The sequence below is a fragment of the Cellulomonas sp. plas2 genome (assembly GCF_057221735.1).
Genome location: NZ_CM170155.1, coordinates 794,726 through 852,396 on the forward strand (window position 1 = coordinate 794,726; position 57,671 = coordinate 852,396).

46 protein-coding genes and 1 pseudogene (2 of these 47 running past the window's edge) are annotated in these 57,671 nt (G+C 76.7%); 38 read left to right on the forward strand and 9 right to left on the reverse strand.

Annotated features, from left to right (window positions below):
* From AC2TDM_RS03560 to AC2TDM_RS03600, 9 genes are all read left to right on the forward strand, one after another.
* Positions 1-235, forward strand: the final stretch of a protein-coding gene (locus AC2TDM_RS03560) for a LamB/YcsF family protein (RefSeq protein ID WP_484635846.1). Its footprint begins 557 nt before the window's first position; 235 of the gene's 792 nt are visible here — the last part of the coding sequence; the start codon falls outside the window, past its left edge; the stop codon is at positions 233-235.
* Positions 232-2,100, forward strand: coding sequence for a carboxyltransferase domain-containing protein (locus AC2TDM_RS03565; protein WP_484635847.1), 1,869 nt, complete (start codon positions 232-234; stop codon positions 2,098-2,100). The genes AC2TDM_RS03560 and AC2TDM_RS03565 overlap by 4 nt, the downstream gene beginning before the upstream one ends.
* A gap of 338 nt (positions 2,101-2,438) precedes the next feature.
* Complete coding sequence (locus AC2TDM_RS03570) at positions 2,439-4,235, forward strand: ribonucleoside triphosphate reductase (protein ID WP_484635848.1); 1,797 nt, start codon at positions 2,439-2,441, stop codon at positions 4,233-4,235.
* Positions 4,232-4,954, forward strand: coding sequence for an anaerobic ribonucleoside-triphosphate reductase activating protein (locus tag AC2TDM_RS03575; RefSeq protein ID WP_484635849.1), 723 nt, complete (start codon positions 4,232-4,234; stop codon positions 4,952-4,954). Before AC2TDM_RS03570 ends, AC2TDM_RS03575 begins: the two co-directional genes overlap by 4 nt.
* A gap of 144 nt (positions 4,955-5,098) precedes the next feature.
* Positions 5,099-7,405: a sodium-translocating pyrophosphatase gene (locus tag AC2TDM_RS03580; RefSeq protein WP_090031763.1), complete on the forward strand. Its 2,307-nt coding sequence runs from the start codon at positions 5,099-5,101 to the stop codon at positions 7,403-7,405.
* Positions 7,406-7,531: 126 nt separating this feature from the next.
* Complete coding sequence (locus AC2TDM_RS03585; protein ID WP_139224352.1) at positions 7,532-8,524, forward strand: endonuclease/exonuclease/phosphatase family protein; 993 nt, start codon at positions 7,532-7,534, stop codon at positions 8,522-8,524.
* Entirely contained in the window at positions 8,521-10,113 is a 1,593-nt protein-coding gene (locus AC2TDM_RS03590; protein ID WP_484635850.1) for a DUF7059 domain-containing protein, read from the forward strand. Before AC2TDM_RS03585 ends, AC2TDM_RS03590 begins: the two co-directional genes overlap by 4 nt.
* 147 nt (positions 10,114-10,260) lie before the next feature.
* Positions 10,261-15,129, forward strand: a complete 4,869-nt coding sequence (locus AC2TDM_RS03595; protein ID WP_484635851.1) for an FtsK/SpoIIIE domain-containing protein — start codon at positions 10,261-10,263, stop codon at positions 15,127-15,129.
* A gap of 95 nt (positions 15,130-15,224) precedes the next feature.
* Positions 15,225-16,799 (forward strand): methyl-accepting chemotaxis protein, encoded by a 1,575-nt coding sequence (locus AC2TDM_RS03600; RefSeq protein ID WP_484635852.1) that lies wholly within the window; start codon positions 15,225-15,227, stop codon positions 16,797-16,799.
* 31 nt (positions 16,800-16,830) lie between these two features.
* Here AC2TDM_RS03600 and AC2TDM_RS03605 read toward each other — a convergent pair whose 3' ends face one another.
* Positions 16,831-17,925 (reverse strand): YeiH family protein, encoded by a 1,095-nt coding sequence (locus AC2TDM_RS03605; protein WP_090032089.1) that lies wholly within the window; start codon positions 17,923-17,925, stop codon positions 16,831-16,833.
* 106 nt (positions 17,926-18,031) lie between these two features.
* Here AC2TDM_RS03605 and AC2TDM_RS03610 point away from each other — a divergent pair, with 106 nt between their 5' ends.
* From AC2TDM_RS03610 to AC2TDM_RS03645, 8 genes are all read left to right on the forward strand, one after another.
* Positions 18,032-19,063: a LysR family transcriptional regulator gene (locus AC2TDM_RS03610; protein WP_239079056.1), complete on the forward strand. Its 1,032-nt coding sequence runs from the start codon at positions 18,032-18,034 to the stop codon at positions 19,061-19,063.
* 69 nt (positions 19,064-19,132) lie between these two features.
* Positions 19,133-20,032 carry a pyrroline-5-carboxylate reductase gene (proC, locus tag AC2TDM_RS03615; RefSeq protein WP_484635853.1) on the forward strand — a complete coding sequence of 300 codons (900 nt, stop codon included), beginning with the start codon at positions 19,133-19,135 and terminating at the stop codon, positions 20,030-20,032.
* A 5-nt stretch (positions 20,033-20,037) separates the two neighbouring features.
* Complete coding sequence (locus AC2TDM_RS03620; protein WP_308439557.1) at positions 20,038-21,060, forward strand: LacI family DNA-binding transcriptional regulator; 1,023 nt, start codon at positions 20,038-20,040, stop codon at positions 21,058-21,060.
* Between the two features lie 156 nt (positions 21,061-21,216).
* Positions 21,217-22,443, forward strand: a complete 1,227-nt coding sequence (locus tag AC2TDM_RS03625; RefSeq protein WP_484635854.1) for an ANTAR domain-containing protein — start codon at positions 21,217-21,219, stop codon at positions 22,441-22,443.
* 525 nt (positions 22,444-22,968) lie between these two features.
* Entirely contained in the window at positions 22,969-24,588 is a 1,620-nt protein-coding gene (locus AC2TDM_RS03630) for a xylulokinase (protein ID WP_484635855.1), read from the forward strand.
* 41 nt (positions 24,589-24,629) lie between these two features.
* Positions 24,630-25,490, forward strand: coding sequence for an L-ribulose-5-phosphate 4-epimerase (locus AC2TDM_RS03635; RefSeq protein ID WP_090031774.1), 861 nt, complete (start codon positions 24,630-24,632; stop codon positions 25,488-25,490).
* On the forward strand, positions 25,487-26,995 hold the full coding sequence (gene araA / locus AC2TDM_RS03640) for an L-arabinose isomerase (protein WP_090031775.1): 1,509 nt from the start codon (positions 25,487-25,489) through the stop codon (positions 26,993-26,995). Before AC2TDM_RS03635 ends, araA begins: the two co-directional genes overlap by 4 nt.
* A gap of 314 nt (positions 26,996-27,309) precedes the next feature.
* Complete coding sequence (locus tag AC2TDM_RS03645; RefSeq protein WP_484635856.1) at positions 27,310-27,852, forward strand: hypothetical protein; 543 nt, start codon at positions 27,310-27,312, stop codon at positions 27,850-27,852.
* A 68-nt stretch (positions 27,853-27,920) separates the two neighbouring features.
* Here the strand turns inward: AC2TDM_RS03645 and AC2TDM_RS03650 are convergent, their stop codons facing one another.
* Positions 27,921-28,625: a potassium channel family protein gene (locus tag AC2TDM_RS03650; protein ID WP_484635857.1), complete on the reverse strand. Its 705-nt coding sequence runs from the start codon at positions 28,623-28,625 to the stop codon at positions 27,921-27,923.
* On the reverse strand, positions 28,618-29,994 hold the full coding sequence (locus tag AC2TDM_RS03655) for a TrkH family potassium uptake protein (RefSeq protein WP_484635858.1): 1,377 nt from the start codon (positions 29,992-29,994) through the stop codon (positions 28,618-28,620). The genes AC2TDM_RS03650 and AC2TDM_RS03655 overlap by 8 nt, the downstream gene beginning before the upstream one ends.
* A gap of 128 nt (positions 29,995-30,122) precedes the next feature.
* On the opposite strand from AC2TDM_RS03655, the gene AC2TDM_RS03660 reads away from it, so the two are divergent.
* From AC2TDM_RS03660 to AC2TDM_RS03700, 9 genes and pseudogenes are all read left to right on the forward strand, one after another.
* Complete coding sequence (locus tag AC2TDM_RS03660; protein WP_090031781.1) at positions 30,123-31,331, forward strand: acetoin utilization protein AcuC; 1,209 nt, start codon at positions 30,123-30,125, stop codon at positions 31,329-31,331.
* 275 nt (positions 31,332-31,606) lie between these two features.
* Positions 31,607-31,840: pseudogene (locus AC2TDM_RS03665) on the forward strand (helix-turn-helix domain-containing protein); the annotation flags it as partial.
* A gap of 143 nt (positions 31,841-31,983) precedes the next feature.
* On the forward strand, positions 31,984-32,082 hold the full coding sequence (locus tag AC2TDM_RS03670; protein WP_003792170.1) for a 30S ribosomal protein bS22: 99 nt from the start codon (positions 31,984-31,986) through the stop codon (positions 32,080-32,082).
* Positions 32,083-32,303: 221 nt separating this feature from the next.
* Positions 32,304-33,311, forward strand: coding sequence for a LacI family DNA-binding transcriptional regulator (locus AC2TDM_RS03675; RefSeq protein WP_484635859.1), 1,008 nt, complete (start codon positions 32,304-32,306; stop codon positions 33,309-33,311).
* A gap of 202 nt (positions 33,312-33,513) precedes the next feature.
* Positions 33,514-34,893 carry an ABC transporter substrate-binding protein gene (locus AC2TDM_RS03680; protein ID WP_239079057.1) on the forward strand — a complete coding sequence of 460 codons (1,380 nt, stop codon included), beginning with the start codon at positions 33,514-33,516 and terminating at the stop codon, positions 34,891-34,893.
* Between the two features lie 134 nt (positions 34,894-35,027).
* Entirely contained in the window at positions 35,028-35,972 is a 945-nt protein-coding gene (locus AC2TDM_RS03685; RefSeq protein WP_484635860.1) for a carbohydrate ABC transporter permease, read from the forward strand.
* A complete protein-coding gene (locus tag AC2TDM_RS03690) occupies positions 35,972-36,895 on the forward strand; it encodes a carbohydrate ABC transporter permease (RefSeq protein ID WP_484635861.1) in 924 nt (307 codons plus the stop codon). Before AC2TDM_RS03685 ends, AC2TDM_RS03690 begins: the two co-directional genes overlap by 1 nt.
* A 67-nt stretch (positions 36,896-36,962) precedes the next feature.
* Positions 36,963-38,471: an arabinosylfuranosidase ArfA gene (gene arfA / locus AC2TDM_RS03695; RefSeq protein WP_484635862.1), complete on the forward strand. Its 1,509-nt coding sequence runs from the start codon at positions 36,963-36,965 to the stop codon at positions 38,469-38,471.
* A gap of 85 nt (positions 38,472-38,556) precedes the next feature.
* Entirely contained in the window at positions 38,557-39,870 is a 1,314-nt protein-coding gene (locus AC2TDM_RS03700) for a glycoside hydrolase family 27 protein (RefSeq protein ID WP_484635863.1), read from the forward strand.
* A 34-nt stretch (positions 39,871-39,904) separates the two neighbouring features.
* Here AC2TDM_RS03700 and AC2TDM_RS03705 read toward each other — a convergent pair whose 3' ends face one another.
* Entirely contained in the window at positions 39,905-40,762 is an 858-nt protein-coding gene (locus AC2TDM_RS03705) for an HAD family hydrolase (RefSeq protein ID WP_090031791.1), read from the reverse strand.
* Positions 40,763-40,802: 40 nt separating this feature from the next.
* On the opposite strand from AC2TDM_RS03705, the gene AC2TDM_RS03710 reads away from it, so the two are divergent.
* Positions 40,803-41,120 carry a glutaredoxin family protein gene (locus tag AC2TDM_RS03710; protein WP_484635864.1) on the forward strand — a complete coding sequence of 106 codons (318 nt, stop codon included), beginning with the start codon at positions 40,803-40,805 and terminating at the stop codon, positions 41,118-41,120.
* A 123-nt stretch (positions 41,121-41,243) separates the two neighbouring features.
* On the opposite strand, the gene AC2TDM_RS03715 is transcribed toward AC2TDM_RS03710, so the two are convergent.
* Positions 41,244-41,810, reverse strand: coding sequence for a YceI family protein (locus tag AC2TDM_RS03715; RefSeq protein WP_090031793.1), 567 nt, complete (start codon positions 41,808-41,810; stop codon positions 41,244-41,246).
* A 228-nt stretch (positions 41,811-42,038) separates the two neighbouring features.
* Here AC2TDM_RS03715 and AC2TDM_RS03720 point away from each other — a divergent pair, with 228 nt between their 5' ends.
* From AC2TDM_RS03720 to ccsB, 6 genes are all read left to right on the forward strand, one after another.
* Complete coding sequence (locus AC2TDM_RS03720; RefSeq protein ID WP_090032098.1) at positions 42,039-42,545, forward strand: MarR family winged helix-turn-helix transcriptional regulator; 507 nt, start codon at positions 42,039-42,041, stop codon at positions 42,543-42,545.
* A gap of 124 nt (positions 42,546-42,669) precedes the next feature.
* Positions 42,670-43,326: a histidine phosphatase family protein gene (locus tag AC2TDM_RS03725; RefSeq protein ID WP_090031795.1), complete on the forward strand. Its 657-nt coding sequence runs from the start codon at positions 42,670-42,672 to the stop codon at positions 43,324-43,326.
* Between the two features lie 104 nt (positions 43,327-43,430).
* Positions 43,431-44,033, forward strand: a complete 603-nt coding sequence (locus tag AC2TDM_RS03730) for a TlpA family protein disulfide reductase (RefSeq protein ID WP_239078968.1) — start codon at positions 43,431-43,433, stop codon at positions 44,031-44,033.
* Complete coding sequence (locus AC2TDM_RS03735; protein ID WP_484635865.1) at positions 44,030-45,022, forward strand: cytochrome c biogenesis CcdA family protein; 993 nt, start codon at positions 44,030-44,032, stop codon at positions 45,020-45,022. The genes AC2TDM_RS03730 and AC2TDM_RS03735 overlap by 4 nt, the downstream gene beginning before the upstream one ends.
* Entirely contained in the window at positions 45,022-47,049 is a 2,028-nt protein-coding gene (gene resB, locus AC2TDM_RS03740; RefSeq protein WP_484635866.1) for a cytochrome c biogenesis protein ResB, read from the forward strand. Before AC2TDM_RS03735 ends, resB begins: the two co-directional genes overlap by 1 nt.
* Positions 47,046-48,116, forward strand: a complete 1,071-nt coding sequence (gene ccsB / locus AC2TDM_RS03745; protein ID WP_090031802.1) for a c-type cytochrome biogenesis protein CcsB — start codon at positions 47,046-47,048, stop codon at positions 48,114-48,116. Before resB ends, ccsB begins: the two co-directional genes overlap by 4 nt.
* Before the next feature lie 40 nt (positions 48,117-48,156).
* Here ccsB and AC2TDM_RS03750 read toward each other — a convergent pair whose 3' ends face one another.
* On the reverse strand, positions 48,157-48,573 hold the full coding sequence (locus AC2TDM_RS03750; RefSeq protein ID WP_090031804.1) for a PLDc N-terminal domain-containing protein: 417 nt from the start codon (positions 48,571-48,573) through the stop codon (positions 48,157-48,159).
* A 92-nt stretch (positions 48,574-48,665) separates the two neighbouring features.
* Between AC2TDM_RS03750 and AC2TDM_RS03755 the strand changes: the two genes are divergently transcribed.
* Positions 48,666-49,055: a DUF4229 domain-containing protein gene (locus AC2TDM_RS03755; protein ID WP_239078969.1), complete on the forward strand. Its 390-nt coding sequence runs from the start codon at positions 48,666-48,668 to the stop codon at positions 49,053-49,055.
* Here AC2TDM_RS03755 and AC2TDM_RS03760 read toward each other — a convergent pair.
* Positions 49,048-49,920 carry a 1,4-dihydroxy-2-naphthoate polyprenyltransferase gene (locus AC2TDM_RS03760; protein ID WP_090031807.1) on the reverse strand — a complete coding sequence of 291 codons (873 nt, stop codon included), beginning with the start codon at positions 49,918-49,920 and terminating at the stop codon, positions 49,048-49,050. The genes AC2TDM_RS03755 and AC2TDM_RS03760 overlap by 8 nt on opposite strands.
* 55 nt (positions 49,921-49,975) lie before the next feature.
* Entirely contained in the window at positions 49,976-51,325 is a 1,350-nt protein-coding gene (locus tag AC2TDM_RS03765) for an AMP-binding protein (protein ID WP_484635867.1), read from the reverse strand.
* Positions 51,326-51,573: 248 nt separating this feature from the next.
* Here AC2TDM_RS03765 and AC2TDM_RS03770 point away from each other — a divergent pair, with 248 nt between their 5' ends.
* Positions 51,574-52,713, forward strand: a complete 1,140-nt coding sequence (locus AC2TDM_RS03770) for a DUF3048 domain-containing protein (protein ID WP_484635868.1) — start codon at positions 51,574-51,576, stop codon at positions 52,711-52,713.
* A gap of 18 nt (positions 52,714-52,731) precedes the next feature.
* On the opposite strand, the gene AC2TDM_RS03775 is transcribed toward AC2TDM_RS03770, so the two are convergent.
* A complete protein-coding gene (locus AC2TDM_RS03775) occupies positions 52,732-53,697 on the reverse strand; it encodes a 1,4-dihydroxy-2-naphthoyl-CoA synthase (RefSeq protein WP_090032102.1) in 966 nt (321 codons plus the stop codon).
* Between the two features lie 138 nt (positions 53,698-53,835).
* Between AC2TDM_RS03775 and AC2TDM_RS03780 the strand changes: the two genes are divergently transcribed.
* The 3 genes from AC2TDM_RS03780 to AC2TDM_RS03790 all read left to right on the forward strand — a co-directional run.
* Complete coding sequence (locus AC2TDM_RS03780; protein ID WP_484635869.1) at positions 53,836-54,864, forward strand: o-succinylbenzoate synthase; 1,029 nt, start codon at positions 53,836-53,838, stop codon at positions 54,862-54,864.
* 63 nt (positions 54,865-54,927) lie between these two features.
* Complete coding sequence (menD, locus tag AC2TDM_RS03785; RefSeq protein WP_484635870.1) at positions 54,928-56,808, forward strand: 2-succinyl-5-enolpyruvyl-6-hydroxy-3-cyclohexene-1-carboxylic-acid synthase; 1,881 nt, start codon at positions 54,928-54,930, stop codon at positions 56,806-56,808.
* 136 nt (positions 56,809-56,944) lie between these two features.
* Positions 56,945-57,671, forward strand: the start of a protein-coding gene (locus AC2TDM_RS03790; protein ID WP_484635871.1) for a S1C family serine protease. It continues 926 nt past the right edge of the window; 727 of the gene's 1,653 nt are visible here — the first part of the coding sequence; its start codon is at positions 56,945-56,947; its stop codon lies off the right edge, out of view.

The window sequence follows — 57,671 nt, forward strand, 5'->3', positions numbered from 1 at the left end:
GGTGCCGCGAGGGGAGCCGGGTGCGCTCGTCGGCTCGCCGTGGCGGGCGGGTGAGCAGGCGGTCCGCCTGGCGACGACCGGCACCGTGCTGGCGGTCGACGGGACGTCCGTGGCCGTGTCGGCGCGCTCGGTGTGCGTGCACTCGGACACGCCGGGTGCGGTCGCGGTCGCCTCTGCCGTCCGCGCGGCGCTGACGGACGCGGGCGTGACGCTGCGACCCTTCCGGCCCCGGTGAGCGGACCTGCCGAGGGCTCGCCCGGAAACGCCGTGCCGGCGCTGGTCCTGCACCGGTACGGGCCCGACGCGGTGCTCGTCGACCTGCCCGACCTGGGGTCGGTGCGCGCGCTCGACGCGGCCCTGCGGCAGGCCGCACCTGCCTGGGTGCAGGACGTCGTCCCCGCGGCCCGCACGGTGCTCGTCCGGTGGGCTCCGCGCGGGCCGGGGACGGCGGACCGTGCGGCAGCGCTGGTGCGTGAGACATGGCGGCGGCGGGTGGCGTCCGGGGCTCCGCCGACGGGCGGCGACGCCCACCGCGAGGCGGGATGCGAGCAGGACCCGGCACCGCAGGACGAGCTGCGCCTCGAGGTCGTCTACGACGGCGCCGACCTCGACGAGGCGGCGTCGGCCACCGGGCTGACGCGCGACGAGGTGGTCGCGCGGCACGCCGCCGGGCGGTACACGGTCGCCTTCGGCGGGTTCGCGCCCGGGTTCGGCTACCTCGTCGGCCTCGACCCGGCCCTGGTGCTGCCCCGACGGCGGACGCCCCGGCCGCGGGTGCCCGCCGGGTCCGTGGCCGTCGCCGACGTCTTCACCGGGGTCTACCCCGAGGCGTCCCCCGGCGGCTGGTGGCTGCTCGGGCGGACCACGGCGGTCCTCTTCGACGTCGAGCGCGACCCGCCGGCGCTGCTCGTCCCGGGCCGTGCGGTGCGCTTCGTGCCGGTGCGCGAGGCGGTGGCGGCAGGCCGACGAGGGCGGCGGATGTCCGCCGGGGCCGCGGCCGGGAACGGCGGCGGCTCCACCGCCGTCCCCACCGCCGTCCCCACCGCCGTCCCCACCGCCGTCCCCACCGCCGTCTCCACCGCCGTCCCCACCGCCGTCCCCACCGCCGTCCCCACCGCCGTCCCCACCGCCGTCCCCACTGCCGTCCCCTCGGCCTTCCCCCCGCGCCCGTGCTGGGAGGTCCTCGCGACCGGCCCGCTCGTGCTCGTGGAGGACCTCGGGCGCCGCGGGCACGCGGTCGTCGGGGTGCCGCGGTCCGGAGCCGCCGACCCCGCGACGTTGCGCCGCGTCAACCGCGCGGTCGGCAACGCGGCCGGTGCCGCGGCGCTCGAGGTGCTGCTCGGCGGGCTCGTGCTGCGGGCGCGCGGGCCGCACGTCGTCGCGCTCGGGGGTGCCGACTGCGGTGCCGACCTCGACGGGGTGCCCGTGCCCCTGGACGTGCCGGTGCGCGTGACCGACGGGTCGGTGCTGCGGCTGGGGACGCCGTCGGCCGGGCTGCGGTCCTGGTTGGCCGTCCGGGGCGGGGTCGACGTCCCGCCCGTGCTCGGCTCCCGCTCGCACGACGTCCTGTCCGGCCTCGGGCCGCCGCCGGTCCGTGCGGGGGACGTGCTCGTCGTCGGGCAGCAGACCGACGGCTGGCCGGAGCCCGCAGCCCCCGGCGCGGACGGGACCGACGACGGGGCCGCCGACGGGGCCGTCGACGGCGGGCGCACCGACGTCCGTGGCGCGCCCGCGACGGGTCCGGTCGTCCTGGGCGCCCTCTCGGGCCCGCGCGCCGACCGCCTGGACCTGACGTGGGACGCGCTGGCGCGGCTGGTCCTCACCGTCTCACCAGACTCGAACCGGACGGCGGTACGGCTCGTCGGGCCCGCCGTGCGGCGCCACGCCGGGGAGGTCCCTTCCGAGGGGCTCGTGCCCGGGGCGGTGCAGCTGCCGCCGGCGGGCGGCCCCGTCGTCTTCCTCGCCGACCACCCCGTCACCGGCGGCTACCCGGTGGTGGCGGTGCTCACGCCCTCGGCCCTGGTCCGCGCCGCGCAGCTCCGGCCGGGCGACGCGGTGCGGCTGGACGTCAGAGGTCCGGACGCCTCACCGGATCTCTGACCGGATCTCTGACCGGACCTGCCTGCCGGAGGGGGTGCCGCGCCGGGCGCTGCAGCGACACGCCCGCTCTGCCATCAGCGCTGCGCGCCGTCGGCGCAGCACGGCGAGCCGAACCCGCAGCCGGTAGGACGAACGTCCTCGTCGGCTCCGCGCGCCACCCGTAGGAATGGCACATCTGGTGGTGCCCCCACCGGTCGGGCACCACATCTGGGACCGGCCGTCGCCGCCATGCGTCGCCGACCCCGAAAGGCCCCGCCGTGCCCGCGTCCGCCGTGCCCCCGCCCGCCCAGCCCGCCGCTCGACCCGTCCCTCCGGCCGTCCCTCGCGCCCACGCCCCCGTGCTCGTCGACGTCGCCGCCACCGTCGACGAGTACCTGGACCGCTCGGACTGGCGGGTCAACGCGAACGCCAACCAGGGGTGGTCGCTGGGCGGCCTCATCCTCAACACGGCGGGCAAGGTCATCGCCAACTACTGGCTGTCCGAGGTCTACCCGCCGGAGGTCGGCCAGGCGCACCGCGACGGCGACCTGCACATCCACGACCTCGACATGCTCTCGGGCTACTGCGCGGGCTGGTCGCTGCGGCAGCTCCTGGCCGAAGGGCTCAACGGCGTCCCGGGCAAGGTCGAGGCGACGGCGCCGCGGCACTTCTCCAGCGCGATCGGCCAGATCGTCAACTTCCTCGGCACGATGCAGAACGAGTGGGCCGGCGCGCAGGCGTTCAGCTCCTTCGACACGTTCCTCGCCCCGTACGTCCGGCGCGACGGCCTCACGTACGAGCAGGTCCGACAGGGCATCCAGGAGCTCGTCCACAACCTCAACGTGCCCAGCCGGTGGGGCACGCAGACGCCGTTCACCAACCTCACCTTCGACTGGACCTGCCCCGCGGACCTGGCCGACGAGGTGCCGTTCGTCGCCGGCGAGCCGTGCGACTTCACCTACGGCGACCTGCAGCCCGAGATGGACCTGCTCAACCGCGCCTACATGGAGGTGATGACCGCCGGCGACGCCTCCGGCCGCGTGTTCACCTTCCCCATCCCGACGTACAACATCACCGCGGACTTCCCGTGGGAGTCGGAGAACGCCGAGCGGCTGTTCGCCATGACGGCGCGCTACGGCCTGCCGTACTTCCAGAACTTCATCAGCTCCGACATGCGGCCCGGCGACGTGCGGTCCATGTGCTGCCGCCTGCAGCTCGACCTGCGCGAGCTGCTCAAGCGCGGCAACGGGCTCTTCGGCTCGGGCGAGCAGACGGGGTCGATCGGGGTGGTGACGGTCAACTGCGCGCGCCTGGGCTTCCTGCACCCCGGCGACGAGCCGGGGCTGCTCGCCGCGCTCGACCGCCTCCTCGAGCTGGCCCGCCAGTCCCTCGAGCTCAAGCGCACGACGGTCCAGCGGCTGCTCGACGAGGGCCTGTTCCCCTACAGCCGCCGCTACCTCGGCACCCTCGACAACCACTTCTCGACGATCGGGGTCAACGGGCTCAACGAGATGGTCCGCAACGCCACGCTCGACGCCCACGACCTCACCACCGACGAGGGCCACGCGATGGCGCTGCGCGTCCTGGACCACGTCCGCGCCCGGATGGTCGAGTTCCAGGAGGCGACGGGCAACCTCTACAACCTCGAGGCGACGCCGGCGGAGGGCACCACCTACCGCTTCGCCAAGGAGGACCGCCGCCGCTTCCCAGGCATCCGCCAGGCAGGGACGGACGACCAGCCGTACTACACCAACTCCTCCCAGCTCCCGGTCGGCTTCACCGACGACCCCTTCGAGGCGCTCGAGCGCCAGGACGAGCTGCAGCGGCGCTACACCGGCGGCACCGTGCTGCACCTGTACCTGGGGGAGCGGGTCTCCTCGGCCGCGGCGTGCCGCGAGCTCGTCCGCCGCGCGCTGACGCTGTTCCGGCTCCCGTACCTGACCGTCACGCCGACCTTCTCCATCTGCCCGGCGCACGGGTACCTCGTCGGGGAGCAGCCGGCGTGCCCCACGTGCGGCGGCGCGACGGAGGTCTGGACCCGCGTCATGGGCTACCACCGACCCGTGAGCTCGTTCAACATCGGCAAGAAGGGCGAGCACGCCGAGCGCACCCCGTTCCGGGAGCCGGTGGGGCTGTCGGCGACGGCCGCGCGGTGAGCGGCCTCGGCGGCCGCGGCACCTCGCCCGACGAGGGCGCCGACGGCCTCGCCATCGCCGGGCTCGAGCGGATGTCCACGGTGGACTGGCCGGGGCGCCTCGTCGCGACCGTCTTCCTGCAGGGCTGCCCCTGGCGCTGCACCTACTGCCACAACTCGGCCATTCTCGACCCGCGCACCCCCGGGGTCGTCGCCTGGCAGGAGGTGCGCGACCTGCTCGGCCGCCGGGTGGGCCTGCTCGACGGGGTCGTCCTCTCCGGCGGCGAGCCGACGCGTCAGCCCGCCATCGTCGCCGCCGCGCGTGAGGTGCGGGCCGCGGGGTTCGGCGTCGGCCTGCACACGGCCGGCGCCTACCCGCGGGCGCTGGCGCAGGTGCTGCCGTACGTCGACTGGGTCGGCCTGGACGTCAAGGCGCCGGCCGCGCGGTACCGGGACGTCGTGCGCGTCGGCGGCCCGACGACGGCCGCCGCGGCGGTGGAGGCGTCCCTGGACCTCGTGCTCGCCGCCGGCGTGGACCTCCAGGTGCGCACCACGGTCGACCCGACGGTCCTGACCGAGGAGGACGTCGCGGGCCTCGTCGAGCGGCTGCGCGCGCGGGGGGTGCGCGAGCACGTCCTGCAGACCGTGCGGCCCGACGGGACGAGCCCGGCGTACCGGTCGGCGCTCGCGGCGGCGGGCGGACCCCGGCCGGGGTGGGACGTCGGTGCCCGCAGGGGCTGACCCGCACGGGGGACACGGCTGTCCGGTCCCTGCCACACCCTGGGCAGGCGCTGTGGCGTGCACCTATGCTCCTCGGGTCCGGCCAACGACGGCCGGTGCGTCCCGGGGGGCAAGGGTGCCCCTGGGGGAACCAGGGAGGGATGCATGCTCGAGCTCTCGACGTCCAGCCTGCTCATCGTCGCGGTCATCGCCGTCGTCGCGGTGGCCGCGCTCGGGGTGGCGATGTTCCTGCGCCAGCAGGTGCTCGCCGCCAACCGGGGCAGCCTCGCGATGCAGGACATCGCGCAGGCGGTGCAGGAGGGCGCGTCGGCCTACCTGCGCCGGCAGTTCCGGACGCTGGCGCTGTTCGCCGTGGTGGTGCTGGCCCTGCTGCTCCTGCTGCCCGGCGACGCCGGCGTGAAGGTGGGGCGCTCGATCTTCTTCCTCGTCGGCGCGCTGTTCTCCGCCGCCATCGGGTTCCTGGGGATGTGGCTGGCGACGCGCGCGAACCTGCGCGTCGCAGCGGCCGCGTCCCTGCCCGGCGGTCGCGCGGAGGGGGCGCGGATCGCCTTCCGGACCGGCGGCGTGGTCGGCATGTCGGTCGTGGGGCTCGGGCTGGTCGGGGCGGCGTCGGTCGTGCTGATCTACCGCGGGGAGGCGCCGGCGGTGCTCGAGGGCTTCGGCTTCGGCGCCGCGCTGCTGGCCATGTTCATGCGGGTCGGCGGCGGCATCTTCACGAAGGCGGCCGACGTCGGCGCGGACCTCGTCGGGAAGGTGGAGCAGGGCATCCCCGAGGACGACCCGCGCAACGCGGCCACCATCGCGGACAACGTGGGCGACAACGTCGGGGACTGCGCGGGGATGGCCGCGGACCTCTTCGAGTCCTACGCGGTGACCCTCGTCGCCGCGCTCATCCTCGGCAAGGCCGCCTTCGGCGAGGAGGGCCTGGTCTTCCCGCTGATCGTCACCGCGATCGGCGCGGTCGTCGCCGTCCTGGGCGTCGTCACGACGAAGGTGCGTGGGCAGGAGAGCGGGCTCGCGGCCATCAACCGGGGCTTCTACATCGCCGCGCTCGTCGGGGTCGTGCTGGCGGCGGTCGCGGCCTTCGTCTACCTGCCCTCGACCTTCGCGGCGATGCCCGGGGGGACCGCGGGCCTGGAGACGCACGGCGGGGACCCGCGGCTCATCGCCTCGGCGGCCGTGGCCATCGGGGTGGTGCTGGCCGGCGTCATCCTGTGGGTGACGGGCTACTTCACGGGCACGACGAGCAAGCCGACGAAGCACGTGGCCCGCACGACCCTGACGGGCGCCGCGACCGTGGTGCTGTCCGGCATCGGCGTGGGCTTCGAGTCGGCGGTCTACACCGCGGGCATCATCGCCGCCGCCATCTGCGGCGTGTTCCTGCTGGCCGGCGGGTCCGTGCCGCTGGCGCTGTTCCTCGTCGCCCTCGCCGGGTGCGGCCTGCTGACCACGGTCGGCGTGATCGTCGCGATGGACACCTTCGGACCGGTGAGCGACAACGCGCAGGGGATCGCGGAGATGTCCGGCGACGTCACGCCCGAGGGCGCGCAGATCCTCACGGACCTCGACGCGGTGGGGAACACGACGAAGGCCGTCACGAAGGGCATCGCCATCGCCACGGCCGTGCTCGCGGCGACCGCGCTGTTCGGCTCCTACGCCGACGCCGTCCGCACGGCGCTCGCGGAGGTCGGCCCGGACCTGGGCGGCGACATCACCGCGGCCATGACGTCCTACGACATCATCTCGCCGGTCACGCTCGTCGGCGTGATCCTCGGCGGGGCCACGGTGTTCCTGTTCTCCGGCCTGGCCATCGACGCCGTGACGCGCGCGGCCAGCGCCATCGTGTTCGAGGTGCGCCGCCAGTTCCGCGAGCACCCGGGGATCATGACGGGCGAGACGCGGCCCGAGTACGGGCGCGTCGTGGACATCTGCACCCGCGACTCGCTGCGGGAGCTGGCCACGCCGGGCCTGCTCGCGGCGTTCGCGCCGATCGCCGTCGGCTTCGGCCTGGGCGTCGGGCCGCTGGCGGGGTTCCTGGCCGGCTCCATCGGTGCGGGCGTCCTCATGGCGGTCTTCCTGGCCAACGCGGGCGGTGCCTGGGACAACGCGAAGAAGATCGTCGAGGACGGCCACCACGGCGGGAAGGGCTCCGACGCCCACGCCGCCGCGGTCATCGGGGACACCGTCGGCGACCCGTTCAAGGACACCGCCGGGCCCGCGATCAACCCGCTCATCAAGGTGATGAACCTCGTCGCGCTGCTCATCGCGCCGGCCGTCGTCCAGGTCTCCGTGGGCGACGACGCGAGCACCGGCCTGCGCCTGACCATCGCGGTGGTCGCGGCGGGCGTGGCGTTCTCCGCCATCATCCTGTCCCGGCTGCGCGCGGCCCGCGTCGACGCCGAGGGCCGCCTCGAGCACGACGCGCAGCTCGTGTCCGAGCGGCGGGCCTGAGCCGTCCCCAGCCCCGCCCGCCTGTCCGCCGCCCCCCGTCCCGCCGTCCGCGGGGCCGGGGGCGGCGGTGCGTGGGACGATGCGTCGACCGGGAGCGGCGCCCGGTGGCGACGAGAGGCAGGCGCGGTGGGCGAGGCGAGGGACGACGCGGCGGCGGACCCGGTGCCGGGTGCGGCGGCGGGCGGACCGGCCGTCCCGGGGACCGCGGGGGACCGTCCCGTGGCGGCGTCCGGGGTGCCGACCGTGCCCGCGGCGGGACCGGGTGACGTGCCCGTCCCGGGCGCGTCCCCGGCCGGCGACGAGGAGCCGCCGTCGCTCCGCCTCATGACGTACAACATCAAGGGCCTGCACCTCGACGCCGCCGCGGTGGCCGCGGTCGTGCGCGCCCAGTCCCCGGACGTGCTGGCGGTGCAGGAGCCGCCGCGCGGACCCCTCGGCCGCCGCCGGCTCGACCGGCTGGCGCGGCGGGCCGGGCTCGTGCCCCTCGTGCGTGGCGGCGGGGCGCGGACGACCGCGCTGCTCGTCGCGCCGGGCCTGCCGACGGGTCCCGCGCGGGCGCTGCGGCTGCCCTGGCGGCCGGGCCGCACGCGTCGCGGGGCGGTGCTCGCGCAGGTGGCAGGGGTGCAGGTGCTCGTCGTGCACCTCGGCCTGTCGGCGGGGGAGCGGTCCCGGCACCTCGACCGGCTGCTCGCGGCGGTCGACCCCGCCGGCGGGCCGCTCGTCGTCATGGGGGACCTCAACGAGCAGCCGACGGGCGCGTCCTGGCGCCGGCTGGGCGGGCGTCTCACGGACGCCGCGGTCCTCGGCGGCGGGGGCGTGGCGACGTTCCCGGCGGCACGTCCGCGGCTGCGCATCGACGCCGTCCTGGTCGAGGCGGGGGACGAGGAGTCGCCGCCGCCGACGCCCGGCCGCGTGGCGCGGGTCGTGCACGCGGTGCGGGGCCGTCGCAGCGGTGCGGGACGGGTGCCCGGCGTGGCGGCCGCCGCCCCGGGCCGCGCGGGGCTCGTGGTGCTGGGGTCGTGGGTGCCCGGCGGTCCCGTCGTCGCCCGGGCCAGCGACCACCGGCCCGTCGTCGTCGACGTGCGGCCCGCCGCGCCGGCGGCGGGGGCCGGGCGGTGACGCCCGGCGTCCCCGCGCCCGACGTCCCCGGCCTCGACGACGCCGGGGTCGAGCGGCTGCGTGCGGACCTGACCGCCGCGGGCTACACCGTCGACGGCGTCGAGGAGCTGCTCGGGCCCGTGGCGTCGGCCGCGCTGCACCGCGGGGAGGCGGTGCCGGCGCTGCGGGCGACGGCGGGCCTCGACGGCACGGGCGTCACGCGGGCGGGCGGCCCGGCCGCGCTGGTCCGGGCGTTCCTGCTGGGGGCGGACGTCGCCCGGCGGGACCTGGCCGCCGCCCTGCCGACCCTCGGTGTCGACGCCGCCGTCGCCGCGGGCCTGCTCGAGGTCGCGGGGCAGGGGAGGGACGACGGTGTGCGGGCGCGGGTAAACCTCCGGCCCTACGCCGTCGAGGACGGTCTCGGCGCGCCCGCCGACTGGTGGGTCGTCTCGGACCTCGGGGAGCTGGCGACGGGGCGCGCGCTGCGCACGGACCACGTGCTCGGCGTCGGCGGCGCGTCGGCGCTGCTCGCGCAGGCCACGGTGCGGACCCCGCGGGAGCGCGTGCTCGACCTGGGCACGGGCTGCGGCGTCCAGGCGCTGCACGCCGCCCGGCACGCGCGCACCGTCGTCGCGACGGACATCTCGTCCCGCGCCCTCGCCTTCGCGGGGCTCACGACGCGCCTGGCCGGCCTGCCGGCGGGGACGGTCGAGCTGCGCCGCGGGTCGCTGCTGGAGCCGGTGGCCGACGAGCGGTTCGACCTCGTCGTCAGCAACCCGCCCTTCGTCATCACCCCGCGGGTGCCCGGCGTGCCGGCGTACGAGTACCGCGACGGCGGCCGCGCGGGCGACGCGATCGTGCAGGAGCTCGTCGAGGGGATCGGGGACGTCCTCGTGCCCGGGGGCGTCGCGCAGCTGCTCGGCAACTGGGAGGTGCACCGCGGCGAGGAGTGGCACGAGCGCATCGGCGCCTGGGTCGACGCCGCCGGCCTCGACGCGTGGGTGGTGCAGCGGGACCTGCTCGACCCCGCGCAGTACGCGGAGATGTGGATCCGCGACGGCGGCACCACGCCCGAGGGCGACCGCGCCGCCTGGCTGGCCCGGTACGGCGCCTGGCTCGACGACTTCGCCGCCCGCGGCGTCGAGGCGGTCGGCTTCGGCATCGTCACGCTGCGGCGCCCGGCCGTGCCCGGGGGCACCCGCCTGCGCCGGCTCGAGGAGGTCACGGGGACGGTCCAGCAGCCCCTCGGCCCCGTGGTCGCCGCGGTGCTGGCCGCGCACGACGCGCTCGACGCCCTCGACGACGACGCGCTGGCCGCGCAGCGGCTCGTCGTCGCGCCGGACGTGACGGAGGAGCGCTACCTCACGCCCGGCGACGCCGACCCGCGCGTGGTGCTGCTGCGGCAGGGCGGCGGGTTCGGTCGGACCGTGCAGGTCGGCACGGCCGTCGCCGGGTTCGTGGGCGCGTGCGACGGGGAGCTCGCGGCCGGGCGCATCGTCGCCGCGCTGGGGGAGCTGCTCGGGACCGGCACGGCGGCCACCGCCGCCGAGGTGCTGCCGCGGGTGCGCGACCTCGTGCGCGACGGGCTGCTCCTGCTGCCGGCGCGCTGACGTCCTCGCCGTCGACGTCCCCCGTCGTCCACAGGGGGACGCACGCGGCCGGGAGACCTGCCGCTAGCGTCCGCGCACCGCCGGAGGTCCGGCGGTCCGGCCGCGGCCGGTGAACGGCCGGGCACCGCCCCGGGGACGGGGGACGTGGTGCGCGCACCGGTGCTGCTGCACGACGACGGGGCCGCTCCGCGGGGCGTGCTCGTCGTGGCCGACGGGCGGGCGACGGTGACGCAGGTCGCGCGGGCGGTGGCGCCGCGGCGGGGGCGCCGCACCGGTGGTCGCAGCGGCCGCACCGGTCGCACGGTGCCGACGCTGCTCGTCCGGCCGCCCGGGGGCCGGTCCTGGCAGCGGCTGGCGCCGGCGGCGGTGCTCGCGGACGGGGTCCTCGTGCCCGGCGACGACGTCCGGGTCGAGGACGTGCCGCTGCCGGCCGACGGCGAGCCCGTGGCCGCCGTGCTGCGGGTGCTGGCCGGGGTGGACGCGGGCCTCGTCGTGCCGCTGCCCGTCGGGTCCGCGTCGATCGGGACGGACGCCGGCAGCGCGGTCCGGCTGCACGACCCGCGGGTGGCGGGACGGCACGCGCGCCTCGTGGTCGGGCGCCGGCTCGAGGTCGTCGACGAGGGCACCGTGGGCGGCGTCGTCGTCGCCGGGGGACGCGTGGCCCGCGCGGTCCTCGCACCCGGGGAGCCCGCCGTCCTCGGGGACACGGTGCTCGTCGTCGAGCCGGTCGCGACGGGAGCTGCCGGCGACGCCGCCGTCGGCGGGAGCCGCGGCGAGCCCTTCAACCGCGCGCCGCGGGTCGTCCCGCGGTTCGCGCCGCAGGAGCTCGACCTCCCGCCGGTGCCCGAGCCGACCGTGCCCGGCCGGTTCCCCTGGCTCACGGTCGCCGCGCCGCTGGTGCTCGGCGGGGCGCTGTGGCTGGCGACGCACGCCGCGCTGACGCTCGTCCTCGTGGCGCTGAGCCCGGTGCTGGCGGTCGGCGCGTGGTGGGAGCGGCGCGCGGGCGAGCGCCGGGCGACCCGCGCCGCGCTGGCCGCCTTCCACGCGGCGCTGGAGGTCGTCGTCGCCCGGGCCCGCGCGCTGCAGACGGACGAGGTGGCCGTGCGGGAGGAGGAGCTGCCCCCGCTGGTGGCGCTCGTCGCGGACGCGCGGTCGCGAGGGCCGCTGCTGTGGTGCCGCCGGGCGGGCGCCGGCGGCGGGCCGGTGCTGCGGGCGGGGGCCGGGCCCGCGCCGTCGTGCGTGACGGTACGGGCGGTGGCGGCGACCGTACCGACCGCGATCTCCTCGGCGCCGCACGCCGCCGCCGCCGCGGCCCGCGACGCCGCGGTGGACGCCCTCCGGCTCCTGCCGCGCGTGGCGCACGAGGTGGACCTCGGTCGGTGCGGCCACGTCGGTGTCGCCCAGGACGGCGGCCGGGACGTCGCGCGCGCCCTGGTCGCCCAGGCGGTCGCGCTGCACGCGCCCGAGGACCTCCTCGTCGCGGCCCTCGTGCCGGCGTCGCGCGCATCGGACTGGCGCTGGCTCGCCTGGTTGCCGCACGCCGCCGCGGCCGACGTCGCCACGACGGCCACCCCGGCCGGACCACGGCTGGCGGTCGGGCCTGCGGGGTGCGCCGCCCTCCTCGTCCGGCTCGAGGAGCTCGTCGAGCGCCGCGCGGCCCTGCCCACCCGCGGTGCGTGGCGCACCGGTGCCGCGGCGGACGCCGGACGCCCCCCGGCGGTCCTCGTCGTGGTCGAGGACGCCGTGCCGGTGGACCGCGGCGCGCTCGTCGCCCTGGCCGAGGCGGGGCCGGCCGTCGGCGTCCACCTCGTGTGGGCCGCCGACCGTGCACCCGAGCTGCCCGCTGCGTGCCGGGCCTTCCTCGAGGTGACGGCACCCGTGGGCGGTACCACCGGTGGGACGGCCGGCACGTCGGCGTGGTCGGCGCGTCTCGGCCGCACCGACGAGGGGACGTGGGCGGCCCTCGACGCGGAGGGCCTGCCCCACGTGGTGGCCGAGGACCTCGCGCGCGTGCTGTGCGGCGTCCGGGACGCGGGGGCGCCGGGACCGGGCGGTGGCGAGGTGCCCGCGGGGGTCGCCCTCACCACGCTGCTCGGTCCGGCGGTCGCGGTCGCACCCGGGGCGGTCGTCGCGCGCTGGCGCCAGTCGGGGTCGCTGGTCGAGCGCCGTGCGGCCGTCGACACGGCGGGGGCCACGGCGCAGGGTCTTGCGCGGGGTCCGGCGCAGGGTTCGGCGCGGGGACCGGCGCGGGGATCGGCGCGGGGATCGGCCGGCGCCGACGCGGGGCTGCGGGCCGTCGTCGGGCAGGGCGCCGACGGGCCGCTCGTCCTCGACCTGCGCGCGCAGGGGCCGCACGCGCTGGTGGCCGGCACGACGGGCGCCGGCAAGTCCGAGCTGCTGCAGGCGTGGGTGCTGTCGCTGGCGGCGTCCTACGCGCCGGACCGGGTGACGTTCCTGCTCGTGGACTACAAGGGCGGCGCGGCGTTCGCCGACTGCGTCGACCTGCCGCACACCGTCGGGCTGGTCACGGATCTGTCCGGGCACCTCGTGCACCGCGCCCTGACGTCCCTGCGCGCCGAGCTGCGGCACCGCGAGCGTCTCCTGGCGCGCCTCGGGGCGCCGGACCTCGTCACGCTGGAGCGGCGGGGGCACCCGAAGGCCCCGCCCTCCCTCGTCGTGGTGGTCGACGAGTTCGCCGCCCTCGCCCGCGAGGTGCCGGCGTTCGTCGAGGGGGTCGTCGACGTGGCGCAGCGCGGGCGCTCGCTCGGGCTGCACCTCGTCCTCGCCACGCAGCGTCCGGCCGGCGTGGTGACGGACGCGATCCGCGCGAACACGGGCCTGCGCGTGGCGCTGCGGATGGCCGACGAGCACGACTCCACGGACGTCCTGGGCGTGCCGCTGGCGGCGCACGTGGACCCGGCGACCCCGGGCCGTGCGGCCGTCCGCACCGGGCCGGGACGGGTCGCGGTGTTCCAGACGGGGTCCGTCAGCGGTTCGGCCGACGGCGGGCTGGCCCCGGTCGTGCGCGTGCACCCGCTGCCGCTCCACGGTGGTGCCGCGGAGGAGGCGACGGAGGCGACGGAGGCGGAGGCGACGGCTGCGGGCGAGGATGAGCCGGTGACCGGGGGCGGTCCCGGTCGAGGTCGCACCGCCGCGACCGGTGCCGTGACCGCTGCTCCGACCGGTGTTCCGACCGGTGCTCCGACCGGTGGCCCGTCGGACGCCGCGCGGCTCGTCGCGACGATCCGCGCCGCCGCCGTGGCGGCGGCCGTCCCCGCTCCCCGCCGGCCGTGGCTGCCGGCCCTCCCGGCGGTCGTGCCGCTGGACACCGACGGCGGGCACGGGAGCGACGCGCTGCCCCTCGGCCTGCTCGACGCCCCCGCCGAGCAGCGCCAGCACGCGGTGGCGTTCCGGCCCGACGAGCACGGGCACCTCGCCGTCCTCGGGGCCGGCGGCAGCGGCCGCACGACCGCGCTGCGGACGATCGCCCTCGGCGCGGCCACCGCGGCGGACCCGGTCGAGGTGCACGTCCTCGACCACGGCGGCGGCGGTCTCGCGGTGCTCGCGCAGCTGCCGGCGGTCGGCTCCGTCCTCGAGCCCGCCGACACCGAGCGCACGGCCCGGCTGCTGCGCACGCTGACGTCGCTGCTCGACGACCGCGCGACCCGGTTCGGGGCGGTGCACGCCGGGTCCCTGCCGGAGTACCGCCGTCTGGCGGGTCGTCCCGACGAGCCGCGGGTGCTCCTGCTCGTCGACGGGATCGGCGCGGTGCGCGACGCGTACGAGGCCGACCTCGCCCGGACGGGGGTCTGGGCCGCGCTCGTGCGGCTGGTGTCGGAGGGTCGTGCGCTCGGCGTGCACGTCGTGCTGACGGGTGAGCGGCCCGCGGCGCTGCCGTCGGTGCTGGGCGCCGGAATCCCTGCGCGCGTGGTGCTCCGGCAGGCCGACGAGGGCGCCTACCTGCAGCTCGGCGTCCCGCGGGACGTGCTCGGACCCGACGCGCCGCCCGGGCGCGCGGTGCTCGCCGGTGCCGCGGAGGAGGTGCAGCTCGCGGTGCCGTGCCTGCGGCCGGTGCTCACCCCTGTCGGGGACGCCGCGCCGAGGACGCCGCGGACGCCCGGCACCGACGCCGGCACCGACTCCCACAACGACCCCGGCACCGACGCCGGCACCGACGCCGGCACCGACGCCGGCACCGACCCCTGCACGGACGCCGGTCCCGTCGTGGTGCCCGATGCCGCTGCCCAGGCCGCGGCGGTGCTGGCCGCGGCCGCCCGCCTCCGTGGCAGCGGCGCCCGCGTGACGGCACCGGTCGGGTGCCTGCCGTCCGTCGTGCCCGCGTCCGACCTGCCGAGGACGGTCGACGGCCTGCCCGTGATGGCGCTGGCGGACGACACGCTGGCGCCGGTCGGCCTCGCGCCGACGGGCACCCTCGTCGTCGCCGGGCCCAGCGGGAGCGGACGGAGCACGGCCCTGCTCGCCCTGGCGGAGGCCGTCGCGCACGCCGTGCCGGACGCCCGCCTCGTCCACGTCGCACACGGCCGGACGGACGTCGGCGCCGCCGGTCCCTGGTCGGCCCGCACCATCGACCCCGAGGCGGCGGCAGCACTCGCCCGGGCGCTCCTCGTGGATCTCGCGGCCGGTGCTGCCGACACCCCGGACGGGTCCGGTGCGCCGCTCGTCGTCGTGGTCGAGGGCGTCGCTGACCTGCTGGGCACGGCGGCCGACGCGCCGCTGACGGAGCTCGTGCGGGCCGTGCGGCGCGGTGGCGGCCTCGTCGTCGGGGAGGCGGAGACGTCCGCGTGGTCGGCGGGCTGGCCGCTGCTCGCGGAGCTCCGGTCCGGCCGGCGAGGACTGCTGCTGCACCCTCAGCCCGGTGACGCCGAGGGCCTGTTCCGCACCGCCCCCGGTCCGCGGGCCGTCGGCGAGCAGCCGCCCGGGCGCGGGCTCCTCGTCGAGGCGGGGCGCGTGCGGCGCGTGCAGGTCGTGCTGCCCGGGCTCCCGTCGCACCGGTGAGCCCCGGCATCCTCAACAGGGGCCGACATGGGTCGATGGTCCCGTCTGCGTGCCGGAGCAGCCCGGGCGCACCCACCGCGTCACCGGAGACCCTCATGCGCCGCCTCGTCCCGCGGTCCCTCACCGCCCGTCTCGTGCTCCTCGTCGCCGCCTTCGCCGTCGGCGTGCTGGCGCTGACCGCCGTCGCCGCCGTGCAGGCGTCCTCGGCCGCGATGGGCGCGCGCCAGGCCGCCACGCGTGACGTCGTGCAGACGGTGCTCGGCGTCGTCGCCCACTACGGCGAGGAGGAGGCCGCAGGCCGCCTCACCCGCGAGGAGGCCCAGGCCGCGGCGATCGCGGTGGTGCGCACGCTGCGCTACGACGGCGACGAGTACTTCTGGATCAACGACCTCGGCCCGACGATGGTGGTGCACCCGATCAAGCCCAAGCTCGACGGCACCGACCTCTCGGACGTCGCCGACCCCGACGGGCTGCACCTGTTCGAGGAGTTCGTGCGCGTGGTCGAGGCCGACGGCGCCGGCTTCGTCGCCTACCAGTGGCCGCGCCCGGACTCCGAGGCCCCCCAGCCGAAGGTGTCCTACGTCGCGGGCTACGAGCCCTGGGGCTGGGTCGTCGGGTCCGGCACCTACGTCGACGACGTGCACGCGGCCGCCACCGCGCAGGTCGTGCGGCTGGGCCTGGCCGGCCTCGTCGTCGTCCTCGTGGTGGGGGCGCTCGCGCTCGTCGTCGCCCGGTCGGTCGTCCGGCCGGTGCAGGAGATGACGCGCGTCCTGCGCAGCGGCGACCTCGCCACCCGCCTGCCGGCGGGCGCGGGCCGCACCGAGCTCGAGGCCCTCGCCGGCGCGGTGAACGCGTCCCTCGACCGGTCCGCCGACGTCGCCGACCGCGTGCAGGGCGCCGTCGGCCGGCTGCAGGCGGCGGCCCAGCAGCTCGTCGCCAGCAGCGACGCCGTCGCGGCGGAGGCCGAGCGCACGCGGGAGCACGCCGCCGCGGGCGTCGCGGTGGCGGCCGACGTGAGCACGGGGATCGGCACGGTGGCGTCCGGGACGGACGAGATGGGCGCCTCCATCACGGAGATCGCCACGAACGCCCAGGCGGCGGCGCGCGTCGCCGGCGAGGCCGTGGAGGTCGCTCGCACGACGAACCGCACCGTCTCGCTGCTCGCCGAGTCCTCGGGCGAGATCGGGACGGTCGTCAAGGTCATCACCTCCATCGCCGAGCAGACGAACCTGCTGGCCCTCAACGCGACCATCGAGGCCGCGCGCGCCGGGGAGGCCGGCAAGGGCTTCGCGGTCGTGGCGGGGGAGGTCAAGGAGCTCGCGCAGGAGACGGCGCGGGCCACCGGGGACATCGCCGTGCGGGTGGAGGCCATCCAGACCGCCGCCGCCCAGGCCGCCGCCGAGATCACGCACATCGGCGAGATCATCACGTCCATCAACGACTACCAGGTGACGATCGCCGGGGCCGTGGAGGAGCAGACCGCCACGACGACGGCGATGGCCTCCAGCGTCGCGTTCGCGGCGGAGGGCGGCCGCGAGATCGCCGCGACCATCGACGAGGTCGGCCGCGCCTCCGAGCGCACCACCGCCGAGCTGGACGGCGTGCGGCAGGCGGCGCAGGAGCTGCTGGCGACGTCGGGGGCCCTGCAGGAGTCGGTCCGGCAGGCGTAGCGCCGACCGGCCGCGCGGGACGGGGCGGGGGTCAGCCGACGAGGCGGACCCCCGCCCACGCCGTCCCTGCGACGAGGACCCACGCCGTCAGCCCGAGCAGCAGCGGCCGGCCGACGGCACGACGCAGCACGGCGGGCGTGATGCCCGTGCCCAGCCCGACGAGGGCCGCCACGACGACGACGCCCTGCGCGTCGGCCGCGGCCGCCAGCACCGGGACGGGCACGACCCCGGCCCCGGACAGCGCGGCGGTGACGAGGAACGCCACGACGAAGGCCGGCACGAGCGGCGGCCGCCGTCGCACGTGCCCGTCGGCAGGGGCGTCGGCAGGGGCGTCGGCGGGGGCGGCGGCAGCGGGGTGGCGGCCTCGTCGCCCCTCCAGGGCGACGAGCGCCACGAGCGGCGCGAGCAGCACGACCCGCGCGAGCTTGACGACGACCGCGGCGCGATCGGCGCCCTCCACCCGGTGCGCGGTCGCCACGACCTGGCCGACGTCCTGCACGCTCGCGCCGACCCAGGCCCCGAACGCCGCCGGGTCCAGTCCCAGCGGCTCGCGCAGGAGCGGCAGCGCCACGATCGCGATCGTCCCGCACAGCGTCACGAGGGCGACCGCGACGGCCGCGTCCTCGTCGTGCGCCCCGGCGACGTCCCGCACGCCGGCGACGGCGGACGCACCGCAGATGGAGAACCCGGTCGCCACGAGCAGCGCCTGCGGCGCCGGCACCCGCAGCAGCCGCCCGACCAGCCGCGTCCCGACGAAGGTGGTCGTCACGGTGACGAGCACGACCACCGCACCGCCGACGCCCAGCACCGCGAGCGTCCCCGCCCCCGTCTGCAGCCCGAGCAGCACCACCGCGAGCCGGACCAGGCCGTGCCCGGCCCACCGGGTCCCCGCGTGCAGGACCGGCCGGTGCAGACCGGTGGCCGCGAGCCCGGCGCCGAGGGCGACCGCGGCCGTCGACGCCTGGACGCCCGGTACGGCCCGGGCCGCGAGGAGGGCGGCCGCGGCGACGCCGGCGACGACGGCCAGCCCGGGGACGGTGCCGCGCAGCCGCGCGAGCCGGCTGCGGGACGGCCGCGGGGTCGTCGTCGCCGGACGGGCGGCGGGCGGGGCGAGCGGCAGGAGCATGGGGTCCACGGTCGGCCGGCTCGGGTCCGGCCGGTAGCGGCCCGGGGGTGATGAGGTCATCGACGGCATCGATGACTCCGGCGGGCGGCGGCGCTACCGTGCCGTGGTGACGCAGGACAGGCAGCCGCCGTCGGGCACCGCCGGTGCGTCCGGAGGTGCCGACGACGCACGGCCGGACCGCGACGACGCGCCCGCGCCCGACCCAACAACGCTCCCGCCGGCGCCGTCCCCGCGCCTGCCGGACCTGGACTCGCTGCACCTCCTCCTGCGGATCGCGGCGACCGGCAGCCTCGGCCGCGCCGCCGCCGCGCACGGCCTGGGCCAGCCCGCGGTGAGCGCCCGGGTCCGCGCGATGGAGCGGCTCCTCGGCGTGCCCCTCGTCGCGCGCGGGCGGCGCGGGTCGACGCTCACCCCCGCCGGCGCACTCGTCGCCGAGTGGGCGCAGCCGCTGCTGGCGGCGGCGGCGCACCTCGAGACGTCCGTCGCGGCGCTGCGCGAGGAGGGCGAGGGGCGGCTGCGGGTGGCGGCGAGCCTCACGGTGGCCGAGCACCTGCTGCCCGGCTGGCTCGTGCGCCTGGCGGCCGACCGTCCCGGGACGGCGGTCACCCTGGCGGCGGTGAACTCGACGGAGGTCGCGCGGCGGGTGCTGGCGGGCGAGGCCGACCTCGGGTTCGTCGAGGGGCCCGGGACGCCGGACGGGCTCGAGGCCCGCACGGTGCGCACCGACCACCTCGTCCTCGTCGTCCCGCCGGGTCACGCCTGGGCGAGGAGGGCGCGCCGGGGCCGTCCTGTGGACGCGGCCGAGCTCGCGGCGACGCGCCTGGTGCAGCGGGAGCCGACGTCGGGCACGCGGGCCGCGCTGGCGGGCGCCCTGGCGGCCGCGCTCGGCCCGGGGACCGCCCAGGCGCCGCCCGTGCTGGAGCTCTCGACGAGCACCGGCGTGCGGTCCGCCGTCGAGGCCGGCGCCGGGCCGGCCGTGCTGAGCGAGCTGGCCGTGGGTGACGACGTCGCCGCCGGCCGGCTCGTCGCGGTCCCCGTGGAGGGCGTCGCCCTCGAGCGCCGGCTGCGCGCGGTCTGGCCGTCCGGCCGCCGGCCGCGCGGCCCGGCGCAGGACCTGCTGGCCATCGCCCGCCGGTGACGCAGCCGCCTGCCGGCCAGGCACCGGGCCGCCGGTAGGCTCCGCGACCGACGAGCACGGGAGGCTGTCATGACGCAGGACGAGAGCGCGACGCCGGAGGCGGGCACGACCGCGGGCGCCGGCACGACCCCGGACGCGGGACCGTCCGCCGCCTCGCCCGGGCCGGTCGCCGTCGTGGGCGGCGGCGTCATGGGCGCCACCCTCGTCGAGGCGGTGCTCGTAGGCGGCCTCGCGCCGGGCGACGTCCGGGTCGCCGAGCGCTCCGCCGCGCGCGTCGCGGAGCTCGTCGCCGCCCACGGCGTGCAGGGCACGGCGGACAACGTCGCGGCCGTGACGGACGCGGCCGTCGTGCTCCTGGCCGTCAAGCCCGACGTCGTGGCCCCCGTGCTCGACGAGATCGCCCCGCACCTGGCACCCGGCGCGCTCGTCGTCAGCGTCGCCGCGGGCGTCCCGCTCGCGGCCTACGAGAGCCGGCTGCCGGCCGGCACCCCCGTCGTCCGCGTCATGCCCAACACCCCGGCGCTCATCGGCCGCGGCGCCAGCGCGATCGCCGCGGGCACGGCTGCGGGGGAGAGGCACCTGGCCCTCGCGGAGCGCCTGCTCGCGGCGACGGGCCTCGTCGTGCGCGTGGCGGAGAAGGACCTCGACGCCGTGACGGCCATCTCGGGCTCCGGGCCGGCGTATGCGTTCTACGTGATCGACGCGATGGCGGAGGCGGGGGTCCTGCTCGGCCTGCCGCGCGACCTGGCCACGCGGCTGGCGGTCGCGACGGTCGAGGGGTCGGCGGCGCTCGTGCGCGAGTCCGGCGACCACCCCGTCGTCCTGCGCGAGCGCGTCTCGTCGCCGGGCGGCACCACCGTCGCGGCCGTCCGGCAGCTCGACGCGCACGGCGTCCGCGCCGGTGTCCTGGCCGCCGCCGAAGCCGCGCGCGACCGGTCCCGCGCGCTCGGCGCGGCGTACGGGGCCTGAGCCGCGTGGCCACCGAGGGCCCGGCGCCCGTGCACGCGCCCTCGATGGCCGACGTCGCCGCGCTCGCGGGCGTGTCCCACCAGACCGTCTCCCGCGTCGTCAACGAGCACCCGAGCGTCCTGCCGGACACGCGCGAGCGCGTCCAGGCGGCCATCGCCGCGCTGGGCTACCGCCGCAACAGCGCCGCCCGTGCGCTGGTGACCCGCCGCTCGGGCGTCCTGGGCGCGATCACCATCGGCGGCACCCACTACGGGCCCACCAGCACCCTGCTCGAGCTGGAGGACGCGGCCCGCGCGGCCGGATTCGTCGTCACCGTGGCGACCCTGCGGCAGGGCGACGAGGCCGCGGTCGGCCACGCGCTGGAGCGGCTGCTGGAGATCGGCGTCGAGGGCGTGGCGGTCGTCGCCCCGACGACCCAGGTCGCCGACGTGCTGTCCGGGCTGCGCGCCACTGTCCCCGTGGTCCTCGTCTCGTCCTACACGGAGGGGCCGCGGCCCGAGGGGGTGCACGCGGTGGCGGTCGGCCAGCGCGCCGGCGCCCGTCTGGCCACCGAGCACCTGCTCGCGCACGGTCGCGCGGAGGTGGTGCACGTCGCCGGCCCGCAGGACTGGTTCGACGCCCGTGACCGCGTCGCCGGCTGGCGGGACGCGTGCGAGGCCGCCGGGGTGCCGGCCCGTACGCCGATCGGTGCCGGCTGGGACGCCGCGGACGGGTACGCCGCGGGCCGACGCCTGCTCGACGAGGGCCTGCCGCCGGCCGTGTTCGCGGCCAACGACCAGCTCGCGCTCGGCCTGCTGCGGGCGCTGTCGGAGGCCGGCGTGCGGGTGCCGGACGACGTCGCGGTCGTCGGGTTCGACGACGAGCCCGGCGCCGCCTTCTACAGCCCACCGCTGACGACGGTCCGCCAGGACTTCGCCGCCCTCGGCCGCGCGGCGGTCGACTCCCTCACCTCGGTCCTCGCCGGCGGCGACCCGGGCGACAGGGTGCTCACGCCGCAGCTCGTCATCAGGGCGTCGAGCGCGACCTGACGACGCCCTCCGGGGTGAAAGACCGCTCCGGGCTAAGGTGGTTCTCAGGTTGAGGGAACAGCCTGCGGACTGCAGCAGCGACGCGGCCCGACGCCCCGCCTCCTTCTGCAGCAGCCGACCCGGCGAGGGCCCGCACTCTCTTCAGAAGGAAGAGCCATGTCCCTCGACGACTTCCTGCACCTCGGCGCCCTGTCCTCCGGAGCCGGCCCGGACCTCGTCTGCACCGTCGGAGGTGCGCACCCCGTCGTCGTCACCCTGTCCGGGGAGCTCGACGGGCAGGGCGGTCCCTTCCTCGTGGGGTTGGCCGGCCTGGTCGCCTCCCGTCCCGGGGTGGACGTCGTGGTGGACCTGACCGGGGTCGGGTACGTCGACGTGGCCGGGATGCGGGCGCTGGCCACGGCGCGGGACCTGGTGGTGGAGCGGGGCGGCGAGCTCAGGGTGCGCGGCGCGAGCGGGACGGCCCGTGTCGTGGCCACGGTCATGGGTCTGGAGGAGCTGCTCGACGAGCGAGCCGGTGCACCTGCCGGCGCCGTCGCCTCCGCCGCCGTCCCCACCGACGGGCCCGTCGCCGTCGTCGCGGTGCCCGGGCTGACCACCGGCGTGCTGGAGCTCGCGGCGGTGCCGGTGCACCACGCGGAGCTCCACGCCGCCCTCGGGGCCTTCGCCGACGTCGTGCTGCGGACGGTCCCGGGCGCGACGGCCGTCAGCGTGCAGCTCGGCTCCGCGGCGGAGCCGACCGAGGTGCCCTCGACGTCGCGGCGCGCCGCGGAGCTCGACGGGTGGCAGATCCGGGCGGGCGAGGGTCCGTGCGTCGAGTCCGGCGACACGAGCAGGACGGTCGTGAGCGCGGACGTCCTCACGGACGCGCGCTGGCCACGCCTCGTGCGGGCCGCCCGGGCCGGTGGCGCGGTGCCGGTCGTCTCCAGCCCCCTGCTCGACGAGGGGCGGGCCATCGGCGGCGTCAACGTCTACGGGGCGGACGGCGGCGTCTTCCACGGGGGGCACCGGCACGCCGTCGAGGTGATGGCGGCAGGCACGACCACCGGCGTGGAGCAGCTGCGCCTCCACGCCGAGCTGCGCACCCAGGCCGATCAGCTCCGCCAGGCGCTGGTGTCGCGCGCGACGATCGACCAGGCGAAGGGCATCGTCATGGCGCACCGCGGCGGCACCCCCGACGAGGCGTTCACGTTCCTGTCCGCGCTGAGCCAGCACAAGAACGTCAAGCTGCGCGACCTGGCGCGCGAGATGGTGGAGCAGGCGAGCCACGCCGCGGCGCCGTCCGGGCGCCCGTCCGGCCCCCGCGGGCCGGTGGCCGCCGGCGTGCGGTCGTCGTCGGGCACGAGCCTGCCCGCACGGCGGGGCGCCGGCGGCACGGGCGCGTAGCCGCACTCCCACCCCGCCGTGACCCGCACCGGCGGGGTGGGAGAGGATGAGGGCCGGTCGACAGAGGGAGAACCACCATGTGCAGCCCGATCCGTTGCGCCACCTGCGGCGGCACCACCTGGACGGGGTGCGGCGAGCACGCCGACGCCGTCATGGCCCGGGTGCCGGCCGAGCAGCGCTGCACCTGCCGCTGACCCGTCGCCGGGCGGGGCACCGCCCGGGCAGCCTCCGGGGCCCGGGCCAGGGGTGGGACGGCCGGTCGCTGTCCGGCAGGTGGCGCTCCGGTGCGGCGTCCTCCTGCCGGCCGGCTCTCCTGCGGCGTGTCGCGCGGCGTGTCGCGGAGGCGCCGGCTCTTTGCCGCGCCGATCCGCCACCGCACCGGGCGTGGGGGCAGGAGAGACGCGTCCGCGTACCGAGCGCGAGGGTGAGAGGGGCCGGGCGGCTGGACACGGCGTGCGGTGTGAGCGCTAACATGACAGCGAACGACGAGCACGCCGTGCCGCGACGACGCGATGGAGAGACCGCATGAGCACGTCCACCCCCGACGGCGGCCCGGACGGCCGCCCCGACGCCGGCACGGTCATCGCCGCGGGCGGTGCCGCCCTCGGGATCGAGCTGGGCTCGACCCGCATCAAGGCCAGCCTGGTCGACCCGGACGGCCGCCCCCTCGCGAGCGGCAGCCACTCCTGGGAGAACCAGTACGTCGACCGGGTGTGGACGTACTCGCTCGACGCGGTGTGGGCCGGCCTGCAGGAGTGCGTGGCGGCCGTGCTCGACGACGCCGAGCGGCAGCACGGCGTGCGCCCGACGACCTTCGCGGCGCTGGGCGTCTCCGCGATGATGCACGGCTACCTGGCCTTCGACGCCGCCGGCGAGCTGCTCGTGCCCTTCCGCACGTGGCGGAACACGAGCACGGGCCGGGCGGCCGCCGAGCTCACCGAGGTCCTCGGCTACAACATCCCGCTGCGCTGGTCCGTGGCGCACCTGTACCAGGCGGTGCTCGACGAGGAGCCGCACGTCGCGGAGGTCGCCTCCATCACGACCCTCGCCGGGTACGTCCACCGCCGCCTGACCGGGCGGCACGTGCTCGGCGTCGGCGACGCGTCGGGCGTGTTCCCGGTCGACCCCGCCACGCGCACGTACGACGCCGCACGGCTGGCGCAGGTCGACGCCCTCGTCTCCGCGCGCCGGCCCGGGCTCACCCTGTCGGCCCTGCTGCCGGAGGTGCTCGTCGCCGGGCAGGAGGCGGGCCGCCTCACGGAGGAGGGCGCGCGGCTGCTCGACCCGACCGGCACGCTCACGGCCGGCGTCCCGCTGTGCCCGCCGGAGGGCGACGCGGGGACCGGCATGGTCGCCACCAACGCCGTGGCCCGCCGGACCGGCAACGTCAGCGTGGGCACGTCGATCTTCGCGATGGCCGTCCTCGAGGAGCCCCTGACGGGCGTGCACCACGAGATCGACCTCGTGACCACGCCCGTGGGCGACCTCGTCGCGATGGTGCACTGCAACAACGGCGCCAGCGAGCTCGGGGCGTGGGCGGAGGTCTTCGGCCAGTTCGCCACGGCCCTCGGGCAGAGCGCGGACCCCGACGCCGTCTTCGGCGCCCTCCTGCGCGCCGCCCTCGACGGCGACGCCGACGGCGGCGGCCTCCTGGCCTACAACTACCTGTCGGGCGAGCCCGTCACGGGCCTGGACGAGGGTCGCCCGCTCGTCGTCCGCACCCCCGACAGCCGCCTCACGCTCGCGAACTTCGCGCGGACGCAGGTCTACAGCGCCTTCGGCACGCTCGCGCTGGGCATGCAGGTGCTGGCCGACGAGGGCGTCGAGCTCGACGCGATGTACGCGCACGGCGGCATGTTCCGCACGGCCGGCGTCGCGCAGCGCCTGCTGGCGGCCGCCATCGGCACGCCGGTCGCCGTCGGCAGCGCCGCGGGGGAGGGCGGGCCGTGGGGCATCGCCGTGCTCGCGGCCTTCCTCGCCTCCGGCGCCGACGACCTGCCGACGTTCCTGCGCAACCGGGTGTTCGTCGACGGCGCGTCCGACGTCGTCGAGCCGGACCCGGCGGACGTGGCCGGCTTCGCGACGTTCCTCGACCGCTACCGCGCCGGCCTCGCCGTCGAGCGCGCCGCCACCCAGGCGCTGTGACCGGCGCCCGGATCCCAGTCCCAGTCCCCGACGAGACGAGGATGACCGACGTGACCACCGCCGTGAGCACCACGGAGAGCACGACCGCGACGACAGGCGTCGTCAGCACCGACCCCGCCACCTGGGACGAGGCCTTCCGCGCGGAGGTGACCCGCGTCCGCGAGGTCGTCGCCCGCCTGCACGCCGAGCTGCCCCGGTGGGAGCTCGTCGTCTGGACCGCCGGCAACGTCAGCCAGCGCATCCGGCACGCGTCGGGCGACCTGCTGGTGATCAAGCCCTCGGGCGTGACCTACGACGAGCTGACGCCGGAGGCCATGGTCGTCTGCGACCTCACCGGCGCGCTCGTCGAGGGTGACCGCAGCCCCTCGTCGGACACCGCCGCGCACGCGTACACCTACGCCCACATGCCCGAGGTCGGAGGCGTCGTGCACACGCACTCCACCTACGCCACGGCGTGGGCCGCGCGTGCGGAGCCCATCCCGTGCGTGCTGACGATGATGGCCGACGAGTTCGGCGGCGACATCCCCGTCGGCCCCTTCGCCCTCATCGGCGACGACTCCATCGGCCAGGGCATCGTCGCCACGCTCGGCGGCGGCCGCTCACGGGCGGTGCTCATGCGCAACCACGGGCCGTTCACCATCGGACGCGACGCGAAGGACGCCGTCAAGGCGGCGGTCATGGTCGAGGAGGTGGCCCGCACGGTGCACATCTCGCGCCAGCTCGGCGAGCCGACGCGCATCCCGGCCGAGCAGGTCGACTCCCTGTACGAGCGCTACCAGTACGTCTACGGCCAGGGCGGCGCGGTCCGCGCGCCGCTGACGGTCGTGGCCGACGACGTCACCCCCAGCAGCAGCACCAGCAGCAGCACCAGCAGCACCGACACCACGGAGGACGCACGATGAGCAAGGCCTACGCCGACCGGGAGATCTGGTTCCTCACCGGCAGCCAGGACCTCTACGGCGAGGAGACCCTCCGCCAGGTCGCCGAGCAGTCGGGCGAGGTGGCCCGCCTGCTCGACGAGGCCGGCGCCGTCCCCGCGCGCATCGTGTGGAAGCCGGTCCTCAAGGACAGCGACTCCATCCGCCGCGCGGTGCTGGAGGCCAACGCCGACGACGCCGTCCTCGGCGTCATCACCTGGATGCACACCTTCTCCCCGGCGAAGATGTGGATCACGGGCATGGACGCCCTGCGCAAGCCGCTGCTGCACCTGCACACGCAGGCCAACGTCGAGCTGCCGTGGGACACCATCGACTTCGACTTCATGAACCTGAACCAGGCCGCCCACGGCGACCGGGAGTACGGCTACATCCTGTCCCGCCTCGGCGTCTCGCGGACGACCGTCGTCGGGCACGCGTCGAACCCTGCGGTCCAGCAGCGCGTCGGCACCTGGGTGCGCGCGGCGGCCGGCGTCGCGGCGACGCGCTCCCTGCGGCTGGCCCGGTTCGGCGACAACATGCGCTACGTCGCGGTGACCGAGGGCGACAAGACGGAGGCGGAGATCCGCTTCGGCGTGCAGGTCAACACCTGGGGCGTGAACGAGCTCGTGGCGGCCGTCGAGGCCGTGGACGACGCGGCGGTCGACGCCCTCGTCGCGGAGTACGAGGAGCTCTACGACGTCGTGCCCGAGCTGCGGGCGGGCGGCGAGCGGCACGAGTCGCTGCGCTACGCGGCGCGGCAGGAGCTCGCGCTCGAGGGCTTCCTCACCTCCGTCGGGGCGAAGGCCTTCACGACGACGTTCGAGGACCTCGGCGACCTGCGCCAGCTCCCCGGCCTGGCCGTCCAGCGGCTCATGGCCAAGGGCTACGGCTTCGGCGCCGAGGGCGACTGGAAGACGGCGGTGCTGGTCCGGGCCGCGAAGGTCATGGGCGAGGGCCTGCCCGGCGGCGCGTCCCTCATGGAGGACTACACGTACGACCTCACGCCGGGGCAGGAGCTCATCCTCGGCGCGCACATGCTCGAGGTGTGCCCCACGCTGACCACCGCGAAGCCGCGCGTCGAGATCCACCCGCTCGGCATCGGCGGCAAGGAGGACCCGGTCCGCATGGTGTTCGACGCGGACGCCGGCCCCGGCGTCGTCGTCGCGCTGTCCGACATGCGCGACCGCTTCCGCCTCACGGCCAACGTCGTCGACGTCGTCCCGCCGACGGCCGAGCTGCCGCACCTGCCCGTGGCCCGTGCGGTGTGGAAGCCCCGCCCGGACTTCCCGACGAGCGCCGAGTGCTGGCTGACCGCCGGCGGCGCGCACCACACCGCCATGACGACGGCCGTGGGCATCGAGGCGTGGGAGATGTTCGCGGACATCTCCGGCGTCGAGCTCCTCGTCATCGACGAGGCGACGACCCGCCGCGGCTTCCGCGACGCGGTGCGCTGGAACTCGGTCTACCACCGGATCGCCCAGCCCCTCTGACGGGGACGGCGGCGGTCCCGGACCGCCGCCACGCCCCCGGCGGACCGCCGCACCGGTCCGCCCCGACGCCGTCCGCCCCTGCCCGGGCGGGCGGCGTCGTCCGTCCGGGCGTGACCGGGCCCACCCGGGCATCGCCCGCGGGGAGGACCCGGGCGGTCCGCACGGGCTATCCCGGCTCCCCGGACCCGTCCGCGTGCCGCCGGTCCGGCATCCTCGATGCTGCCCCCACCCCTGCCCGGCACCACCGGCGGACGGCGACGGGGACCCGGCGCACGGACGCGCCGGCGGAGCGCGCAGGACGCAGGGACGGTGACATGGACAGGATCGGAGAGGTGCGGGCGACCGACGCGTCGTCGGTCGCCCCGTCGACGACGGCCGGGACGTGGGCGGAGCCGACGCCGGACGCGGTCGCCGCGACGGGGTCCGCTGTGGCGGGCACTCCCGTCGCGGTCTCGTCGCCGGCCGCCGCCGCGGCCACGGCGCAGGACGTGCACGACGAGACCGCGCCGGACGCGGTCGAGGTCGCCGTGCAGGCGGCGGCCGCCGCCTACGCGGCGGTGCGGCGCCGACCCGGCATCGACGTGAGCGGCTCCGTCAGCGTGGGCCGGACGGCCGCCACGGTCGGGGTGCACGTGACGACCCACGGCATGGACACCCGCGCGTGGGTGGAGTGGGGTCGCGACGGGGCGTCCGCGCGCGTCGGCGGGGTGGCCGTGCCGGGCAGCGCGGAGGCCGGGAGCCAGGGCGTGCGGCTCAGCGGCTTGCTGCCCGACACCGTCTACAGCTTCCGCGTCGTCGCGAGCTCGCGCAGCGGCATGGCGTACGGGCCGGTGCAGGCGTTCCGGACCCAGGCCTGAGCCGGCGCCCGCCCTCCCCGCGTCGCGGGCCGTCGCGGGCCGTCGCGGGTCGGCACGGGTCGCCGGCATCAGGGCCGGGCCGCGAACCGCTCCAGCAGGTCGGCGTTGCCGGAGACGATGAGCAGGTCGTTCGCGGAGATCCGCGTCTCGGGCGTCGCGTACACGAAGTCGATGCCCGGGCTCTTCACACCGATGACGGTCACGCCGTAGCGCTCGCGGATCTTCGACTGCGCGATGGTGAAGCCCTGCGTCTCCTGCGGGGGACGCATCTTGACGATCGTGAAGCCGTCCTCCACCTCGATGTAGTCGAGCATGCGCCCGGAGACCAGGTGCGCGACGCGCGCGCCGGCGTCGGCCTCGGGCAGCACCACGTGGTGCGCCCCGATGCGCTGCAGGATGCGCGCGTGCTCGGCGCTGATCGCCTTCGCCCAGATCTGCGGCACCCCGATGTCGACGAGGTTGCCCGTGATGAGCACGCTCGCCTCCAGGTAGGAGCCGACGCCGACGACGGCCGTCGGGAAGTCCCGCGCGCCGAGCTGCTCGAGCGCCTCGGGGTTGGTCGCGTCGGCCTCGACCAGGGGGATGCGACCCGCCCACTGCGCGATGAGCTCCGGCTGCCGCTCGACGCCGAGCACGTCGCGGCCCAGGCGCTCCAGCGTGTCGGCGATCGCCGAGCCGAAGCGCCCGAGCCCGATGACGAGGACGCCGGCGTCCTTCGAGGAGTCGGGCGCGCGTCGCGTGGTGCGCGGCTTCAGCGGGTCGGTGTCAACCAATGATCGGCCTCTCCTCGGGGTAGCGGATCACGCGGCGGCGGCTGCGCAGGGCGAGGGCGGCCGCGAGGGTCATCGTGCCCGTCCGGCCGACGAACATGAGCGCCGTGAGCACGTACTTCGCGGGGTCCGGCCAGCCGCCGGGCTCCTGCGTCGACAGTCCGCACGTGGCGAACGCGCTGATCACCTCGAACAGCACGATGTCGAGGGTGAACCCCGTCATGGCGAGCAGCAGCAGCGAGGCGACCAGCACGATCGTCGCCGACACGAGCGAGACGGCGATCGCGACCTGCAGCGCCTCGCGGGGGATGCGGCGGCCGTAGGCCTCGACGTCCCGGTCCCCGCGCGCCTCGGCGACGATGGCCAGGAGCATGACGGCCAGCGTCGTGACCTTGATGCCGCCGGCGGTCGAGGCGGACCCGCCGCCGACGAACATGAGGGCGTCCATGAGCAGCCAGGTGCCCTCGTGCATGGCCCCGACGTCGACCGTCGAGAACCCGCCCGATCGCGGCATGACGCCCGCGAAGAGCGAGGCGAGGAAGGTGCCGTCGGCGTCCAGCGGCGCGAAGGTGTCGGGGTTGGTCCACTCGAAGGCGGCGACGACGACCGCGCCGAACACCACGAGCACGGCGCTCGTCGTGATCGTCAGCTTCGAGTGCAGCGTCCAGCGCCGCGGCCGGCGCAGCCGCCGCATGACGTCGAGGATGACGGGGAACCCCAGCGAGCCGATGAAGACGCCGATGATGATGGGCATGAGGACCCACCAGTCGGAGCCGTAGGGCACCAGCCCCTCGGCCGTGGGCACGAACCCGGCGTTGTTGAAGGCGGAGACGCCGTAGAAGATCGCGTGCCACGCCGCCTGCCCCACGCCCTCGCCGTCGATGACGAACCGCGGGAAGAGCACGAGCGCGATGGACACCTCGAGCAGCGTCGAGGTGACGATGACGGTCCGCACGAGCGAGCCGACCTCGCCCAGCCGGGTGAACTTCGTCTCCGACGAGACGAGCAGCCGCTGCGTCAGCCCGATACGCCGCGACACGGCCGCCCCGAGCAGGGACGCCAGCGTCATCACCCCGAGCCCGCCGACCTTGATGGCGACGAGGATGACCACGAGCCCGATCCCGGACCAGTACTCGCCCGTCGGCACGACGACGAGCCCGGTCACCGTCGTGGCGGACGTCGCGGTGAACAGCGCGTCGACGAACGACGGGCTCTCACCGCTGACCGTCGCCCACGGGCCCCACAGCCCCAGCGTCACGACGCCGATGACGGCGGCGAACACCGCGATCGCCAGCCGCGCGGGGGAGTGGCGCGCCGCGCGGTCGACGAGGTCGCGCCCGCGCTGGGCCAGGGCGATGCCTCCCGCCGCCATCCGCTCCTCCGCCCTCGTCGTCCGCGGGTCGTGCCGCCCCGCGCCATCCTGCCCGACCGGCCAGGCCCCCGCGTGCGAGCGCGCGGGACCGGTGGACGGTGGCGGTGCGCGGGTGCCACGGTGTGCCCATGCAGCACGGCGGCGGCGACGCGCACCCCGGCCCGCCGGTCCGGGTCGTCTGGTCCGAGGAGATGCTCCGCTACGACTTCGGCCACGGGCACCCCATGACGTCGGAGCGGCTGGAGCTGACGGTCCGCCTCGCGGCCGAGCTGGGCCTGCTCGACGGGCCCGGGGTCGAGCTCGTCGGGGCCGGCCGCGCCAGCGACGCGCAGCTCGAGACCGTGCACGAGGCGGCCTACGTCGCGGCGGTCCACCGCGCCGACGCCGACGGGACCCCCGACGTCCTGCGCGGGCTCGGCACCCAGGACACCCCGGTGTTCGCCGGGATGCACGAGGCGTCGGCGCGGGCCGTGGCCGGGACGGTGGAGTCGGCGGAGGCCGTGTGGACGGGCCGGGCGAGCCACGCCGTCAACGTCACGGGCGGCCTGCACCACGCCATGCCGGGCGGCGCGTCGGGGTTCTGCGTGTACAACGACGTGGCCGTCGGCATCCGCCGGTTGCTGGAGCTCGGCGCGGAACGCGTGGCCTACGTCGACGTCGACGCCCACCACGGTGACGGCGTCCAGGAGGTGTTCTGGGACGACCCGCGGGTCCTCACGGTGTCGCTCCACGAGACGGGCCAGGCGCTGTTCCCCGGCACGGGCCACGCGCGCGAGACCGGCGGCCCGCACGCCGACGGCACGGCCGTCAACGTCGCACTGCCCTCGCGCACGGGGGACGCCGGCTGGCTGCGCGCGTTCGACGCCGTCGTGCCGGCCGTCCTGCGCGAGTTCGACCCCCAGGTGCTGGTCACCCAGCACGGCTGCGACGCGCACCGCCTCGACCCGCTGACCAGCCTGCGCATGAGCGTCGAGGGTCTCCTCGCCGCCACGACGCGGCTCCACGACCTCGCCCACGACCTGTGCGGCGGCCGGTGGGTGGCCCTGGGCGGCGGCGGGTACGCCGTCATCGACGCGGTGCCGCGCGTGTGGGCGCACCTCGTCGGGGTCGCGGTGCACCGGCCCGTCGACCCGGCCACCCCGGTGCCGGCGGCGTGGCAGGCGATGGTCGAGGACCGCTTCGGGCGGTCCGGCCCGGCGCGGATGGGCGACGGGACGACCCCCGACCCCGTCCCGTGGTCGCGCGGCTACGACCCCGCCGACGACGTCGACCGGGCCGTCCGTGCCACGCGGGCGGCGGTCTTCCCCGCCTGGGGCCTCGACCCCGAGCTGGACTGAGCGTCGACCGGTCCGTCGACCGGTCCGTCGACCGGTCCGCCGTCCGGTGCGCCGACCGGCAGCAGGCGCCCGGGGGCGCGGTGCCTGCGGGGCGCGTCACCTTCCCGCCGAGGTCGCGGCCCCACTACTGTGTCCGCCGTACCCCGGCCGCGGGTGTGCGGGATGCCGGCAGCGCCGGCCGGGACGAGGATGACGCCATGGACGACAGGGGCACCGCCGGGCCGGACGCCGGCCTCGGTGGCGACGGGGCCGCTCCCGGGACGGGTCCCCGCACCCGCTTCCTCACCGTCCAGGAGGTCGCCGCGACGATGCGCGTCTCCAAGATGACCGTGTACCGCCTGCTGCACGCCGGGGACATGCCCGGCGTCCGCGTCGGGCGCTCGTTCCGGGTGCCCCAGGACGCGCTCGAGCGGTTCCTGGCCACGTCGCCGGCGACGTCGGTGCGCGCCGACGGCGGGCTCGACGCGGGCCTCGACGGCGGCACCGCGGCGGGCCGCCTGTCGTCCTAGAGGTGGTAGTCTCGCCCCTCGGACTTTCCCGGGCGTGGGCACGTGCCAGTTCCGCCGACAGCACCGCGTCGAGAGACCACCACGCCAGACAAGCTGGGCGGATCGTCGCACCGCGGCCGCCCCCCGGACTCGAGTGAGGTTCCATGGGCTCCGTCATCAAGAAGCGCCGCAAGCGGATGGCCAAGAAGAAGCACCGCAAGCTGCTGCGCAAGACGCGCCACCAGCGCCGCAACAAGAAGTGAGCCTGCGACGGGCCCGGCCTCCGGCCGGGCCCGTCGTCGTCTTCCCGGTGCCGGACGCCGTGGCGGCGAGGCCGCGGTCCGACGGGCCAGGGAGGGTCCATACAACGATGTAACGGACCCGCTAGCATCGCCGTGCGCGTCGGTGCCGTCGCGCGCGGCGCGCGTGCGCCGCTCGGGGGACGGGGGTGGCGATGCCTGCACGACGAGCCGGCGGGGCGACGATGAGCGACGTCGCCGAGCGGGCGGGCGTGTCCATCAAGACCGTCTCGAACGTCATCAACGGCTACCCCTACATCCGCGCGGAGACCCGCGAGCGCGTGGAGACCGCCATCGGGGCCCTCGGCTACCAGGTCAACCTCACGGCCCGGAACCTCCGCCAGGGCCGGACCGGGATGATCGGGCTCGCCGTGCCCGAGCTGAGCCTGCCGTACTTCGCCGAGCTCGCCGACTCGGTGATCCAGGCCGCCGAGCGCGTGGGCCTCACCGTCCTCATCGAGCAGACGGGCGCCGTGCGCGAGCGCGAGCTCGCGGTGCTCGCCGGCAGCCGCCGCGCCATGACGGACGGCCTGCTGTTCTCGCCGCTGGCCATCCTGCGCGACGACCTCGAGCCCCTGCTCGGCGCGCACCCCGTCGTCCTGCTCGGGGAGCGCATCTTCGACGCCTCGGCGGACCACGTGACGATGGCCAACGTCGAGGCGGCCGAGGCGGCCACCGCGCACCTGCTCGGGCGGGGCCGTCGTCGCGTCGCCGCCGTCGGGGCCCACCCCGGCGAGGTCGTGGGGTCCGCCGCGCTGCGGCTGCAGGGCTGGGAGCGGGCCGTGCGCGCGGCGGGCCTCGAGCCGGACCCCGCGCTCGTCGCCGAGGCCGGTCTCTGGCACCGCGCGACGGGGGCCGACGCGATGCGGCGGCTGCTCGACGAGGGCGTCGAGGTCGACGGGGTCTTCGCCATGAACGACGCCCTCGCCCTCGGCGTCCTGCACGTCCTGCACGAGCGGCGCATCCGGGTGCCGGAGGACGTGGCCGTCATCGGGTTCGACGACATCGACGAGTCGGCCTACGTCGCGCCGACGCTGTCCACCATCGCCCCCGGCCGCGAGCAGATCGCGCGCACCGCGGTCGACCTGCTGGCGCAGCGCATCGAGCACGGGCCCGCGGCGGGACCGTTCCGCCGCGTCGTCGCCGACTTCACGGTCGTCGAGCGCGAGTCGTCGGCGCCCCACCCCGGCTGAGGGCGGGGGTCCTCGGTGGCGGCCGGGTCACGATCCGGTCACGGCTGACGGTCCCAGCCATTCGGGTGGTGGACTTCTGCCCGGTTTCCTCTATCGTTGTACTACAACGTTGGAGACGGCCGGCGACCACCGGCCCGGACGACGTTTGAGCAGCCCGTCGGCGCAGCCGCCGACCGGGACGGACGGATCGAGGAGGATTCGCATGCGCACCACTCGGCGCACGAGGGGACGGGTCGCCGTGCCGGCGCTCCTGGCGATGAGCCTGCTGGCCGCCTGCGGCAGCGGGGGTGACGGCGGCAGCGCCGGCAGCACGGACGCGGCCGGCGGTGAGGAGGCGTCCTGCACGAACACCATCACCAAGACGGACGCCCAGCAGGTCACGGTGTGGGCGTGGTACCCGGCGTTCGCGGACGTCGTGGACCTGTTCAACGAGACGCACGACGACGTCCAGGTCTGCTGGACGAACGCCGGCCAGGGCAACGACGAGTACACCAAGTTCTCGACGGCGATCGAGGCGGGCTCCGGCGCGCCCGACGTCATCATGCTGGAGTCCGAGGTCATCTCGAGCTTCGCGATCCGCGACGCCCTCGTCGACCTGTCGCAGTACGGCGCGGACGAGGTGGAGGACGACTACACGGCCGGTGCCTGGAAGGACGTCTCCTCCGGGGACGCCGTCTACGGCATCCCGGTCGACGGCGGTCCCATGGGCATGCTCTACCGCCAGGACATCTTCGACCAGTACGGCGTGGCCGTGCCCACGACGTGGGACGAGTTCGCCACGGCGGCGCAGGCGCTGAAGGACGCGGGCTTCGAGGGCTACATCACCGACTTCCCGACGAACGGCCGCGCCTTCAACCAGGCGCTCTTCGCCCAGGCCGGGTCGGCGCCGTGGACCTACGACAACGCGGAGCCGACCGAGGTCGGCATCACGGCGAACGACGAGGGCGCCAAGAAGGTGCTCGAGTACTGGGACGGCCTCATCGAGGACGGCGTCGTCGGCACCGAGGACGCGTTCACCACCGACTACAACACCCACCTCGTCGACGGCACGTACGCCACCTACCTGGCGGCCGCCTGGGGCCCGGGCTACCTGTCCGGCCTGGCCGACGCCGACTCCGACGCCGTCTGGCGCGCGGCCCCGCTGCCGCAGTGGGACGCGTCCTCCCCCGTGCAGGTCAACTGGGGCGGCTCGACCTTCGCGGTGACGTCGCAGTCCGAGATCCCCGAGGCCGCCGCCACGGTCGCCAAGGAGATCTTCGGGACCGAGGAGGCCTGGAAGATCGGCATCGAGAAGGGCGCGCTGTTCCCCCTCTGGAAGCCCATCCTCGAGTCGGACTACTTCCGCGACCTCGAGTACCCGTTCTTCGGCGGGCAGCAGATCAACAAGGACGTGTTCCTCGACGCCGCCGCCGGCTACGAGGGCTTCACCTTCAGCCCGTTCCAGAACTACGCCTACGACCAGCAGACGACGGTGCTGTTCGACATGGTCGAGAACGGCACGAGCGCCGGCGACGCGCTCGACACGCTGCAGGAGACCCTCGTCACCTACGGCAAGGAGCAGGGCTTCACGGTCAGCGAGTGAGCCCGCGCGGCCGGGACCACCACGGTCCCGGCCGCGCCCCGGCCCCACCCTGACGGACCCGTCCGCCCGGACCGGCGGGGCGGCGGCGCGACGACGCGCCGCCCCGCCGGCCGGGACACCCCTGGAGGACCTGCATGACCACGACCACCGCCGCGCCGGTCCGTCCGGCGCCCGTCCGGGCCACGCGTCGGCGCCGGACGGAGATCGACAGCCGGCGTCAGCGCTGGGGCTGGCTGTTCGTCGGGCCGTTCGCGATCGTCTTCGCGACGTTCCTCATCGCCCCCCTGGGCTACGCGTTCTGGATGAGCCTGCGGCTGAAGACGCTGGCGACGGGGGAGCGCTTCGTCGGCCTGGAGACCTACGTCAAGGCCTTCTCCGACGAGATCTTCCTGCGCGGTCTGCTCCGCGTCGCCGGGTTCGCGGCGGTCATGGTGCCGGTGCAGATCCTCGTGGCGCTCGTCGCGGCCCTCGTGCTCGACACCCTCACCACCCGGCTGTCGAAGTTCAGCCGGCTCATGATCTTCGTGCCCTACGCCGTGCCGGCCGTCATCGGCGCGCTCATGTGGGGCTTCCTCTACAGCCCCCGCTTCGGGCCGGCCGCGGACCTCTTCGGGCTCGTCGGGCTGGACGCGCCGAACTTCCTGGCGCCCGGCACGGTGTTCGGCAGCCTCGTCAACATCGTCACGTGGCAGTGGGCGGGCTACTACATGATCGTCATCTACGCGGCCCTGCGGTCGGTCGACCCGTCGATCTACGAGGCCGCCCGCATCGACGGGGCCACGGGCCGGCAGATCGCGCTGCGCATCAAGGTCCCCATGATCTCCAGCTCGATGGTCATGGTCGTCGTGTTCTCGCTCATCGGGACCCTGCAGTTCTTCACGGAGCCGCAGGTGCTGCGGTCCATCGCTCAGGGCGCCATCCCGGTGGACTACACGCCGAACATGTACGCCTACTCCCTGGCGTTCTCCTACAGCCAGTTCAACTACGCCTCGACGATCGCCTTCGCCCTCGGGGTCGTGGTGTTCATCGGCTCGTACCTGTTCCTGTACCTCACGCGCAAGCAGAGCGGACTGAAGTGATGGCCACGACCCTCGCCGACCGCGCCGCCCGCACCGGCCGGGCACCTCGCGCGCTGCGCCCCGACCGCGAGGTGGGCGGCGGCCGCCGCATCGGCTCGCACGTGTTCCTCCTGCTGCTCGTCGTCTACTTCGTGCTGCCGCTGTGGTGGCTGCTCGTCGCCTCCACCAAGTCCAACTCCGGGCTGTTCGTGGGCGACGGCGGTCCGCTGTGGTTCAACAGCGAGTTCAGCCTCGTGGACAACCTGCGCGGGCTCGGCACGCACAACGGGGGCATCTACTGGCGCTGGCTGGGCAACTCGTTCCTCTACGCCTTCGCCGGCGGCATCGGGGCGACCGTCCTGTCGATCCTCGCGGGCTACGGCTTCGCCAAGTACCGCTTCCGCGGGCGGACGTTCGCCTTCGCCCTGCTGCTCGGCTCGGTCATGGTGCCCCTCACCGCGCTCGTGATCCCCACGTTCGTGCTGCTGTCGAAGTTCGACCTCGTCAACACGGTCTGGGCGGTCATCCTCCCGTCGCTGCTGTCCCCGCTGGGCGTCTACCTCATGCGCGTGTACACGCAGGACGCGGTGCCCGACGAGATGCTCGACGCCGCCCGCGTCGACGGCGCCGGCGAGCTGCGCGTGTTCTTCCAGGTGGCGCTGCCCCTGCTGCGGCCGGCCATCGTGACCGTGCTGCTGCTGACCGTCGTGGGCACGTGGAACAACTTCTTCCTGCCGCTGGCGATGCTGCAGGACCCCGACCTGCTGCCCGTGACCGTCGGGCTCAACGGCTGGCAGGCGCTGTCCAACGCCGGCGCCGGCGGCGAGCAGGTCTGGAACCTCATCACCACCGGGGCCTTCGTCTCGATCCTCCCGCTGATCGTCGCCTTCCTGGCGCTGCAGCGGTACTGGCAGGGCGGCCTGTCGCTCGGCTCGGTCAAGTGACCGCCCGGGCCCGTACGGCCCGCCCCTCGCCCCACCCGTCCGCGTCACCGTCCCCCCGGGAGTCCCCATGCTGTCCGCGTCCCTGACCGTCGACCCCGCGTTCCGCGTCGGTCCCGTCCGCCGGCGCACGTTCGGCTCGTTCGTCGAGCACCTCGGGCGCTGCGTCTACTCCGGCATCCACGACCCCGGCCACCCGACGGCCGACGCCGACGGGTTCCGGGGGGACGTCGTCGAGCTGACGAAGGAGCTCGGCATCTCCAGCGTCCGCTACCCGGGCGGCAACTTCGTCTCCGGCTACCGGTGGGAGGACGGGATCGGCCCGCGCGACCAGCGGCCGTCCCGCCTCGACCTGGCCTGGCACTCCACGGAGCCGAACCTCGTCGGCGTCGACGAGTTCATGCGCTGGACGGCCCTGTCCGGCACGGAGCCCATGATGGCCGTCAACCTCGGCACCCGCGGGGTGCAGGAGGCGCTCGACCTGCTCGAGTACTGCAACGTCCGCTCGGGCACGTACTGGTCCGACCTGCGCCGGGCGAACGGGGCGCCCCAGCCCTACGACGTGCGCATGTGGTGCCTCGGCAACGAGATGGACGGCCCGTGGCAGATCGGCCACAAGACGGCGCACGAGTACGGGCGGCTGGCGGCCGAGACGGCCCGTGCCATGCGCATGGTCGACCCCGGCCTCGAGCTCGTCGCGTGCGGCTCCTCCTCCAGCGCCATGCCGACGTTCGGCGAGTGGGAGCGCATCGTCCTGGACGAGACGTACGAGCACGTGGACTACATCTCCGCCCACGCGTACTACGCCGAGGAGGACGGCGACCTGGGGTCGTTCCTGGCCTCGGCCGTCGACATGGACCACTTCGTGTCCTCCGTCGCGGCGGCCGCCGACGGCGTGCGCGCCCACAAGAAGCTCGCCAAGCGGATCCACATCTCCTTCGACGAGTGGAACGTCTGGTACCAGAAGCGCGCGGAGTCCCGCCCGCCGACGGGGCACGACTGGCCGGTGGCGCCCGTCCTGCTCGAGGACCGCTACAACGTGGCCGACGCCGTCGTCGTGGGGAACCTCCTCATCTCCCTGCTCCGGAACACCGACCGCGTGCACGCCGCGTCGCTGGCCCAGCTCGTGAACGTCATCGCGCCGATGATGACCGAGCCCGGCGGACGGCTGTGGCGGCAGACGACGTTCCACCCCTTCGCCCAGGCGTCGCAGCTCGCCGTCGGCGAGGTGCTCCAGGTCGCGGTCGAGGCCCCGACCTACGAGACGGCGCGCTTCGGCGACGTCCCGCTGCTCGACGCGGTGGCCACCTGGGACGAGCCGGCCGGCGCCCTGACGGTCTTCGTCGTCAACCGCAGCACCGACGGCGACGTCCGGCTCGACGTCGACCTGCGCGCGCTGCCGGGACTCCGTCTCGTCGAGGCCACGACGCTGTCGAACCCGGACCACACGTGGGTCGCCACCCCGGACGACGACGTCAGCGTCGCCCCGCGCCCGAACGCCTCGGTCGCGGTGGCCGACGGGCGCCTCGGCGGCACGCTGCCGCCGGTCTCCTGGTCGGTCCTGCGGCTCGCGGTCTGAGCCCCCCGCCCGTCGGACGTCGGTGGACAGCGCTTCCCCTAGGCTGGCCGCGGGCGTCCGACGAGGGGCGCCGGGGGAGGGACCGATGACGGGCACGACCGGGGTGGCGGCCACGCCGCCCATGGGCTGGAACAGCTGGGACTGCTACGGCACGACCGTGACGGAGGACGAGGTCCTCGCCAACGCCCGGGTCATGGCCGAGCGGCTGCTGCCGGTCGGGTGGGACACGGTCGTCGTGGACATCGCCTGGTACGACCCGACCGCGCGGGCGCACGGCTACAACGAGGGCGCCCCCGTGGTGCTCGACGCGTACGGCCGCCAGCTGCCGGCACCGGGGCGCTTCCCCTCCGCGGCGGGTGGCTGCGGCTTCGGGCCGCTCGCGGACGCGGTGCACGCGCTCGGCCTGCGGTTCGGCGTGCACGTGATGCGGGGTGTCCCGCGGCGGGCGGTCGAGCTCGACCTGCCGGTTCTCGGCACGTCGTGGACCGCGCGGGACGTCGCGGACCCGGACCACATGTGCCCCTGGAACCCCGACAACCTCGGCCTCGACCACGACCACCCGGGGGCGCAGGCCTGGTACGACGCCCAGGTGGCCCAGCTCGCGGGCTGGGGCGTGGACCTGCTGAAGGTCGACGACATGCTCGCGCCGTACCACGCGCGCGAGATCGAGGCCTACGCGCGGGCGGTGGAGCGCAGCGGGCGCCCGATCGTCCTGTCGCTGTCGCCCGGCACGCACGTGTCGACGCGGCACGTGGAGCACCTGCGGGCGAACGCCCACATGTGGCGCATCTCCGACGACCTGTGGGACCGGTGGGAGGACGTGCACGCGCAGCTCGCGCGGCTGGCGCGCTGGGCGCCCTTCCAGCGGCCGGGCGGCTGGGCCGACGCGGACATGCTGCCGCTGGGCCGGATCGGGCTACGGGCCGAGCGCGGCGAGCCCCGCGACAGCCGGCTGACCCCGCACGAGCAGCGCACGCTCCTGACGGTCTGGACCATGGCACGCTCGCCGCTCATGGTCGGCGGCGACCTGCCCAGCACGGACCCGGCCACCCTGGACCTGCTCGCCACCCCCGCGATCGGGGAGGTGCTGCGCGGCAGCACGGACGGCGCCGAGCTCGTCCGCGAGCCGCTCGGCACCGGGCCCGACGCCGGCGAGCTCGTCGTGTGGGGAGCGCGCGCCGCGGGGGGCGAGCGCCGGTACGCCGCGCTCGTGTGGACCGGCGAGGCGGCGCGCACGTGCGCCGTGGCCGTCGCCTCGGTGGTGGGGACCGCCGACGTCGGGCGCCCCTGGGGCGCCACCGACCTCTGGGACCCCGCGGGGCCGGTGCCCCTGGGCGACGAGCTCGTCGCCGAGGTGCCGCCGCACGGCGTGCGCTGGTTCGCCCTCGACCCGGCCTGACGCCGGGCGGGCCGGCTCAGCCGGGTCGGCCGGGTCAGCCCTGCAGGGTCCGCCGCACCGCCCGGACGGTCAGCGAGGTGGCCCACACCGCGCCGGCGCCGGCGGCGACCAGCGTGCCGCGACGCCGGGCGGTGCGCCGGCGCCCGCGGAACTCGCGCACCGGCCAGCCGACCTCGGCGGCGTGGCGGCGCAGCCGGCCGTCGGGGTTGATGGCGCAGGGGTTGCCGACGGACCGCAGGATGGCCTCGTCGTTGGCCGAGTCGCCGTAGGCGTGGGAGGCCGCCAGGTCCAGACCCTCGCGCTCGGCCAGCGCGCGGACGGCCTCGGCCTTGGCCTGCCCGTGCAGCAGGTCCCCGACGAGCCGGCCGGTGTAGAAGCCGTCCTCGTGCTCGGCCACGGTCCCCAGGGCGCCGGTCACGCCGAGCCGCCGGGCGATGAGCGCCCCGATCTCGATGGGCGTGGCGGTGACGAGCCAGACCTGGTGGCCGGCGGCGAGGTGCTCGTCGAGCAGGCGCTGCGTGCCCTCGTAGATGCGCAGGGAGAGCACCTCGTCGTACACGTCCTCCGCGATGGCGACGACCTCCGCGACGCTGTGCCCGCGCATGATCGACAGCGCGCGCTGGCGCAGCTGGTCGATCTGGTCCTTGTCCTCGCCGAACGCGAGGTACCGGGCCTGCTGGTAGCCGAAGCGCCAGAGGTCGCGCTGGCGGAAGAACCCGCGACGGTACAGACCCACCGCGAGGTGGAAGGCGCTGGCGCCGCGGATGATCGTGTTGTCCACGTCGAAGAAGGCACCGACCCGGGCCGGCGGGACCGGCTCGGCGACCGCCGCGGCGACCTCCGCGACGGCGCGAGGTCCCCGGTCGGGGGCGACCTCGTCGTCCTGGGGCACGCGGCCACTCTAGTCACGGCACCCGTCCTACCCTGGGCGCGTGGACGGGCAGGACGGGCGCGTGGACGGGCGCGAGGGCGGGCGCGAGGACAGGGTGCCTCGGGTCGTGCTCTACGGGCGGGCCGGCTGCCACCTGTGCGCGGCGGCCCGGGACGTGGTGCGTGAGGTCTGCGCGGCGACGGGGGAGCGGTGGCGGGAGGTCGACGTCGACGACCCGGCGGCGGCGCCGGACGGGCGCGACCTCGTCGCCGAGCTGGGTGAGCTCGTCCCCGTCGTCGAGGTCGACGGCGTCCGGCAGGGGTACTGGCGGATCGACGCGGACCGGCTGCGGCGCGCGCTGGTGCCGCCGCGGGCCTGACGGCGCCCGGGACCGGTCGACGTCCGCGCCGACGACGACGGCCGGGTGCCGGGACGCGTGGTCCCGGCACCCGGCCGTGGTGGTCGTGAGGCCTGCGCGGCGTCGGCCCGCCGGCCCGACGGGTCAGCCCTGCTGCTGGATGACCGACGCGTCGATGGTGATGACGACCTTGTCCGAGACGAGGACGCCGCCGGCCTCCAGCGCCGCGTTCCAGGTCAGGCCGAAGTCCTTGCGCGAGATGGTGACGTTGGCCTCGAAGCCGGCGCGGGCGTTGCCGAACGGGTCGGTCGCGACGCCGTTGAACTCCGTCTCGAGCTCGACGCGCTGCGTGACGCCGTGGATCGTCAGGTCGCCCTCGATCACGTAGGCGCCACCGGCGGGGCGGACCGCCGTGGAGGTGAAGGTCCACGTCGGGTAGGTCTCGACCTCGAAGAAGTCGGCGGACTTGAGGTGACCATCGCGGTTGGCGTCACCCGTGCTGACCGACGCCGGGTCGAGCGTCACCGTGACGGACGAGGAGGACAGGTCCTCGCCCACGACGACGGTGCCCTCGGTGACGGCGACCTTCCCGCGGACCTTGGAGATGCCGGCGTGACGGACGGTGAAGCCGGCCTCCGTGTGCGTCGGGTCGACGGCGTAGGTGCCGGTGACGAGGCCGGCGGGCAGGGCGGTGGGGGTCGTGGTGCTCATGGCGTCCTCCTGGGGCGGGACCGGCGAGGTGGCCGGGGGGTGGGCGGTGCTGACCGCTGGTCGATCGCCCCTCGCCCGGCCCCGTGCTGGACCAGGTCGTTGAACTCTCAACCGGCTGTTGGTTTAAAGTTCTACTACAGTGATCTTGTTCCCGCAAGCACGCGTCACCCCACGAGGGTCGCGCACGTGCTGCGGGACGGCAGGCAGGACCGGACCGGGAGCAGCGCCATGACCAGCACCACCACCGCGACGGACGTCCAGTGGCTCTCCGAGGGCCAGCAGGGCGACTGGCGCGCGTTCCGCGACGCCAGCGCACGCCTCATGGGCGCCCTCGGGCACGAGCTCGAGGCGGAGTCGGGGCTGTCGTTGCACGAGTACGAGCTGCTCGTGCGGCTGTCGGAGGCCCCGGGGCGGCAGCTGCGTATGTCGGAGCTGGCCGCCGGCCTGGCGCACTCGCGCAGCCGGCTCACGCACACGGTCCGGCGCATGGAGGACGCGGGGATGGTGGAGCGGCGGGCCTGCGCGTCGGACGCGCGCGGCGTCGAGGCCGTCCTGACGGAGGCCGGCTGGCAGCGGCTCGTCGCCGCGGCACCGGGGCACGTGCGCTCGGTGCGCCGGCACCTCGTCGACGTCCTGACGCCGGAGCAGCTCACCGCGCTCGGGGACGCCATGCGGGCGGTCAACGCGGGGCTGGACGGCGTGGGCTGCCCGTCGGCGGTGCTGACGGGGGAGTGAGCCGGGAGCGGGCCCGGGGCTTCCTCGGGAGCGGCGGGTCGGTGACGCAGGAGTGACGCGGACCCCCTGAGGCGGCCCTGGCCGGGGACGCCGGGCACCCAGGTCGGTCTGTGAGACTGGGGCCATGGTCCCCACCACCGTGCACCTGCTGCGGCACGGCGAGGTGCACAACCCCGCCGGCGTCCTGTACGGGCGGCTCCCCGGCTACCGCCTCTCCGCCCGCGGCGAGGCCATGGCCCGGATGGTCGCCGATCACCTGGCCGGCTCGGGCGACGAGCCCCGGCACGACGTCACGCTCGTCGTCGCGTCCCCGCTGGAGCGCGCGCAGCAGACCGCGGCGCCGCTCGCGGAGGCGTTCGACCTCGAGGTCGCCACGGACGTGCGGCTCATCGAGGCGGAGAACCACTTCCAGGGCCGCACCTTCGGCGTCGGCGACGGCTCGCTGCGGCACCCCGAGCACTGGCCGCACCTGGTCAACCCCTTCCGTCCCTCGTGGGGCGAGCCGTACCGCGAGCAGGCGGACCGCATGCTGTCGGCCGTCGACAGCGCACGCGTGCGTGCCCGCGGGCACGAGGCGGTGCTCGTCAGCCACCAGCTGCCCGTCTGGATGGCCCGGTGCGCGGCCGAGGGTCGCCGGCTCTGGCACGACCCCCGGCGCCGGCAGTGCTCCCTGGCTTCCCTCACCTCGTTCCGGTTCGAGGACGACGTGCTCGTCGGCATCCGGTACAGCGAGCCGGCGGCGTCCCTGCTGCCCGGCGCGGCCACCGTGAGCGGCGCATGAGGTCGGCACGCATCGCCACGTCGTCGGGTGCAGGTTCGGGCGCACGGTCGGGCTCACGGTCGGGCGCACGGTCGGGCGCACGGTCCCGGCGGGCCCTCGCGCCCGTGCTGGGGCTCGCGGTCGCGCTCGTCGTGCTGGCCGGCTGTTCGCCCGACGAGGCCGCGGGGTCGGGCACCGGTGGCGGGACCGGTGGGCAGGAGGAGGTCGCGGACCAGGGCTACGTGTCCGGCGATGGTTCCGTCACCGTCTGGGCCGCCGACGAGCGGCCGGGCCCGGTGGAGCTCGCGGGCACGGACTACGCCGGCGCGACGCAGGACGTCGGCGCCTGGCGCGGGGACGTCGTCGTGCTCAACACCTGGTACGCCGCCTGCCCGCCCTGCCGGGCGGAGGCGCCGGACCTCGTGGCGCTGGCCACCGACTACGCCGACCGCGGCGTGCACGTGCTCGGCATCAACAGCACCGACGCCGCCGGTGCCGCCGAGGCGTTCCAGGAGACGTTCGCGGTCCCGTACCCGAGCATCGCCGACACCGAGGGCTCCGCGATCGCCGCGCTGCAGGGCACCGTCCCGGTCAACGCGGTCCCGACGACGGTCGTCCTGGACGCCGAGGGGCGCGTCGCCGCCCGGGTCCTCGGCCTGGCCGACGGCAGCACGCTGCGCAGCGTCGTCGACGACCTGCTCACCGAGGGCGAGGGGGCCGCGTCGTGACCTCGCTGCTCGCGGCGGCGCCCCTCGTGGCCGACGTCGGCGACGCCTTCGGCAGGACCGTCGTGTCGGGCTCGCTGCTGCTCGCGCTGCCCGTCGCGGTGCTGGCCGGGCTCGTGTCGTTCGCGTCGCCGTGCGTCCTGCCGCTCGTCCCCGGGTACCTGGCGTACGTGGGGAGCATGGCCGGGGCGACGGCGGGACGTGCGCCCGCCGGGCCGAGGCTGGGTGGGCGTGCGCTCGCGGACGCGACGGGGCTGCTGGGCACGGGCACGGGCACGGGCACGGGCACCGGTGCGGGCACCGGCGCCGGCTCCGGCACCGCCGGCGGTGCCACGCGCACGGTGGCCGCGAGCACCGTGGTGGTGCCGGCCCCCACGACGACGAGGGCCGCGGGTGCCGTCCGCCCCCGTCGCGACGTCGTGCTCGGCGTCGTGCTGTTCGTGCTCGGCTTCACCGCGGTCTTCGTCGCCTACGGCACCGCGGCGGGATCCGTCGGCGCCCTCCTCGCGCGCGAGTCGGACGTCGTCACGCGGGTGCTCGGCGTGCTCGTCGTGCTCATGGGCCTGGTGTTCGTCGGCTTCGTGCCGGCCGCGCAGCGGGAGCGGCGGTGGCACGTGGCCCCGCGCGCCGGGCTGTGGGGCGCGCCGCTGCTGGGCGTGGCCTTCGGCATCGGCTGGGTGCCCTGCATCGGCCCCACGCTCGCCGCGATCCTCACGCTCGGCTACACCGAGGGCTCGGCCGGGCGTGGCGCGCTCCTCGCGGTGGCGTTCTGCCTGGGCCTCGGGCTGCCGTTCGTGCTCGTCGCCCTCGGGCTCGGCGGGAGCGCGCGCGTCCTGGCGTGGCTCGGCCGGCACCGCCGCGCGCTGCAGCGCGCCGGGGGCGTGCTGCTCGTCGTGCTGGGCCTGGCCCTCGTCACCGGGCTGTGGACGCAGTGGGCGACGTGGCTGCAGTACCTGCTCACCGGCGCCGACACCTTCCGGCCGGTGGTGTGATGGCCGGCCGCGGCACGCGCACCGGGCCGGGCGCCGGGGTGCGCACCGGGTCGAGCACCGGTTCGAGCGCCGGGTCGAGCACCCGGGCGCCCTACCGCCCGGAGGGGCTCGACGACGCGTTCGTCGTCCCTGCCGGCGACGACGGACCGGCGGCCGGCGCCACGTCCGCCGCCGGACCGGGCGCCACGGGGGCGGGCGACGGCGCCGGCGGGTCGGCCGGCAGCGGCTCCTCGGGCGGCGGGCCCGCCGCCTCGCCGGACGGTCCCGCGCGCCCCGCACCCGTCGCCCTCGGCGTGCGGGGCTGGTTGCGCTGGGGCTGGCGGCAGCTGACGAGCATGCGCGTGGCGCTGCTGCTCCTCATGCTGCTGGCGGTCGCCGCCGTGCCCGGGACCGTGTTCCCGCAGAACGCGCAGGACCCGGACCGCGTGGCGACGTACCTGACGGACCACCCGACCGCGGGCCCGTGGCTGGACCGCCTCGGCTTCTTCGACGTCTACTCCTCCGTCTGGTTCTCGGCGATCTACCTGCTGCTCATGGTGTCGCTGGTCGGCTGCATCCTGCCGCGCACCGCGGTGCACCTGCGGGGCGTGCGGGGCCGTCCGCCCCGCACCCCGCGCCGCTTCGAGCGGTTCCCCGCGCGCGGCCGGGCTCGCACGGACGAGGACGCGCACGCGGTCGTCGAGCGGGCCGCCACGGACCTGCGGCGCGGCTGGGCCTGGCTCCCACCCGTCCCGCGTCACCGGGTGGACGTGCACGACGAGGGGGCGGGCACGTGGTCGGTCTCCGCCGAGCGCGGCTACCTGCGCGAGACGGGCAACCTGCTGTTCCACCTCGCGCTCGTCGGGCTGCTCGTGTCGGTCGCGACCGGGCAGCTGCTGCACTACCGCGGGCAGGAGCTGGTGGTGCAGGGGCGCGGGTTCGCCAACGCCGTGACGAACTACGACACGTGGCAGCAGGGCGCCGCCTTCCGGGCCGAGTCGCTCGTGCCCTTCACGCTGCGGCTCGACGACTTCCGCTCCTCCTTCGACGCCGACACCCTGCAGTCCCGGTCCTTCGCCGCCGGCGTCACGGTGACCGAGCCCGGCGGCGAGCCCACCGAGCGGACGATCCGCGTCAACCACCCGCTGGACGTGGCCGGTGCGAAGGTCTACCTGCAGGGCAACGGCTACGCGCCGGAGGTGACGGTCCGGGACGCCACCGGCCGCGTCGCCTTCTCGGGCACCGTGCCCTTCCTCCCGCAGGACGAGGTCTACACCTCGCGCGGCGTCGTCAAGGTGCCCGACGTCGGCCCCGGCCAGGAGCAGATCGGCCTCAACGGGTTCCTCCTGCCGACGGTCGAGCGGCTGGGCGAGGGGCTCGTGCGGTCGGTCGACCCGCAGCCGCGCGACCCGATGCTCGTGCTCAGCGTGTGGACCGGGGACCTGGGGCTGGACGACGGGGTGCCGCAGAACGTCTACGAGCTCGACACGACGGCCATGACCCAGGCCGTCGACGCCGAGGGCCGTCCCGTGACGCTGTACGTGCAGCCGGGCCAGACGGTGGACCTGCCGGACGGCCGGGGCACGGTGACGTTCGGTGCGCTGCCGCGCTTCGTCGCCCTCGACCTGCGCTACGATCCCGCCCTCGCGCCCGTCCTCGTGTTCTCGCTGCTCGCGTTCGCGGGCCTGGCGGTCTCGCTCTTCGCCCCTCGCCGCCGCCTGTGGCTGCGGGCGGGACCCGCGGACGACGACGAGCCCGGGCGTACGCTCGTCCTCGCCGCCGGCCTCGCGCGCGGCGACGACACGGCGCTCGTCGGGCAGGTCGGCGCGCTGCTGCGGGCCGCGCTCGGCCCGCCCCCCGGCGGTGACGCCGGACCGCCGCGCAGCCCGACCCCGGTCGGCGCCGGCACGGTCGGCGCCGGCGCGACGGGCGCCGGCACGACGGGCGCCGGCGCGACGGGCCCCGAGGAGACCGGCGCCGGCAGCGCCACCAGCAGCAGCGCCACCAGCAGCAGCACCAGCACCCGTACCCCCGGAGGACAGCCATGAGCACCGGCGACCTGAGCACCCTGCTGGTGTGGGGCGCGACGACGGTCTTCACCATCGCCCTGGTGGCGTGGACGGTGGACCTCGCGCGCATCGCCGACGCCGCCACGCGCGCCGCCCGCACCGCGCGCCCGTCGGCGCAGGCACGCGCGCACGTCGCCGTCGGCACGGGCCTCGGGACCATCACCCTCGAGGGGGACGCCGGGTCCGGGGGTGGGCTCGGCCGCGCCGAGGACGACGGTCCCGCGATGGGCCGGTCCGTCCGTGCGGAGGGCATCGCGCGCTCGACGACCTGGCTCGGCCTGGCCTTCCTGCTCGGCGGCATCGTCCTGCGCGGGGTCGCGTCCGGGCGCTGGCCGACGGCCAACATGTACGAGTTCACGCTCGTCGGGACCTTCGTCGCCGTCCTGGTGCTGGCGGTGGTGCAGTTCCGCCGGACCGTGGCGTTCCTCGGCGTGCTCGTCATGGGCATCGCCGTCCTGGCGCTCGCGCTGGGCCTGCTCGTCTTCTTCGTCCAGGCGGACGCGGTGCAGCCCGCGCTGCAGAGCTACTGGCTCGTCATCCACGTCGGCGTCGCCATCGCGGCGACCGGGGTGTTCACCGTCGGCTTCGGGGCGGCCGTGCTGCAGCTCCTCGTGGACGGGCGCGAGCAGGGGCGGTCGCACGTGGCGGCCCCCGGGGCCACGAGCGGTGCGCGTCGCGCCCTGCACGACTGGCGCGTCACCGGTCCGCGGTTCGCCTGGCTGCGCCAGGTGCCGTCGGCCACGCGGCTCGAGGCGCTGTCGTTCCGGCTGAACGCGGTCGGCTTCGTGCTGTGGACGTTCACGCTCATCGGCGGGGCCATCTGGGCCGAGCACGCGTGGGGCCGGTACTGGGGCTGGGACCCCAAGGAGGTCGGCACCTTCGTGGCCTGGGTCGTGTACGCGGCCTACCTGCACGCGCGCACGACGCGCGGCTGGACGGGCCGCCGGGCGGCGTTCTTCGTGCTCGTCGGGTACGCCGTCGTCCTGGCGAACTTCACCGTCGTGAACCTGTTCGTCACCGGCAAGCACTCGTACTCGGGGCTCTGACCGTCTCCTGACCGGCCGGCCCCGGGCGGCACCGCGCGCCTCAGCCCTGGGTGACCGGCCCGTCGTTCGTCGTGCCCTGGCCGCGGCCGTCCTCGTCGCCGGACGAGGTCGTGCCCTCCCGGCCCTCGGCGGCCTGGCGCCGACGACGCTGCTCGTCGAGCCGGCGCAGGAAGTCGGGGTCGTCGTCGGGCGCCACGGGGCCGCGCCCGCCGCCCGGCCGGCCGCCGGGCCGGCGCGGGCGGCTGCCGCCCCCGCCGCCGGGGCCGCCGTCGCCCGCGCGCGCCGACCGGCTGGACACGATCCAGGCCAGCCCGCCGAGGACCGGCACGAGCACGACGAGCAGCACCCAGAGCCACGCGGGGACCCCGCGCCGGCTGCGCTCGTCGCTCTGCACGACGTCCACGACGCAGTAGACGGTGAACGCGACGACCAGGAGGGCGGGCAGGATGCGGCTCACGCCCCCACGGTAGTCCGGGCGCGTCGCCGGGCCTCGCCGTGCGCCGCCGGGGGTCCCGCCGGGCGCTCAGCGCCCCGTCGTACCCTGGGCGCGTGCCCGTGCTCGTCTACACCCTGCTGCGCCTCGTGCTCGTGGCCGCCGCCTGGGGCGCCCTCGTCCTGGCCGGCATGAGCCCGTGGCTCGCGGCCGTCGGAGCCGTGGTCATCGGTGCCCTGCTGAGCTACCTGCTGCTGCGGGGCCCGCGCGACGGCGCCGCGCTGTGGCTGCAGCGCCGCGACGAGGAGCGGGCGCGCCGGCGACGGGACGAGCAGCAGCGCAGCGCCGCCGAAAGGGACGCGGAGGCCGAGGACGCGGTCCTCGACGCGGCCGCCGAGGACCGGGGGACCCCCGGGAGCACCGACAGGAGCACCGACAGGAGCACCGACAGGAGCACCGACAGGAGCACCGCCGGGCGCGCCGACGCGACGCCGCCGGTCAGCTGACGACGAGCCCCAGGAACAGCAGCAGGCCGACGCCCAGCTCGAGGAACCCCGTGCCCGCCAGCACCGGGACGAGGGCCCGGCCGCGCGCCCCGAGCAGCACCACCGACGCGAGCGCCACCGCGGGCACCCCCGCGAGCAGCACGAGCAGCGACCACGGCGCCACGACCGCGCAGGCCGCGCCGAGCAGGACGGGCACGACGACGAGCGCCGCGTACGCCCGGCGCGCCCGGTGCTCGCCCAGCCGCACCGCGAGCGTCCGCTTGCCGACGACGGCGTCGGTCGGCACGTCCCGCAGGTTGTTGGCCATGAGCAGCGCGCAGGCCAGCAGGCCGATCGCCACCGCGCCCAGCCAGGCCGGCAGCGGCAGGGCGTGCGCCTGCGTCCACGTCGTGCCGAGCACGGCGACGAGCCCGAAGAACACGAACACGCCGACCTCGCCGAGCCCGCGGTAGCCGTACGGGCGCTTCCCGCCGGTGTAGAACCAGGCGGCGGCGATGGCGGCGGCACCGACGAGCACCAGCCAGGGGTCCCCCGACAGGACCACGAGCACCAGCCCGAGGACCGCGGCCACCCCGAAGGCCGCGAAGGCGGCGCGCTTCACGTCGACGGCCCGGGCGGTCATCGAGGCGACGAGGCGCATCGGCCCGACCCGGTCGGCGTCGGTGCCGCGGATGCCGTCGGAGTAGTCGTTGGCGTAGTTGACCCCCACCTGCAGGGCCAGGGCGACCCCGGCCGCGAGGAGCGCACGGCCCAGGTGCGCGCCGCCGGCGTGGTCGGCCGCCCCCGTGCCGACGAGCACCGGGGCGACGGCCGCCGGGAGCGTGCGCGGCCGCGCGCCGGCGACCCACTGCGCGGCGGTGGTCACGCGGCGGCCCGCCGGACGGGGTGGTGCCGGCCGGTGCGCGGTGCGGTCGCGACGGTCATGAGGGGTCCTCCTGGGCGGTGGGCGGGACGGGTGCCCGGCGGGACGCTACCGCCGGGGCCGCGGCGGCGAGCGCCGCGGCGGCGCGGCGGTCCACCTTGCCCGGGCCGCGCAGGGGCAGCGCGTCGACGAGGAGCAGGGCGCGGGGAGCGGCGGCGGGGCCGAGGGCGCCGGCCGCCGCGGCGCGGACCTCGTCGAGCCCGGGCGGGCGGCCGGACGGCACGACGAGGGCGACGACGGCCCGACCCCACTCGTCGTCGGGGACCCCGACGACGCACGCCTCCGCCACGCCGGGGACCTCGGCCAGCACCCGCTCGACGGCCGCGGGGGCGACGTTGACGCCGCCCGTGACGACGACGTCGTCGGCCCGGCCGAGCACCTCGAGCCGTCCGTCACGCCACCGGCCGAGGTCCGAGGTGCGCAGGTGGGGCACGCCGTCGAGGACCACGAGGGCGGAGGTGTCGAGGGGGAGCAGGTCGCCACCGACGGCGCCCGGTGGCCGGGCGGCGGCGCTCGATGAGATGTGCGGCGCCGTGCCGGGGGCGTAGCCGAGGGCGAGGACCGGGCCGGACAGCAGCACGCGGCCGGCACCCGTCGCGTCGGGGTCCTCGACGCGCACGCCGACGCCGTCGAGCGGCACGCCGTCGTAGACGCAGCCGCCGCACGTCTCCGACATCCCGTAGGTGACGACCACCGGGACGCCGGCGGTCCGGGCGGCCGACACGAGGCGGGCCGGCGGCGCGGCGCCGCCGAGGAGGACCGCGTCGAAGGCGCGCAGGGCGTCGAGGGCCGCGGGGTCGTCGAGCAGGCGTCGCAGCTGCGTGGGCACGAGCGACGTGTAGAGCGGCGCACGCGCCGCACCCGCGCCCGCACCCGTACCCGCGCCCGCATCCGCCCCCGCGTCCCCGACGAGGGCGTCCGTCGCCGCGACGAACGCCGGCGGCCGGAACGGACCCGGCGGCAGCGCGACCGGCTCCGTACCGGCCAGGACCGACCGGACGAGGACCTGCAGGCCGGCCACGTGGTGCACCGGCAGGGCCAGCAGCCAGCGCCCCGGCCCCTGCAGCCGGTCGGCGGTGGCGCGCGCGGCGGTCCGGAGCGCCTCGGCGGCCAGCAGGACCGTGCGTGGCTCACCGGTGGAGCCCGAGGTGGCCACGGCGAGCGCGACCTCGTCCGACACGCGGCCGACCGGCACGCCCGCCGGGGGGAGCTCCTCGTCGACCGGCAGCAGCGCGGGCCCGCGACCGGCCAGCGCCGCGGCCAGGCCCGCGAGCAGCCCGTACGGCAGGCCCGCGCCCGGGGCTGCGGGGTCCGCCCCGGCGCGCACGCGCAGGAGGGGACGGCTCACCGGCCCAGCGTAGGCGCGGCCGGACCCGCTCCGCGCCGCCGGCACCCGTCGTGGGAGCGGGTCGCGGGGTGCGACCTTCCGGACGGCGTGGGACGGAAAGGGCACGCGTGCGCGGTCGCGGGCGGGGCGGGCAGTACCGTGGCGTGGCCCCGCGCACGGGCACGCACACCGGCCCCGGCCGGGGTCGCGGGCGTCGTGCGCCCCGCCTGCGACCGGCCCGTGCGGCCCAGCACCCCGAGGAGCCCGACGTGCGACCCACCCCGGTCCGCCGCCCGCCCGCCGCCGGCACCGCCCCCACGCCCGCCCCGGCCCGCCGCCGCGGCCGCCGGGTGCGCGTCGCGGCGCTGCTGGCGCTCGCCGTCCTCGCCCCGGCCGCCTGCTCCGCCGGGGCGACGGCACCGGCGCCGACCCCGACGGTCACCGTCGACGCGCCGGTCGAGCCGGCCAAGGCGGCACCGCCGCCGCCCACGCTGGCCCCGCGCTGGCCGCTCACCGGGGTCGAGACCACGGAGGTCGCGGCCCGGCCGGCGCTGTCGGTGAAGATCGAGAACTCCACGCAGGCGCGCCCGCAGACCGGTCTGGAGCAGGCCGACGTGGTCTGGGAGGAGGTCGTCGAGGGCGGCATCTCGCGGTTCGTCGCCGTCTACCACTCGCAGGTCCCCGAGGAGGTCGGCCCCATCCGGTCCGTCCGCCCGATGGACGGCGCCATCAACGCGCCGCTCGGGGGCCTCCTCGCGTTCTCCGGCGGGCAGCCGCGCTACGTGCAGGCGATCGGCGCGACGGGCGTCCAGCTCGTCAGCATGGACGCGGGCGACGCGGGCTTCTACCGCAAGCGCGGCGTCGCCCCCGCGCCGCACAACGTGTACGGCACGCCCACGACGTTCTGGTCGCAGGCCGACGCGAGCCGCACGGTCCCGCCCGCCGAGCCGCTCTCGTTCGCGCGGACGCCCGAGGCGGCCTCGGCCGTGCGCCTCGGCACGCCGGCGACCCGCGTGGTCCCCACCTTCTCGCCGGTCGAGCGGCCCTCGTGGGACTGGGACGCGGCGAGCGGGACGTGGCTGCGCTCCGAGTCGGGCGTGCCCGCCACCGCGCGGTCCGGGACCCGGCTCGCGGCGACGAACGTCGTCGCGCTGTCGGTGCAGCTCGACCCGGACGTCGGCACCGACCCGGCCGGGAACCCCGTGCCGGAGACGATCCTGGCCGGCAGCGGCGGCGAGGGCGTGCTCGCCACGGGCGGCCGGACCGTGCCCGTCTCGTGGTCGAAGGGCGCCGAGCCGACCGCGCCGCTGGTCCTCACCACGGGCGACGGGCAGACGGCGACGCTGGCGCCGGGGACCACGTGGATCGAGCTCGTGCCCGTGACGACGGGCTCCATCGAGGTCGGCTGACCGGGGGCCGCGAGCGCGTCAGTAGGCGTACGGGAAGCCCGACCAGTCGGGGTCGCGGCGCTGCAGGAAGGCGTCCCGGCCCTCGACGGCCTCGTCCGTCATGTACGCCAGGCGCGTCGCCTCCCCGGCGAAGACCTGCTGCCCGGCCAGGCCGTCGTCGGCCAGGTTGAAGGCGAACTTCAGCATGCGGATCGCCTGCGGGGACTTTGTGGCGATGATCCGCGCGTACTCCCAGCCGGCCTCCTCCAGCTCGGCGTGGGGCACGACGTCGTTGACCGCCCCCCAGGCGAGCGCGTCGTCGGCGGAGTACTCCCGCGCCAGGAAGAAGATCTCCCGGGCGCGCTTCTGGCCGACCTGCCGGGCCAGCAGCGCCGACCCGTACCCGCCGTCGAAGGACCCCACGTTCGCGTCGGTCTGCATGAAGCGCGCGTGCTCGCGGCTCGCGATCGTCAGGTCCGCGACGACGTGCAGGGAGTGCCCGCCCCCGGCCGCCCAGCCGCCGACGAGCGCCACGACGACCTTCGGCATCGTCCGGATGAGGCGCTGCACCTCGAGGACGTGCAGGCGGCCCGCGCGCGCCGGGTCCCAGCCCTCCGCGGTCTGCGCCCCGGGGTCGTGCGTGTACCGGTAGCCGTCGCGGCCGCGGATGCGCTGGTCGCCGCCGGAGCAGAACGCCCAGCCGCCGTCCTTCGGGCTCGGGCCGTTGCCCGTGAGCAGCACCGTGCCGACGTCGGAGCTCGTGCGCGCGTGGTCGAGCACGGCGTACAGCTCGTCGACGGTGTGCGGGCGGAAGGCGTTGCGGACCTCCGGACGGTGGAAGGCGACGCGCACGACCGGCACGTCCCGCTCGGTGGCCCCCGCGGCCGCCGCGGCGGCGTCGGGCCGGGCCACCCCGCGGTGGTAGGTGAGGTCGGTCAGGCCCTCGAAGCCGGGCACCGACCGCCAGCGGGCCGGGTCGAACGTCTCCGAGACGCGTGCCGGCAGCGGGGTCGTCGTCGGCGCGGGACGACCGGGTGCGCGCTCGTCGGGCGTCGAGGTGGACGGCGACGAGGACGCCGACGAGGGGGAGGAGGAGGGCGGCGGGACCGGCGTGCTCACGGCCGCCAGCCTAGGGTGGCGGCCGTGAGCGACGACCCCGCACGCCCGGCGGCGCAGGAGGCCGCGTCGGCGGCCGGCCGGCCCCGGCCCGTCGCCACCGCCCTCGCCGCGCGCACCTACGTCTGGGACGTGCCGCTGCGCACCCGCTTCCGTGGCCTCGTCCGGCGCGACGGCGTCCTCGTGCGCGGGGACGCCGGCTGGGGGGAGCTCAGCCCCTTCTGGGACTACGGGCCGGCGGAGTCCGCGGCGTGGTGGCGCGCGGCCCGGGAGGCGGCCGACGAGGGCTGGCCCGCCGCCGTGCGCGACGCGGTCCCGGTCAACGTCACGGTGCCCGCCGTCGACCCGGTGACGGCGCACCGCATCGTCACCGGCTCGGGCGGGTGCACGACGGCGAAGGTGAAGGTCGCCGAGCGGGGCCAGACGCTGGCGGAGGAGGTCGCCCGGCTCGAGGCCGTCCGCGACGCGCTGGGGCCCGGCGGGCGGATCCGCGTCGACGCGAACGCGGCCTGGGACGTCGACGAGGCGGTCCGTCGGCTGGCGGTCCTCGACCGGGCGGCCGGTGGCCTGGAGTACGCCGAGCAGCCCGTCCCCACGGTGGCGGACCTCGCCGCAGTGCGCCGGCGCACCTCCGTGCCGATCGCCGCCGACGAGTCCGTCCGCCGGGCCGAGGACCCGCTGGCGGTCGCGCGCGCCGGGGCCGCGGACGTGCTGGTGCTCAAGGTCCAGCCCCTCGGCGGCGTGCGCGCGTGCCTGCGCCTCGTCGAGCAGGTCGGCCTGCCCGTCGTCGTGTCGTCCGCGCTGGAGACGTCCGTCGGGCTCGCAGCGGGGCTCGCGCTCGCGGCCGCGCTGCCCGAGCTGCCCTACGCCTGCGGGCTGGCCACGGCCCAGCTGCTGGCGCAGGACGTGGTGGCCGCGCCGCTGCTGCCGGTGGACGGTGCGATCGCCGTGCGTCGTCCGGAGCCGGACGACGGGCTCCTCGCGGCGGCCGCCGCGGGTCCTATGCTCGAGGGCCGGTGGGTGCGACGGGCCGCCGAGATCGCCGCGGTGCGCTGACGCCTCGGCCGCGCGCCCGGGCCGGCGCGATCGGCTCGCGGTCCCGGGTGTGAGGATGGCGTCGTGAGCGACACGCGACCCGGCGACGACCTGCCGCCCGCCCCGCGCGCGGCGCGCGTGCTGCTCGCGGCGCTCGCGGGGCTGGGCGTCCGGCACGTCGTGCTGTCACCGGGCTCCCGCAGCGCGCCCCTCGCGGAGGCGCTCGTGGACACCACCCTGCCCGACGAGCGGCGGCCCGCGGGCGCGCCGGCGCTGGACCTGCACGTGCGCGTCGACGAGCGCAGCGCGGCCTTCCTGGCCCTCGGCCTGGCCCGGGCGGCGCAGGCGTCGGCGGGTGCCGGCGTCCCGGTGCCGCCCGTCGCGGTCGTCACGACGTCGGGCACGGCCGTGGCGAACCTGCACCCCGCGGTCCTCGAGGCGCACCACGCGGGCGTGCCGCTGCTGCTGCTGACGGCCGACCGCCCGCACGAGCTGCGCGGCACGGGCGCCAACCAGACGACCGAGCAGCCCGGCCTGCTCGGTCACGCGGTCCGCCTCCTCGCCGACGTGCCGGCCCCCTCCGGCCGCCCCGGCGAGGACGACGACCTCCGCGCGCTGGCGTCCCGGGCCGTGGCCGCCGCCTCGGGAGCCCGCACCGGCTGGCCGGGACCGGTGCACCTGGACCTCGCCTACCGCGAACCCCTGCTCGCGCCGCCCGGCGCCCCCTGGCCGGTGACCGGCGAGGACGGCGACGAGCGCGCCGGCCAGGGCGAGGGTCCCCGGGGTCGCTCCGGGGTCACGCACGTCGTCGCCGCGTCCCCCGTCGTCGCGCCCGTCGACCTCCCCCTGCCCGACGACCGTCCGACCGTCGTCGTCGCCGGCGACGGCGCGGGGCCCCTCGCCGTGGAGCTGGGCCGCGCCCGCGGTTGGCCGGTGCTGGCCGAGCCGTCCTCGGGCGCGCGCCGCACCGACGTCGGCCCGGCCGCGTACCGCCTCCTGCTGGGTGCGCCCGGGCTCGGCGGCCGTGTGCGCCGCGCGGTCGTCCTCGGCCGCCCGACGCTCAGCCGCCCGGTCTCCGCACTCCTGGCCCGCCACGACGTGGAGGTCGTCGTCGTCGCCCCCGGCGCCGGTCCGTGGCCGGACGCCGCCCGCCGCGCCGCCGTCGTCCTGCCCGCCGTCCCGTCCGCCTGGCTCGTCCCCGCGCCGGCTCCCGCACCGGCTCCCGCACCGGCTCCCGAATCGGCTCCCGGACCGGCGGCACCCTGGCTCGACGCGTGGCGGGCGGCGGGGGAGCGGGCCGACGCCGCGGTCGACGCCGTGCTCGACGCGGCCGCGGCCGTGGACCGGCCGGCCACCCGCCTGCAGCCGCCCCTGACCGGGCCGGTCGTCGCCCGCGCCGTCGCCGCCGCGTCCGCCCCGAACGACGTGCTCGTGGTCGGGTCGTCGAACCCCGTCCGCGACCTCGACCTCGTCGCCCGGTGGGCCCACCCCCCGCTGGTCCTGGCCAACCGGGGCCTCGCGGGCATCGACGGCATGCTGTCGACGGCGCTCGGCGTGGCGCTGGGGCTGCCGTCCCGGCGCACGCGGCTCCTGGTCGGCGACCTCACCTTCCTGCACGACGTCGGCGGGCTCCTGGCCGGGCCGCTCGAGCGTCGGGCGGACCTGCAGGTCGTCGTGGCGAACGACGACGGCGGCTCCATCTTCAGCACGCTCGAGCCGGGCGAGCCGGCACGCGTGCCGGCGTTCGAGCGGGTCTTCGGCACCCCGCACGGCGCGGACCTGGCCGCGCTGTGCGCCGGGTACGGGGTCCGGCACGTCCGGGTCGCCACCGCCGAGGCCCTCGCCGCCGCACTGGCCGCTCCCGGCCGTGGCGTGTCGGTCGTCGAGGTCCGCGTGGACCGCGTCGACCGCCGCGCGCTCGGTGAGCGCGTCGCGGCAGCCGTGGCGACCGCGCTGCAGGGTTGACGCCGGCGCCCGTCGGTCGGCGAGGGCGCCAGCCCGGGCGAGGTTCAGGACGGACTCCTAGGCTGTTCCCAGGCACGTCGGAGCCAGCCTCCAGATCGGCGGGGTCTCATGGCTCCCGACGAAGGAGGGTTACCCGATGACCACCACCCCCGAGGGCGGGCACGACGCCGACCAGCGCCGTGACGCGCAGCACCCGTCCGAGCACGAGACGCAGCCGATCCCGCCGCTGAGCGCGACGCAGCCCGTGCCGACCGGCGCCCGCGAGCAGACGGCTGGGCAGCCCTGGTCGGCCCCGGCCCGCCCGTCCGCCGCGCCGCTGCCATGGGGTGCGCACCAGGCGCCGGCCCCCGGGCACCAGAACGGCTCCGGGCCCTACGCGCCCTACGCCCAGCAGGTGCAGCAGCCCCAGACCCAGCAGGGGTACGCGCAGCAGGGCTACGGCCCCTTCCCGCCGCAGGCGTCGGGCCCCCTCGGTGCGGCGGGCGCCGATGGCACGCCCCCCACCTCGCCGTTCGGTCCGTTCCGTGACGGCGCGCCGTCGGGACCGCCCGCCCCGCGCACGCGTCGCAGGCGCCGGGTGTGGCTGCCGGTCGGCCTCGCGGCACTGCTCGCCGCGGGCGTGGGCGTCGGCGGGTCCGTGCTGGCCTCCGAGGGTCTCGACGGCGACCTCGGGTCCGGGACGCGCTCCGCGTCGATCGCCGACCTGGGCCAGGCGTCCGGCAGCTCGCCGGCGGCGGGCTCGTCGAGCGTCGACAGCCCGGACTGGGAGGCCGTCGCCACGGCGGTGCAGCAGTCCGTCGTCGCCATTCAGGTGCAGACGGCCGAGGGCGGCGCCGAGGGCTCGGGCGTGGTCGTCGACGACG

Bases quoted from the DNA above. Each gene is read 5' to 3' on its own strand.
- AC2TDM_RS03725 (WP_090031795.1), top strand. From the start codon at position 42,670: ATGGTCCCCACCACCGTGCACCTGCTGCGGCACGGCGAGGTGCACAAC.
- AC2TDM_RS03690 (WP_484635861.1), top strand. From the start codon at position 35,972: ATGGCCACGACCCTCGCCGACCGCGCCGCCCGCACCGGCCGGGCACCT.
- AC2TDM_RS03720 (WP_090032098.1), top strand. From the start codon at position 42,039: ATGACCAGCACCACCACCGCGACGGACGTCCAGTGGCTCTCCGAGGGC.
- AC2TDM_RS03600 (WP_484635852.1), top strand. From the start codon at position 15,225: ATGCGCCGCCTCGTCCCGCGGTCCCTCACCGCCCGTCTCGTGCTCCTC.
- AC2TDM_RS03700 (WP_484635863.1), top strand. From the start codon at position 38,557: ATGACGGGCACGACCGGGGTGGCGGCCACGCCGCCCATGGGCTGGAAC.
- resB (WP_484635866.1), top strand. From the start codon at position 45,022: ATGGCCGGCCGCGGCACGCGCACCGGGCCGGGCGCCGGGGTGCGCACC.
- AC2TDM_RS03660 (WP_090031781.1), top strand. From the start codon at position 30,123: ATGCAGCACGGCGGCGGCGACGCGCACCCCGGCCCGCCGGTCCGGGTC.
- AC2TDM_RS03635 (WP_090031774.1), top strand. From the start codon at position 24,630: ATGACCGACGTGACCACCGCCGTGAGCACCACGGAGAGCACGACCGCG.
- proC (WP_484635853.1), top strand. From the start codon at position 19,133: ATGACGCAGGACGAGAGCGCGACGCCGGAGGCGGGCACGACCGCGGGC.
- AC2TDM_RS03605 (WP_090032089.1), bottom strand. From the start codon at position 17,925: ATGCTCCTGCCGCTCGCCCCGCCCGCCGCCCGTCCGGCGACGACGACC.
- ccsB (WP_090031802.1), top strand. From the start codon at position 47,046: ATGAGCACCGGCGACCTGAGCACCCTGCTGGTGTGGGGCGCGACGACG.
- AC2TDM_RS03580 (WP_090031763.1), top strand. From the start codon at position 5,099: ATGCTCGAGCTCTCGACGTCCAGCCTGCTCATCGTCGCGGTCATCGCC.
- AC2TDM_RS03680 (WP_239079057.1), top strand. From the start codon at position 33,514: ATGCGCACCACTCGGCGCACGAGGGGACGGGTCGCCGTGCCGGCGCTC.
- AC2TDM_RS03670 (WP_003792170.1), top strand. From the start codon at position 31,984: ATGGGCTCCGTCATCAAGAAGCGCCGCAAGCGGATGGCCAAGAAGAAG.
- AC2TDM_RS03655 (WP_484635858.1), bottom strand. From the start codon at position 29,994: ATGGCGGCGGGAGGCATCGCCCTGGCCCAGCGCGGGCGCGACCTCGTC.
- araA (WP_090031775.1), top strand. From the start codon at position 25,487: ATGAGCAAGGCCTACGCCGACCGGGAGATCTGGTTCCTCACCGGCAGC.
- arfA (WP_484635862.1), top strand. From the start codon at position 36,963: ATGCTGTCCGCGTCCCTGACCGTCGACCCCGCGTTCCGCGTCGGTCCC.
- AC2TDM_RS03630 (WP_484635855.1), top strand. From the start codon at position 22,969: ATGAGCACGTCCACCCCCGACGGCGGCCCGGACGGCCGCCCCGACGCC.
- AC2TDM_RS03685 (WP_484635860.1), top strand. From the start codon at position 35,028: ATGACCACGACCACCGCCGCGCCGGTCCGTCCGGCGCCCGTCCGGGCC.
- AC2TDM_RS03645 (WP_484635856.1), top strand. From the start codon at position 27,310: ATGGACAGGATCGGAGAGGTGCGGGCGACCGACGCGTCGTCGGTCGCC.
- AC2TDM_RS03625 (WP_484635854.1), top strand. From the start codon at position 21,217: ATGTCCCTCGACGACTTCCTGCACCTCGGCGCCCTGTCCTCCGGAGCC.
- AC2TDM_RS03675 (WP_484635859.1), top strand. From the start codon at position 32,304: ATGAGCGACGTCGCCGAGCGGGCGGGCGTGTCCATCAAGACCGTCTCG.
- AC2TDM_RS03715 (WP_090031793.1), bottom strand. From the start codon at position 41,810: ATGAGCACCACGACCCCCACCGCCCTGCCCGCCGGCCTCGTCACCGGC.